The 57103-nt window shown below is 60.1% G+C and carries 53 protein-coding genes and 1 tRNA gene (1 of these 54 cut by a window edge); 34 read left to right on the forward strand and 20 right to left on the reverse strand.

The window, feature by feature from the left end:
• Window positions 1-484: 484 nt before the first annotated feature.
• The gene (locus H6F58_RS09785) at window positions 485-1615 is read right to left on the reverse strand and encodes a hypothetical protein (RefSeq protein WP_195181678.1); all 1131 of its coding nucleotides are present in this window, start codon (window positions 1613-1615) and stop codon (window positions 485-487) included.
• A gap of 156 nt (window positions 1616-1771) precedes the next feature.
• On the opposite strand from H6F58_RS09785, the gene H6F58_RS09790 reads away from it, so the two are divergent.
• The 10 genes from H6F58_RS09790 (at window position 1772) to H6F58_RS09835 (ending at window position 11514) form a co-directional block, all read left to right on the forward strand.
• Window positions 1772-2545, forward strand: coding sequence for a hypothetical protein (locus H6F58_RS09790; protein WP_146278099.1), 774 nt, complete (start codon window positions 1772-1774; stop codon window positions 2543-2545).
• Between the two features lie 49 nt (window positions 2546-2594).
• Window positions 2595-3602 (forward strand): HAD-IIA family hydrolase, encoded by a 1008-nt coding sequence (locus H6F58_RS09795; RefSeq protein ID WP_146278100.1) that lies wholly within the window; start codon window positions 2595-2597, stop codon window positions 3600-3602.
• Window positions 3603-3604: 2 nt separating this feature from the next.
• Window positions 3605-3778, forward strand: a complete 174-nt coding sequence (locus H6F58_RS09800) for a hypothetical protein (RefSeq protein ID WP_171919494.1) — start codon at window positions 3605-3607, stop codon at window positions 3776-3778.
• Window positions 3775-4563 (forward strand): TlyA family RNA methyltransferase, encoded by a 789-nt coding sequence (locus tag H6F58_RS09805; RefSeq protein WP_146278101.1) that lies wholly within the window; start codon window positions 3775-3777, stop codon window positions 4561-4563. The genes H6F58_RS09800 and H6F58_RS09805 overlap by 4 nt, the downstream gene beginning before the upstream one ends.
• 74 nt (window positions 4564-4637) lie before the next feature.
• Window positions 4638-5666, forward strand: a complete 1029-nt coding sequence (locus H6F58_RS09810; RefSeq protein ID WP_060701181.1) for an NAD kinase — start codon at window positions 4638-4640, stop codon at window positions 5664-5666.
• A 113-nt stretch (window positions 5667-5779) separates the two neighbouring features.
• A complete protein-coding gene (recN, locus tag H6F58_RS09815) occupies window positions 5780-7522 on the forward strand; it encodes a DNA repair protein RecN (protein ID WP_146278102.1) in 1743 nt (580 codons plus the stop codon).
• Window positions 7523-7641: 119 nt separating this feature from the next.
• Complete coding sequence (locus tag H6F58_RS09820; protein ID WP_195181679.1) at window positions 7642-9321, forward strand: CTP synthase; 1680 nt, start codon at window positions 7642-7644, stop codon at window positions 9319-9321.
• Window positions 9322-9446: 125 nt separating this feature from the next.
• On the forward strand, window positions 9447-10085 hold the full coding sequence (locus tag H6F58_RS09825; protein ID WP_146278300.1) for an NUDIX hydrolase: 639 nt from the start codon (window positions 9447-9449) through the stop codon (window positions 10083-10085).
• Entirely contained in the window at window positions 10082-11005 is a 924-nt protein-coding gene (gene xerD, locus H6F58_RS09830) for a site-specific tyrosine recombinase XerD (protein WP_146278103.1), read from the forward strand. The genes H6F58_RS09825 and xerD overlap by 4 nt, the downstream gene beginning before the upstream one ends.
• Window positions 11006-11007: 2 nt before the next feature.
• Window positions 11008-11514 (forward strand): NUDIX domain-containing protein, encoded by a 507-nt coding sequence (locus tag H6F58_RS09835; RefSeq protein ID WP_195181680.1) that lies wholly within the window; start codon window positions 11008-11010, stop codon window positions 11512-11514.
• 25 nt (window positions 11515-11539) lie between these two features.
• Here the strand turns inward: H6F58_RS09835 and H6F58_RS09840 are convergent, their stop codons facing one another.
• From H6F58_RS09840 to H6F58_RS09865, 6 genes are all read right to left on the reverse strand, one after another.
• Complete coding sequence (locus H6F58_RS09840) at window positions 11540-11752, reverse strand: helix-turn-helix transcriptional regulator (RefSeq protein ID WP_060701186.1); 213 nt, start codon at window positions 11750-11752, stop codon at window positions 11540-11542.
• Window positions 11752-12249, reverse strand: coding sequence for a DUF2975 domain-containing protein (locus tag H6F58_RS09845; protein WP_060701187.1), 498 nt, complete (start codon window positions 12247-12249; stop codon window positions 11752-11754). Before H6F58_RS09845 ends, H6F58_RS09840 begins: the two co-directional genes overlap by 1 nt.
• Before the next feature lie 176 nt (window positions 12250-12425).
• Window positions 12426-13565, reverse strand: a complete 1140-nt coding sequence (locus tag H6F58_RS09850; RefSeq protein ID WP_060701188.1) for a bifunctional 2-methylcitrate synthase/citrate synthase — start codon at window positions 13563-13565, stop codon at window positions 12426-12428.
• A gap of 59 nt (window positions 13566-13624) precedes the next feature.
• On the reverse strand, window positions 13625-14554 hold the full coding sequence (gene prpB / locus H6F58_RS09855) for a methylisocitrate lyase (protein WP_195181681.1): 930 nt from the start codon (window positions 14552-14554) through the stop codon (window positions 13625-13627).
• A gap of 1 nt (window position 14555) precedes the next feature.
• On the reverse strand, window positions 14556-16073 hold the full coding sequence (locus H6F58_RS09860; RefSeq protein ID WP_195181682.1) for an MmgE/PrpD family protein: 1518 nt from the start codon (window positions 16071-16073) through the stop codon (window positions 14556-14558).
• Window positions 16074-16075: 2 nt separating this feature from the next.
• Window positions 16076-16723 carry a GntR family transcriptional regulator gene (locus H6F58_RS09865; protein WP_146278107.1) on the reverse strand — a complete coding sequence of 216 codons (648 nt, stop codon included), beginning with the start codon at window positions 16721-16723 and terminating at the stop codon, window positions 16076-16078.
• Window positions 16724-16908: 185 nt separating this feature from the next.
• Between H6F58_RS09865 and H6F58_RS09870 the strand changes: the two genes are divergently transcribed.
• The gene (locus H6F58_RS09870) at window positions 16909-18825 is read left to right on the forward strand and encodes an AMP-binding protein (RefSeq protein ID WP_195181683.1); all 1917 of its coding nucleotides are present in this window, start codon (window positions 16909-16911) and stop codon (window positions 18823-18825) included.
• Between the two features lie 9 nt (window positions 18826-18834).
• Here H6F58_RS09870 and H6F58_RS09875 read toward each other — a convergent pair whose 3' ends face one another.
• Together H6F58_RS09875 and H6F58_RS09880 are read right to left on the reverse strand one after the other, a co-directional pair.
• Window positions 18835-19584, reverse strand: a complete 750-nt coding sequence (locus H6F58_RS09875; protein WP_146278109.1) for a response regulator — start codon at window positions 19582-19584, stop codon at window positions 18835-18837.
• Window positions 19585-19598: 14 nt separating this feature from the next.
• Complete coding sequence (locus H6F58_RS09880; protein WP_146278110.1) at window positions 19599-21296, reverse strand: sensor histidine kinase; 1698 nt, start codon at window positions 21294-21296, stop codon at window positions 19599-19601.
• A 179-nt stretch (window positions 21297-21475) separates the two neighbouring features.
• Here H6F58_RS09880 and H6F58_RS09885 point away from each other — a divergent pair, with 179 nt between their 5' ends.
• From H6F58_RS09885 to H6F58_RS09895, 3 genes are all read left to right on the forward strand, one after another.
• A complete protein-coding gene (locus H6F58_RS09885; protein ID WP_084793153.1) occupies window positions 21476-22774 on the forward strand; it encodes a cation:dicarboxylase symporter family transporter in 1299 nt (432 codons plus the stop codon).
• Between the two features lie 115 nt (window positions 22775-22889).
• A complete protein-coding gene (locus H6F58_RS09890) occupies window positions 22890-23513 on the forward strand; it encodes a GDSL-type esterase/lipase family protein (protein ID WP_206693607.1) in 624 nt (207 codons plus the stop codon).
• Window positions 23510-23953: a cytidine deaminase gene (locus H6F58_RS09895; RefSeq protein ID WP_146278111.1), complete on the forward strand. Its 444-nt coding sequence runs from the start codon at window positions 23510-23512 to the stop codon at window positions 23951-23953. The genes H6F58_RS09890 and H6F58_RS09895 overlap by 4 nt, the downstream gene beginning before the upstream one ends.
• A gap of 16 nt (window positions 23954-23969) precedes the next feature.
• On the opposite strand, the gene H6F58_RS09900 is transcribed toward H6F58_RS09895, so the two are convergent.
• The 3 genes from H6F58_RS09900 to H6F58_RS09910 form a co-directional block, all read right to left on the reverse strand.
• Window positions 23970-24308, reverse strand: coding sequence for a VOC family protein (locus H6F58_RS09900; protein ID WP_244652534.1), 339 nt, complete (start codon window positions 24306-24308; stop codon window positions 23970-23972).
• A gap of 107 nt (window positions 24309-24415) precedes the next feature.
• On the reverse strand, window positions 24416-25009 hold the full coding sequence (locus H6F58_RS09905) for a TIGR03086 family metal-binding protein (RefSeq protein ID WP_195181684.1): 594 nt from the start codon (window positions 25007-25009) through the stop codon (window positions 24416-24418).
• 35 nt (window positions 25010-25044) lie between these two features.
• Window positions 25045-25425: a hypothetical protein gene (locus H6F58_RS09910; protein WP_195181685.1), complete on the reverse strand. Its 381-nt coding sequence runs from the start codon at window positions 25423-25425 to the stop codon at window positions 25045-25047.
• Between the two features lie 225 nt (window positions 25426-25650).
• Between H6F58_RS09910 and H6F58_RS09915 the strand changes: the two genes are divergently transcribed.
• The 11 genes from H6F58_RS09915 to H6F58_RS09965 all read left to right on the forward strand — a co-directional run bounded on the left by H6F58_RS09915 (window position 25651) and on the right by H6F58_RS09965 (window position 37684).
• Entirely contained in the window at window positions 25651-26508 is an 858-nt protein-coding gene (locus tag H6F58_RS09915; protein WP_206693619.1) for a ParA family protein, read from the forward strand.
• On the forward strand, window positions 26508-27407 hold the full coding sequence (locus H6F58_RS09920) for a ScpA family protein (protein WP_195181687.1): 900 nt from the start codon (window positions 26508-26510) through the stop codon (window positions 27405-27407). The genes H6F58_RS09915 and H6F58_RS09920 overlap by 1 nt, the downstream gene beginning before the upstream one ends.
• Entirely contained in the window at window positions 27400-27990 is a 591-nt protein-coding gene (scpB, locus tag H6F58_RS09925; protein ID WP_060701205.1) for an SMC-Scp complex subunit ScpB, read from the forward strand. The genes H6F58_RS09920 and scpB overlap by 8 nt, the downstream gene beginning before the upstream one ends.
• Before the next feature lie 99 nt (window positions 27991-28089).
• Window positions 28090-29145, forward strand: a complete 1056-nt coding sequence (locus H6F58_RS09930; RefSeq protein ID WP_060701206.1) for a pseudouridine synthase — start codon at window positions 28090-28092, stop codon at window positions 29143-29145.
• A 3-nt stretch (window positions 29146-29148) separates the two neighbouring features.
• On the forward strand, window positions 29149-30249 hold the full coding sequence (locus H6F58_RS09935) for a prephenate dehydrogenase (RefSeq protein ID WP_195181688.1): 1101 nt from the start codon (window positions 29149-29151) through the stop codon (window positions 30247-30249).
• Window positions 30231-30926 carry a (d)CMP kinase gene (cmk, locus tag H6F58_RS09940; RefSeq protein ID WP_195181689.1) on the forward strand — a complete coding sequence of 232 codons (696 nt, stop codon included), beginning with the start codon at window positions 30231-30233 and terminating at the stop codon, window positions 30924-30926. Before H6F58_RS09935 ends, cmk begins: the two co-directional genes overlap by 19 nt.
• A 65-nt stretch (window positions 30927-30991) precedes the next feature.
• Window positions 30992-32524 (forward strand): ribosome biogenesis GTPase Der, encoded by a 1533-nt coding sequence (der, locus tag H6F58_RS09945; RefSeq protein ID WP_060701211.1) that lies wholly within the window; start codon window positions 30992-30994, stop codon window positions 32522-32524.
• 100 nt (window positions 32525-32624) lie between these two features.
• A tRNA-Pro gene (locus H6F58_RS09950) sits at window positions 32625-32701 on the forward strand.
• A 74-nt stretch (window positions 32702-32775) separates the two neighbouring features.
• Entirely contained in the window at window positions 32776-33618 is an 843-nt protein-coding gene (locus H6F58_RS09955; RefSeq protein ID WP_146274774.1) for a PhzF family phenazine biosynthesis protein, read from the forward strand.
• 204 nt (window positions 33619-33822) lie between these two features.
• Entirely contained in the window at window positions 33823-35529 is a 1707-nt protein-coding gene (abc-f, locus tag H6F58_RS09960; RefSeq protein ID WP_195181690.1) for a ribosomal protection-like ABC-F family protein, read from the forward strand.
• Window positions 35530-35794: 265 nt separating this feature from the next.
• A complete protein-coding gene (locus H6F58_RS09965; protein ID WP_195181691.1) occupies window positions 35795-37684 on the forward strand; it encodes an FAD-dependent monooxygenase in 1890 nt (629 codons plus the stop codon).
• Window positions 37685-37912: 228 nt separating this feature from the next.
• Here the strand turns inward: H6F58_RS09965 and H6F58_RS09970 are convergent, their stop codons facing one another.
• Complete coding sequence (locus H6F58_RS09970) at window positions 37913-38275, reverse strand: DUF488 family protein (RefSeq protein WP_146274777.1); 363 nt, start codon at window positions 38273-38275, stop codon at window positions 37913-37915.
• A 265-nt stretch (window positions 38276-38540) separates the two neighbouring features.
• Here H6F58_RS09970 and H6F58_RS09975 point away from each other — a divergent pair, with 265 nt between their 5' ends.
• From H6F58_RS09975 to H6F58_RS09990, 4 genes are all read left to right on the forward strand, one after another.
• A complete protein-coding gene (locus H6F58_RS09975; protein WP_060701220.1) occupies window positions 38541-38993 on the forward strand; it encodes an FHA domain-containing protein in 453 nt (150 codons plus the stop codon).
• A 71-nt stretch (window positions 38994-39064) separates the two neighbouring features.
• Window positions 39065-39820: a MerR family transcriptional regulator gene (locus H6F58_RS09980; protein WP_146274778.1), complete on the forward strand. Its 756-nt coding sequence runs from the start codon at window positions 39065-39067 to the stop codon at window positions 39818-39820.
• Window positions 39821-39860: 40 nt separating this feature from the next.
• Window positions 39861-40343 carry a bifunctional nuclease family protein gene (locus tag H6F58_RS09985; protein ID WP_060701222.1) on the forward strand — a complete coding sequence of 161 codons (483 nt, stop codon included), beginning with the start codon at window positions 39861-39863 and terminating at the stop codon, window positions 40341-40343.
• Window positions 40344-40584: 241 nt separating this feature from the next.
• Window positions 40585-41178: a MerR family transcriptional regulator gene (locus tag H6F58_RS09990; RefSeq protein ID WP_146274779.1), complete on the forward strand. Its 594-nt coding sequence runs from the start codon at window positions 40585-40587 to the stop codon at window positions 41176-41178.
• Window positions 41179-41267: 89 nt separating this feature from the next.
• Here the strand turns inward: H6F58_RS09990 and H6F58_RS09995 are convergent, their stop codons facing one another.
• Window positions 41268-42083: a ParA family protein gene (locus H6F58_RS09995; RefSeq protein WP_060703336.1), complete on the reverse strand. Its 816-nt coding sequence runs from the start codon at window positions 42081-42083 to the stop codon at window positions 41268-41270.
• A gap of 352 nt (window positions 42084-42435) precedes the next feature.
• Between H6F58_RS09995 and H6F58_RS10000 the strand changes: the two genes are divergently transcribed.
• On the forward strand, window positions 42436-45888 hold the full coding sequence (locus H6F58_RS10000) for a pyruvate carboxylase (protein ID WP_195181692.1): 3453 nt from the start codon (window positions 42436-42438) through the stop codon (window positions 45886-45888).
• Between the two features lie 106 nt (window positions 45889-45994).
• On the forward strand, window positions 45995-46540 hold the full coding sequence (locus H6F58_RS10005; RefSeq protein WP_146274781.1) for a hypothetical protein: 546 nt from the start codon (window positions 45995-45997) through the stop codon (window positions 46538-46540).
• Here the strand turns inward: H6F58_RS10005 and H6F58_RS10010 are convergent.
• The 3 genes from H6F58_RS10010 to H6F58_RS10020 form a co-directional block, all read right to left on the reverse strand.
• Window positions 46513-48324: an AMP-dependent synthetase/ligase gene (locus tag H6F58_RS10010; protein ID WP_171919836.1), complete on the reverse strand. Its 1812-nt coding sequence runs from the start codon at window positions 48322-48324 to the stop codon at window positions 46513-46515. The genes H6F58_RS10005 and H6F58_RS10010 overlap by 28 nt on opposite strands.
• Window positions 48325-48435: 111 nt before the next feature.
• Entirely contained in the window at window positions 48436-48870 is a 435-nt protein-coding gene (locus H6F58_RS10015; RefSeq protein WP_195181693.1) for a hypothetical protein, read from the reverse strand.
• Window positions 48867-49640: an alpha/beta fold hydrolase gene (locus tag H6F58_RS10020; RefSeq protein ID WP_195181694.1), complete on the reverse strand. Its 774-nt coding sequence runs from the start codon at window positions 49638-49640 to the stop codon at window positions 48867-48869. The genes H6F58_RS10015 and H6F58_RS10020 overlap by 4 nt, the downstream gene beginning before the upstream one ends.
• A 134-nt stretch (window positions 49641-49774) precedes the next feature.
• On the opposite strand from H6F58_RS10020, the gene H6F58_RS10025 reads away from it, so the two are divergent.
• Both H6F58_RS10025 and H6F58_RS10030 read left to right on the forward strand, forming a co-directional pair.
• On the forward strand, window positions 49775-50446 hold the full coding sequence (locus H6F58_RS10025; RefSeq protein ID WP_060701235.1) for a lysophospholipid acyltransferase family protein: 672 nt from the start codon (window positions 49775-49777) through the stop codon (window positions 50444-50446).
• 77 nt (window positions 50447-50523) lie between these two features.
• Window positions 50524-51918 (forward strand): 3-deoxy-7-phosphoheptulonate synthase class II, encoded by a 1395-nt coding sequence (locus tag H6F58_RS10030; RefSeq protein ID WP_146274785.1) that lies wholly within the window; start codon window positions 50524-50526, stop codon window positions 51916-51918.
• Between the two features lie 55 nt (window positions 51919-51973).
• Here H6F58_RS10030 and H6F58_RS10035 read toward each other — a convergent pair whose 3' ends face one another.
• A complete protein-coding gene (locus H6F58_RS10035; RefSeq protein ID WP_195181695.1) occupies window positions 51974-54181 on the reverse strand; it encodes a Stk1 family PASTA domain-containing Ser/Thr kinase in 2208 nt (735 codons plus the stop codon).
• A 199-nt stretch (window positions 54182-54380) separates the two neighbouring features.
• Window positions 54381-54629 (reverse strand): WhiB family transcriptional regulator, encoded by a 249-nt coding sequence (locus tag H6F58_RS10040; RefSeq protein WP_013348560.1) that lies wholly within the window; start codon window positions 54627-54629, stop codon window positions 54381-54383.
• Window positions 54630-54986: 357 nt separating this feature from the next.
• Here H6F58_RS10040 and H6F58_RS10045 point away from each other — a divergent pair, with 357 nt between their 5' ends.
• Window positions 54987-55400, forward strand: a complete 414-nt coding sequence (locus tag H6F58_RS10045) for a hypothetical protein (RefSeq protein ID WP_146274787.1) — start codon at window positions 54987-54989, stop codon at window positions 55398-55400.
• On the opposite strand, the gene H6F58_RS10050 is transcribed toward H6F58_RS10045, so the two are convergent.
• Window positions 55401-57103, reverse strand: the end of a protein-coding gene (locus tag H6F58_RS10050) for an FtsK/SpoIIIE domain-containing protein (protein WP_195181696.1). The gene runs 1978 nt beyond the window's last position; 1703 of the gene's 3681 nt are visible here — the last part of the coding sequence; its start codon lies beyond the right edge, outside the window; its stop codon occupies window positions 55401-55403. It lies immediately after the preceding gene.

A 57103-nucleotide genomic window follows, 5' to 3' on the forward strand; every position in this document is an offset into this window, starting at 1 on the left:
CACCGCCGGACTTAACTTGAATAATATGTGGTTTGGGCCCTGACACAGTTTGTGTGTTGGGGCCCTTGCTTGTTTAACCAGCAAACTGCTGGTTGGCTTGTTGGTGCTGGGTTGGCTTGTTGGTTGCGGCTTGTTGGTTGGTGGGGGTTCGGGTGGGTGCCTGGCCCCCCTTTTTTTCCTGTTTAACGGTCACGGGCGTTGATCGCTACCGCGGCACCTTGACGGAATTTCATTCAGCAACGCTGGAGTTTGTTGGACTGAGTGTCTTACCACATTGGCTTCTAATCCCTATGGTATGAGTCTTTGCTCCCGTAGACTTGAAGTTAGTTGTTCGTGCCGTTGGAGCACGCTGATTAGTTAATAGTGAAGTGCATCGTGCAAGCGATCACGAAGGTTGCGGTATTGAGATTGCCGCTGAAGGGGACATTAAATGTCTAACGATTTCCGCCGTAGTTCTGATAACGGGCGAGGCGACTTCCGGAATTCAGATACAAACCGCAACAATTCCCGTGATGGCTTTAAGCGTCGCGATGATCGTGGCGAATTTAAGCGCAATGATGATCGCGGTGGTTTCCGCAACGACCGTCGTGAGGATAACCGTGGTGGCTTCCGCCAGGATCGCGATGAAAACCGTGGTGCTTTCAAGCGCAACGAGGACCGTGGTGGCTTCCGTAATGACCGTCGTGATGACAATCGCGGTGGTTTCAAGCGTGATGATAATCGTGGTGGTTTCAAGCGCAACGAGGACCGTGGTGGCTTCCGTAATGACCGTCGTGATGAGAGCCGCGGTGGCTTCCGCCAGGACCGTGATGATAACCGTGGTGGCTTCAAGCGCAATGAAGACCGTGGCGGTTTCCGCAATGACCGTCGTGAAGACAACCGTGGCGGATTCAAGCGTGATGACAATCGCGGTGGCTTCAAGCGCAACGAAGACCGTGGCGGTTTCCGCAATGACCGTCGTGAAGACAACGGCGGTGGCTTCAAGCGCAATGAAGATCGCGGTGGCTTCCGCAATGATCGCGATGATAACCGTGGTGGCTTTAAGCGCAACGAAGACCGCGGTGGCTTCCGCAATGACCGTCGTGAAGACAACCGTGGCGGATTCAAGCGTGATGACAATCGCGGTGGCTTTAAGCGCAACGAAGACCGTGGCGGTTTCCGCAATGATCGTGATGATAGCCGTGGTGGTTTCAAGCGCAATGAAGACCGTGGCGGTTTCCGCAACGATCGTCGCGATGACAACGGCGGTGGCTTCAAGCGCAACGAGGACCGTGGCGGCTTTAAGCGCAATGAGGACCGTGGCGGTTTCCGCAACGATCGTCGTGACGACAAGCGCGGTGGCTTCCGCAGCGACCGTAATGATGACCGCGGTGGCTTCAAGCGCAACGAGGACCGTGGCGGCTTCCGCAATGACCGCCGTGACGACAACGGTGGCGGCTTCAAGCGCAACGAGGACCGTGGCGGCTTCCGCAATGACCGTCGCGATGACAACCGCGGTGGTTTCAAGCGCAATGATGATCGCGGCAACTTCCGCAAGGACGACCGCTCCAAGGGCGATCGACCAGCACGCGGACAGCGTTTCGAAGACCCACGTGCAGAAACTGCACGCGCTCATAACCCAGGCGATCTGCGTATCTCAAACCGTGCTGACCGCACGCAATCTCCGGATATCGACGAGGATGTCACCGGTAAGGAACTGGATCGTGTTGCTCGCGCTCAGCTCCGCTACCTTGAGGAACGTTCTGCAGGCTGGGTTGCAAAGCACCTGGTGATGGCTGGGCGCCTGTTGGAAGAAGATCCAGAGCTTGCTTACGAGCACACCTTGGCAGCTTCGCGTCGTGGTGGCCGCGTGGCGGTAGTTCGTGAAGCAGTTGGCATCGCGGCTTACCACGCTGGCAAGTATGCAGACGCACTGCGCGAATTGCGCACCCACCGCCGGATTTCCGGTTCAGATTACAACCTGCCGTTGATCGCTGATTCGCTGCGCGCGCTGGGCCGCCCGGAAAAGGCCATCGAGTTGGCTCAGTCGGAAGAGTCCGCCAACCTCGAAGCTGCCGTGAAGGTCGAGATGCAGATTGTAGCTGCCGGCGCCTTTGGCGATCTGGGCAAGCTGGATGAGGCATTGGCAGAGCTGGAATCCTTGGAACAGCTGAACTTCAACCGCGCGTTCTCCTTCAGCCCGCGCCTGTTCACTGCCTACGCGGATCTGTTGTCGGCCGCTGGCCGTCCCGAGGACGCAAAGCGCTGGAACGAGCAGGTCGAGGTTGCCGAGCGTGCGCTGGGCATCGAGCAGGAAACCGAATCATTCATCATGGACTTGGCTCCAGAAATGGATGAAGAGGAAGAAGCTCCCCGTGCAAAGGACTTGATCGACCCGGTTGAGGATGAGACCGAGGTCGAGGACGAAGTTTCAGACCAGGATGACGAGACTGAAGCAGCCGAAGAGGCTGCAACCGGGATCGATGAGGAAGACGGCCTGAGCGAAGTCGCCGAATCCGGCACGGAGGGCGAGCCAGCTGAGTCCGAGGACGAGTCCTCGAAGTAAGCTGTGGCAGTAGCAGCCAAAAACAACAAGTAGTAGGAACCACCACCGAATGCTGATTTCTGGATTTGATTCTGTCCTCTCCGACCTCGACGGAGTTGTCTACGCTGGCCCCAACGCCATCGATGACGCTGTCGAGTCGCTGAACACCCTTGCGGAAGTGAATGTCACTCTGGCCTTCATTACCAACAATGCAGGGCGTTCGCCGATGTCTGTCGCAGCGCACCTGCGCCAGCTGGGAGTGAAGACCAGCGCTGAGCAAATTTTCGGTTCGGCAGATGCCGGCGCCGAGATGCTCGCACGCGAATTAAATCCGGGATCCAAGGTTTTGGTGGTGGGTTCGCCCTACCTGCGCGAATGCATTGCAGTTCGCGGCCTGGAAGTGGTCGAATCCCATGCCGATGAACCGGTAGCGGTCATCCAGGGATTCGACCCCGACCTGTCGTGGAAAAACCTGGCCGAGGCCAGCTACGCCATCAACAATGGCGCCATCTGGGTTGCCACTAATACCGACCTGACGATCCCGCGCGCTGAGGGCATTGCCCCGGGCAATGGATCGCTGGTCAACGCGGTGAAATTGGCGACGGGAGCTGAGCCGCAGGTCGCCGGCAAGCCCGAGTCGTACCTTTTTGCCCGTGCCGCGGATCGACTGGATTCGCATCGTCCGCTGGTGGTTGGCGATCGGCTGGATACCGACATTCTCGGTGGATTCCGGGCCGGGTTCTCCACCGCCTTGGTGCTGACCGGCGTGGATTCGCCGCGTACCGCCCTTGGAGCTCCAGTGGAGCAACGCCCCAATTACCTCATCAACACGCTGGCTGACCTGTACCGCCCGTACCCGACCATCAAGGTTTTGGGCTATGGCGTGCAAGTGGGCGAAGCGGTGGCCAAGGTTGACGCCGGAGCGATCGAAGTCTCTGGCAGCGAGTCGGACCTGAATGCCTGGCGCGCCGCCTGCCACGCCTGGTGGCTTGCCCACCCGCGCCAGAGCGGCCATGAAGTACCAGAAATCCGGTTTACCGAGCGTGGACTGGATACCCTGCGCCGGGTTCGAGGCTAAGCATGATTCCACAGAACCCAGTGCCTGCTCCCGGCCCGCGGGGCATGGACGATGCGCAGGTAGAGCAGGCCCTGTCATCGTTGGCCGATCACGATATTACCGAGCATGCAGAGGTCTATGAGCAGTTGCTCGAAGGGCTGCAGCAAGAACTCAATCGCGCGGAGCACAGCCGGTGACAAGGCTCGATCAAGAACTCGTCACCCGAGGTCTGGCCCGTTCGCGCACTGAAGCAGGCAAGCTGATTGCCGCCGGGCGCGTGCTGCTGGCAGGGCATCCTGCCGCCAAGGCCTCAAAGAAGGTTTCTGCCGCCGATGAACTTGCGGTGCTGCCCAGCGGCAGCGAAGAATACGTTTCTCGTGCCGGGCACAAGCTGGCCGGCGCACTAGATGTCTTTGCCACTATCGAACCTGCCGGTCTGCGCTGCCTTGATGCTGGTGCGTCTACCGGGGGATTCACCGATGTATTGCTGCGCCGCGGTGCAGAACATGTGGTCGCAGCCGATGTCGGACATGGACAGCTGGTCGCCGAAATTCGCGAAGACCCCCGGGTCTCGGTCCATGAAGGACTCAACGTCCGCTACCTCACGCCCGAAGATATTGGGGGAGTTGTCGACCTCGTAGTAGCCGACTTGTCCTTCATTTCCTTGCGCCTGGTGATCGATGCCCTGGCTGGGGCCACCAAGCCCGGCGGTTCGCTGGTGCTCATGGCCAAGCCCCAATTCGAGGTCGGCCGCGAGCATTTGAACCGCACCGGAGTAGTCACCGACCCCCAATTGCGCCAAACAGCCGTAGACGCGGTGATTGCCAGCGCACGAAAGGCAGGGCTGCATTTGCAAGGCCTGGCGCGCAGCCCGTTGCCCGGCCAGGACGGCAACGTCGAATTCTTCTTGTGGCTCAAGGCCGGGGAAAATGCACAGCCGGCGGATGTTGCGCTGATTGAGCAGAACGTTGACTATTCTTAGAAGTGACGTGCATTAGCCGGGGTCGAACGCCTCGGTCATTTTGCATCTCACGATCCTGAGAGGGGCCGCCCGCCTTGCGCCGAATTCTAGTTTTCACCCATACCGGACGCCAAGAAGCGATCGCCGCGGCCATAGAAACCTGTTCATTGCTCAAAGCTGCCGGTGCCATCACGGTGATGCGGCGCAAGGACCACGAAGCCATGACCGACGCCATCGGCGAGGCCATCGAGTCGATCGAAATCCTTGGCGAGGACTGCCAGATTGACGACGTTGACCTGGGCGTGGTGCTTGGGGGAGACGGATCGGTGCTCCGCGCCGCCGAATTGGTCCGTGAGGCACCGCTTCCACTGGTGGGCGTGAACCTCGGGCATGTGGGTTTCCTCGCCGAAGCGGAACGCAGCGAACTCGCAGCAACGGTGGACGCCCTGGTCAATCAGGAATATACCGTCGAAGAGCGGATGACCATCGAGGTCAAGGTCTGGCTCGATAATGTATGCCTAGCTGAAACCTGGGCGTTGAACGAAGCCGCCGTGGAGAAAGCCAATCGCGAACGCATGGTCGAAGTGGTGATCGAAGTTGATGGCCGCCCAATTTCGACCTTTGGCTGCGACGGCGTCGTGATGGCAACGCCCACCGGATCGACCGCCTATTCCTTCTCCGCAGGCGGGCCAGTGGTGTGGCCGGATGTAGCTGCGCTGATCATGGTGCCGATTTCGGCCCATGCGCTTTTTGCCAAGCCGCTGGTCGTGTCGCCGGATTCAGTGATGGCGGTCGAGATCCTCACCCGCACCGATGCCGGCGCCGTGCTGTGGTGCGATGGCCGGCGAACTATCGAATTGCCGCCTGGCGCCCGCGTGGAGGTCACGCGCAGCAGCCGCCCGGTGTATTTGGCGCGTTTGAATACCACGCCATTTTCCGAGCGCCTGGTCAACAAGTTTGAATTGCCGATCACTGGATGGCGCGGGCCGGCAAAGGTAGATGCACGCCGATCAGCCACTGCCGCCCTTCCGGTTATCGGTCCTGGCTTGCAGAGTGTCGAGCCGCACCACCGTGACGAACCGGGAATCCCCATGGTCGCGCGAACCGACGATGGCCCGGAATAAACGAGTTCCAGAAAAATTTTCCACACGCTCGAACATAACTACGAAAAACAGGGTTAGAACACATATACTAAAATCTCACGGTACGACTTGAACTCGACATTCGGGAGCAGGCAATGATTCAGGAAATCCAGATTTCCAACCTTGGTGTGATTACCGAGGCCACCCTTCCACTGGGCCCAGGGCTCACAGTGGTCACCGGTGAAACCGGGGCTGGCAAGACCATGGTGATCACCGCGCTGTCCTTGCTGCTGGGGCGTCGTGCCGATGCCGGGGCGGTGCGAAACGGTGCCAAGCATGCCCTCGCCGAGGCCGTGGTGCACTTGCCGCCGGATCACCATGTACTAGATTCTGCCAGCCAGGCCGGTGCCTTTATTGAACCGGCTGGCGAACAGAGCGAACTGCTGCTTTCCCGATCGCTGTCGGCCCAGGGGCGTTCCAGGGCTACCATTGGCGGGCGCAGCGCCCCGGTGGGCCTGCTCGCCGAGCTGGGCCATGATCTCGTCGCAGTCCACGGCCAATCCGATCAGATTCGGCTCAAGGAGCCAGCCGCTCAACGCGATGCCCTCGATCGCTTTGCCGGACAATCGCTCACCCGCCTCTTGAGCAGCTACCAGCGCTCGTACCGCCAGTGGCGCTCCGCAACTAAAGAGCTATCGAGCCTGAAGACCGAATCGCGCAATCGAGTGCGCGAGGCCGAGAATTTGCGCTTGGCCCTGGATGAGATTGAGTCGCTGGATCCGCAGCCGGGTGAGGATGAAACCTTGCGCGAGCAGTCGATCAAGTTGGGCAACGTTGAGTCGCTTCGATCTGCCAGCCAGCAAGCGCAGTCCGTAATCGATTCCGAAGATTTCGAGAACCCTGGAGTCACGACGCTGGTGGAAACTGCCAGGGGAGTGCTCGCGCAGGCCAGTGGCGACGATCCCGTATTGTCCTCCTTTGCCGAGCGTGCTGCAGAACTTGGCATTCTTGCCTCAGAGCTGTCCAGCGATCTGGCGGCCTATGCCGCAGATCTCGACGAGGAAGGCCCGGAGCGGCTTGCGCAGATCGAAGCCCGCCGCGCTGATTTGAACAAGCTGATGCGGAAGTACGCTCCGAGCGTCGACGAAGTGATCAGCTGGGCGTCCGAGGCCCGTTCCCGCCTCGAGCGGCTTGGTGGCGATGATTCGCGGATTGCGGAGCTTGAGAATGAAGTAGTTGAGCTTGAGCATCGCGTCGCTTCGCTTGCCTCCGAGCTGTCGGAATCTCGACGCAAAGCGGCGAAAAAGCTCTCCTCGCAGGTTTCGGCCGAACTTAAAGCCTTGGCAATGCCAGATGCAAAGCTCGTTATTGAAGTCGCCGAATTGGACGAGCCGGGGGCCTTCGGCCAGGACGCAATTTCGATGCTGCTCGCCCCTCATGCCGGTGCCGCTCCACGGGCTTTGGGCAAGGGCGCCAGCGGTGGCGAACTCTCGCGTGTCATGCTGGCCATTGAAGTCGTGTTGGCGGCGGTCGACCCGGTGCCGACGTTCGTTTTCGACGAAGTCGACCAGGGTGTAGGCGGCAAGGCTGCCGTAGCCATTGGCGAACGCCTGGCAATGCTCGCCAGGCACGTGCAGGTCATCGTCGTGACACACCTGCCCCAGGTTGCCGCGTATGCGGATCGCCATATTCGAGTGATCAAGAATTCGGATGCTACATCGAAATCAGGTGCGGGCTACACCGCCAGCGATGTGATTAGCCTCGATCAGGATGCACGCGTCAAGGAATTGGCTAGGATGCTCGCGGGCCAAGAGGAATCGGATACAGCTCAGGCCCATGCGGAGGAATTGCTTTCCGAAGCCCAGATTCTAGTGTCATCGCTCACCACCGCGAAATAGATTTTCGGCTAAAAGTCTTGGTGAATGCCTGAATTACGGTGAGGCTAGGGCTTCGCGTGATGGTGCACTAGAGTTTTAGAAGGATGCTAAATATTGGAATGGTGATAGGATGAAATCCCGTGGTGCAGCGTAATTCAACTCGTGATTCTCGGTCGTCTGAAACGACAAAGCATATCTTCGTCACCGGCGGTGTGGCCTCTTCCCTTGGTAAGGGATTGACGGCATCCAGCCTTGGACATCTACTTCGAGCTCGTGGTCTCTCAGTGACCATGCAGAAGCTCGATCCCTACCTGAACGTCGATCCAGGTACTATGAACCCATTCCAGCACGGTGAAGTCTTCGTCACTGACGATGGCGCAGAAACCGATCTGGATATCGGACACTATGAGCGCTTCCTGGATGAGAACCTTCCTGGTACCGCCAACGTAACTACCGGTCAGGTGTATTCAACCGTTCTGGAACGTGAACGTCGCGGTGAGTACTTGGGCGATACCGTCCAGGTGATCCCGCACATCACGGATGAAATCAAGCGCCGTATGCGCTTGGCCGCCACTGATCCTGCCGCCGGCAAGTCAGCTCCAGATGTGATCATCACCGAAATCGGTGGCACTGTTGGCGACATCGAATCCCAGCCATTCTTGGAAGCAGCGCGCCAGGTTCGACAGGACATCGGCCGCAAGAACGCTTTCTTCGTACATGTATCCCTGGTTCCATTCATTGGCCCGAGCCATGAGCTGAAGACCAAGCCAACCCAGCACTCCGTAGCTGCGTTGCGCTCCATCGGCATTCAGCCAGACTCATTGGTCATCCGTTCCGATCGTCCGATTCCTGCAGAGATGCGAGCCAAGCTCGGACGCACTTGCGACGTGGACACCGAAGCTGTCATCAACTGCGCTGATGCCCCGAGCATCTACGACATCCCCAAGGTCATCCACGCTCAGGGCCTGGACGCCTACATCGTGCAGACTTTGGAACTGAAGTTCCGCGATGTCGACTGGAGCTCGTGGGATCGCCTGCTGGACGTTGTGCACAACCCAAGCACCGAGCTGACCGTAGCTCTGGTTGGCAAGTACATCGACCTCCCGGACGCCTACCTTTCGGTGACCGAAGCATTGCGCGCCGGTGGATTCGCTAACAACGCCAAGGTCAACATTCGCTGGGTTCCAGCAGATGAATGCGCCACTGAAGCCGGAGCTGCCAAGGCTCTCGCTGGCGTTGAAGCAATCTGCGTGCCAGGCGGCTTCGGCATTCGCGGCCTCGAAGGCAAGCTGGGCGCACTGCGTTTCGCTCGTGAGAACAAGCTGCCTACCCTCGGCCTTTGCCTTGGCCTGCAGTCCATGGTCATCGAATACGCGCGTAACGTTGCTGGCCTTGAAGGCGCATCGTCCACCGAATTCGATCCAGATACCACCACCCCGGTCATCGCGACCATGGAGGAGCAGCTGGAGATCGTGGATGGCAAGGGCGATTTGGGCGGAACCATGCGCCTTGGCCTTTATGAGGCAAAGCTGGCTGAAGGGTCGGTCCTGGCCGAAACCTACGGCACGACCGACGTAGCAGAACGCCACCGTCACCGTTACGAGGTCAACAACTCGTACCGCGCGCAGCTGGAAGAAGCTGGACTGGTCTTCTCCGGCACTTCGCCAGATGGCAGCCTTGTAGAATTTGTGGAACTTCCAAAGGATGTTCACCCTTACTACGTCTCCACTCAGGCGCACCCGGAGCTCTCCAGCCGCCCGACACGACCACACCCGATGTTCGCTGGCCTGGTTGCTGCTGCCTTGGATCAGCGCAACTAGCAAACTTCGGGCAGAGCGAATTCTCTGCAAGCACTCGCGCGCCGGTTACTCTTGACCGGCGCGCGGCTGTTTAAGCTTGGAATTGAAGGACAGCTATTACCTACCAAAGGACGAACCTGGTGTCGATGCCTCCAATTTCCGACGAATTCTCTCCGCGCGAATTACTGGGCCGGGAAACAGTGTACGAAGGGCGAATCTGGAACGTCATCCACGATTCGGTGAAGCTTTCAGAGACTGGCGGAACCATTGAACGTGATTACATCAACCACCCTGGCGCCGTCAGTGTATTGGTGATGGATGATGACGAGCGAGTGCTGATGATCAATCAGTATCGCCATCCAGTCGGGATGCGCTTATGGGAGATTCCTGCGGGGCTGTTGGATATCGAGGGCGAGGCACCGCTGGATGCAGCCAAGCGTGAGCTCTGGGAAGAAGCGGACCGAACGGCAAATCATTGGTCAATTTTGACGGATGTCTTCCTTTCGCCAGGCTCGTCATCGGAGGCCGTGCGAGTATATCTAGCACGCGAACCGCAGCTCGTGCCGGAGGACCAGCGACATGAACGCACCGAAGAAGAAGCTGAAATGATCAGCACCTGGGTTCCATTGGAAGAAGCTGTTGCCGCCGTACTGGCCGGCAAGATTCACAATCCAACGGCAATGATCGCGCTCCTGGCTGCTCAAGCTGCACGAGCTAGCAAGTACACCAATTTGCGCGACGCGAATGAACCATTCGAGGTTCACCCCAATCTGCGCGAAGGATGAGCGACGGCTTTGAGCAGGCGGTCAAGCGCTACTTGCAGCACCTGGCCATCGAACGAGGCCTAGCCGAGAACACGCTTGCATCGTACCGCCGGGACCTAGCCCGCTATGCAGATGTGCTGCAAACCTATAACGTGAACGATCCACAGCAAATCACCGAGGCCACCATTAGCGGTTATCTGCAGGAGCTTTCCCGCGGCGACGACGACCATAAGCCCTTGGGCGCGAGGTCCGTGGCCAGGCATGCAGTGGCCATACGGCAGTTGCACAAGTACTGGGAGCTGGAAGGGATTTGCGTGCCCAATCCGGCACGCGAGATTCAGCCCCCGGCAATCGGGCAATCACTGCCAAAAGCGATTTCCATTGCGCAGGTAATTCGACTGCTGGATTCGATCAGTACCGAAACTCCGGCAGGCCTGCGTGATCGCGCCATCCTGGAATTCTTGTACGCCACCGGTGCTCGAATTTCTGAAGTGGTCGATCTGGATGTGGACGATCTTCATTTTGCCGACGACGCGGTGGTCCGGCTCTTCGGCAAGGGGTCCAAGGAACGCATCGTTCCCGTAGGCGGTTACGCGCAGCAAGCGGTCAGCGACTACCTGGTGCGTTCGCGACCTGGGTTGGCGCTGAAGGGCAACGGCACGCCTGCGCTCTTTCTCAATCAGCGCGGTGGCCGGCTGTCTCGACAGTCAGTTTGGCTCTTGATCAGCAAGGCTGCGCAGCGATCGGGAATCAATGTCGAAGTTTCGCCGCATACCTTGCGCCACTCCTTCGCCACCCACTTACTAGAGGGCGGTGCCGATGTTCGTGTAGTGCAAGAACTCCTGGGTCACGCTTCGGTGACTACAACGCAGATTTATACCAAAGTGACGGTGGACTCGCTGCGTGAGTCCTATCAACTGGCGCATCCAAGGGTTGAATGACCATGTCTGGGAATAGCCACTCGTCTAATCCTCGCCCGGTGGCGTTGGTTGCCTTGCTCGCTGAACGGGATGGGAATGCCCAAATTCTGCTGGGGCGAAAGTTGCGCGGATTCGGGCAAGGAAAGATCGTCCTTCCCGGAGGGAAAAATGAACCGGGGGAGTCGAGCAGGCAAGCGGCTGTTCGGGAATTTTTCGAAGAAACGGGTCTGAGGGTCTCTGGCCCGGAACTGCAACTGGCGGCAAGAATTGAATTCAGGTTCAGTTCGCTGCCCGCCGCTGACATGGACTGCATGACCTTTATCGCGCGATCTGCCGAGGGGCAAGCAGCAAGCAGCGACGAGCTCGAACCGTTGTGGTTCCGCATCGACCAATTGCCCGTCGATCAGATGTGGCAGGACTCGAAAACTTGGCTGCCCCAGCTGGCCGCCGGCCAGAGGTTCACCGCAAGGATAGTTCTGGCCTCCGACAACATCTCGGTGCAAACGATTGATTTTGACCCCTGGGATTGATCTTGATCCGATGCCGTTCTCTGTCCTAGCCGGCGTCGGGTTCAAAAATCAGCAGGTCGCCAGGTTGGCAATCCAATTCACGGCACAACGCTTCCAAGGTGCTAAACCGGACTGCCTTGGCCCGTCCATTTTTGAGCACGGCAAGATTCGCAGGCGTGATGCCGATCTTCTCTGATAGTTCGCCAACCCCCATTTTTCGCTTGGCTAGCATCACGTCGATATCTACTCGAATTCCCATCAGATAACGCCACCCAATTCGGTGCGAAGTTCGGCAGCTTGGGCTTCGGTCATTGCCGCTTGTTCGAGCAGCTGGCGCAGGACGAGCACGATGATGCTGATGCCGATCATCAGGAGTCCGGCCCCACCGACAAGAAGCACAACGCCGGGGGCTATTTCGGTGCTGGCAGCGAAGATGGCGCCGAGTGCAAGCGTGGCCAAGGCGCCGACCGCGAAGGCGATGATGATGGGCGTTACATAACCCAAAGAGGCCGGGTCGAAAACAGTCCCGCGTTTGACTCTCGTCGCTAATTTCCACACGCAGTAAACGCAGGTTTCAATGATGAGCCCTGCGAGAAAAAGGTAGCTGAGGAAGGAACCTTGAAAGAACTTCTCCGTCCCGTCGCTCGGTGATTCGTGGATGAAAATCATCGGGATCATGAATAGCTGGACAAAGAATGTGCCAGCTAGAATCACAGCCAGAATTACCTTCAACCCGACAATGCTGAATTTTCCCATGGCAAGATACCTTATCGTTCTTCGAAGTGTTTCTATCGTTAAACGATAGGTTGATTCGTTCGATACTGCAAGCCTGCGTGGCGGCTAACTGGTGCACTCCGGTCCTGGACATGGCAAAGGCCACGAGGTGGAAGTGCTTGCTTTGTCCCCGTGGCCCTTGTTGCGAGCTGAACTTTTTACAGTGCGCGCTGCTCCGAGCCGTTATAGGCAGAGAGCGGTCGGATCAGCGCGTTGGCTGCGCGCTGTTCGAAGATATGGCTCGTCCAGCCGGTAATGCGTGCCGCAATGAAGATCGGGGTGAACATCTCGGTGTCAAAGCCCATGAGGTGATAGGTCGGGCCGGCCGGGTAATCCAGGTTTGGCTTGATGGATTTGGCTTCATCCATGGCAGCTTCCAGGCCGTCGTACAATCCCAGTATTTCGTGACGATCGTAGTGTTCAATCATCCGGTCCAACGCGGCCTTCATGGTCGGGACGCGCGAGTCGCCGTGCTTGTAAACACGGTGCCCGAAGCCCATGACTTTCTTCTTCGCGGCCAGTGCTTCCACCATCCAGGCCTTGGCGCGCTTTGCTGCATCTTCGCGAGATTCGTCTTTGTTGATGCCGATCTCGGTAAAGGTGTGCATCACCGCTTCGTTGGCTCCACCATGCAGCGGACCCTTCAACGCTCCAATGGCCCCAGTGACCGCCGAATGGAGATCCGACAGGGTCGAAGTGATTACTCGGGCGGTGAAGGTCGAGGCGTTGAAAGAGTGTTCTGCATAGAGCACCATGGACACGCGGAAAGCATCGACAACCTCCGGGGCGGCTTCTTCGCCAAAGGTCATCCACAAGAAGTTGGACGAGTAGTCCAGATCTTCACGCGGGGCGACAATCTCCAGGCCGCGGCGGCGGCGCTGGTCGTAGGCAACCACTGCCGGGAAAGCAGCGAACAGTTCCTTGGCCTTGAGCAGTTCGGCCTCGGGCGAGGAATTGCCTGCCTCGGGGTGGTTTGCGCCGATCACCGATACTGCGGTGCGTCCGACATCCATGGGGTGGCAGTCGGCAGGCAGCAGATCAATGGCGGCTTTGACCCGCGGATCCAAAGCGCGGTTGGCGCGTTCGAAGGCGGTGAACTCGGTCAATTCGCTCTGGCTCGGCAATTCCCCGGTCCACAAGAGCAGTGCGACCTCTTCGAAGGACTTGTTAGCGGCCAGGTCCTGCACGGGATAACCGCGATACAACAGCGAGTTCGTTTCCGGGTTGACCTTGGAGACGGCGGTGTAGTCAACGACAACGCCTGCCAGGCCCTTTTTGATTTCCTCTGGGGTAGTCATTCTTGCTCCTCTTCATTGCCGGAGAAATAATGCATTGGTGATACTGCTATGGTGCGAATCTAGAGGTTGGCGCTATTGGAATCAATGTCCAAGGTCGGGACCTGGAAATTGAAGATTCCGGTATCAAAGCGGTTGTAGGCTTCATAGTCCACGAGCTCGTAGAGGCGTGACCTGGTTAACATGTTATCCACCTCGCGCTGCTGGGTGCCATCCTCGCTGATGGCATCCAGCGCCCGCTCGGCCGCGCCCATGGCGCTGCGCAACAGGGTGACCGGGTAGATGATCAGCGCGACACCGGCATCTGCCAGCTGTTGGCGGTTGAATAGCTCGGACTTGCCGAACTCGGTCATATTCGCCAGTACCGGCACATCCACGGCGTTGCACACGGCCTCGAACTCTGCGACGTTTTTCATCGCCTCGGGGAAGATCGCGTCGGCTCCGGCGTCGACCATCGCCTTGGCCCGGTCGATGGCCGATTCAAGGCCCTCGACCGCGCGAATATCGGTGCGGGCCATGATCAGGAAGTTCTGATCGATGCGTGCATCAGCGGCGGCGGCGATGCGCTTGAGCATGGTGTGGGTGTCCACCACGTTCTTGCCGTCCAGGTGGCCGCAGCGTTTCGGATTGAATTGGTCCTCGATGTGGCACCCGGCAAGTCCAGCGTATTCGAGTTCCTGGATGGTGCGGGCCACGTTCATCGGCTCGCCGAATCCCGTATCGGCATCCACGATCGCGGGCAGGTCGGACATGCGGGCGATTTGCCCGGCACGCGTGGCTACCTCGGTCAGCGAGGTCAATCCGATATCCGGCAGGCCAAGGTCGTTGGCGAGCACCGCACCGGAAATGTAGATGCCGTCGAACTGCTTCTCGCTGATCAGCTTCGCCGAGAGCGGGTTGAAAGCGCCGGGGAACTGGCGGGCAGCTCCCGGGGTGAGCATTTCGCGCAGCGCCAGGCGCTTGGCGGCGGGGGTTTTGGTTGAGTACAACATGCTAGAACAGGCCCTTCGGTGCGGCCGCTGCGTCGATGACGCCCGCTGCGGCCTGGATGTTCAGCTGATCCAGTTCGCCTGCGGCCAGATTTTCAAGGTTTTCTGCGGCCGCGATGAAGCGGTCGATCTCCGCGTCGTCCACCAGGCCGGCGGCCAGGGTGCGGAACTTGTTGATGTACTGCTCGCGGGCGAAAGGACGGGCACCCAGTGGGTGTGCGTCGGCCACGGCGATCTCATCGGTGATCACGGTGCCGTCGTTCAAGGTGATTTCCACCGAACCGCCGAAGGCCTTCTCCGCGATGTCCAGCGAGTGGTAGCGGCGGGTCCATTGCGCATCTTCTTCGGTGGTGACCTTGTGCCACAGCTCCACGGTGTCGGCGCGGCCGGCACGCTCAGGGGAGTAGGAATCCACGTGGTGCCATGCGCCATCCTGCAAGGCCACGGTGAAGATGTACGGGATCGAGTGGTCCAGGGTTTCGCGGCTGGCGGTGGGATCGTACTTCTGCGGGTCGTTCGCGCCGGAGCCGATGACGTAGTGGGTGTGGTGGCTGGTCTTGATCAGCACCGAGGTGACGTTCTTCGGGTCCGTGGCCTCCGGGTGCTCGCTGTGCAGCTTGCGGGCCAGGTCGATCCAGGCCTGGGCCTGGTACTCGGCCGAGTGCTCCTTGGTGTAGGTGTCCAGGATGGCGCGCTTGGCTTCGCCGGCTTCTGGCAGCGGCACCTCGTAGGCGGCATCCTTGCCATCGAGCATCCATGCGATGACGCCGTCTTCGCCCTCGTAGATTGGCACTGGGGAGGTCTGGCCGCGCATCGCGCGGTCCGCGGCCTCGACGGCCATCTTGCCGGCGAAGGCCGGGGCGTGGGCCTTCCAGGTGGAGATTTCGCCCTTGCGCGACTGGCGGGTGGCGGTGGTGGTGTGCAGGCCCTGTCCCACGGCCTGGAAGATGATTTCGACATCCAGGCCCAGCAGGGTGCCGATGCCGGCGGCGGCCGATGGGCCCAGGTGCGCGACATGGTCGATCTTGTGCTTGTGCAGGCAGATGGCCTTGACCAGGTCCACCTGGATTTCGTAGCCGGTGGCGATGCCGCGGATCAGGTCCTTGCCCGAGGCGCCAGTGTGCTGCGCAACAGCCAGGATCGGCGGGATGTTGTCGCCCGGGTGCGAGTATTCGGCGGCCAGGAAGGTGTCATGGTAGTCCAGTTCGCGCACGGCCACGCCGTTGGCCCAGGCCGCCCATTCCGGGGAGACCTTTTCGGAGATGCCGAAGACGCTGGCGCCCGCCCCGCCGGTGGATGGGGCGTGGGTCAGTGCCTGGGCGCGGGCGGCAATGATAGGTCCGCGGTTCAGCGAAGCGATGGCCACCGAGGCATTGTCGATGATGCGGTTGATGATCATGTCGGTCACTTCTGCGGTGACCTCTACCGGATCGGCGGCCACCGTGGCGATCTTGTGCGCCAGCTGGTCTTCGCGAGCCAGGTTTTCCTCGGAGCGGTATACGCGTACAGGGTGCTTGATCATGGTCATTGCCTTTCTGATCCGGCCGCGTGGGCCATGATGTGGGTGAAGGATTGGTGCAGGTGAACTGTGGTGGCCGCCGCGGCAACCTCCGGATTCCCGCTGGCGATCGCTCGCGCTATGGCAGCATGCTCGCCGGCGGAGGCCTTGAGCCGTTGGGGGTTGTCCTTGGCCATGCGCCGAATCCGTTGCAGGTGAACCCGCAGGGTGCGCAATGCGTTGGACAGGTACTTGTTGTTCGCAGCCTCGTCGATGGAGTCGTCGAGCAGCTGCACCAGCTGGTAGTAGGATTCGCGGGATCCGGGGATCTCTATTTCTAGGGCGGCGGCCTCAAAGCGCTGCGCCAGTTCGTCGAAGCTTGCTCGCTGCGCTGAGCCGGCTGCCTGCCGGGCGCTGGCGCATTCCAGTGCTACGCGCAGGACGAACAGGTCTTCTACGTGATCTTCGCTGACCTCCGAGACCACCGTGCCTCGCCCGCGTTGCGCTACCGCCAGTCCATCGGCAACCAGCCGCCCCAGCGCCTCGCGAACCGGTGTGCGCGAAACGCCCAGGCGTTCTGACTGCTCGACTTCTGCGAGTACGGTGCCCGGAGCCAAGCGCCATTCGACAATGTCGGCACGCAGGCTCTCGTAGACCTTGTCGCTTGCTCTCATGCTGCAATTGTATACACGGACCGTGGAAAATTGGGAGATTTGAGAATATTTCCCAAAATTTTTTCAAGTAGTGTATACATAAACCTTGTGGTGGAGTGACTTGGCTCATAGAGTTGACGGCGAGGACGATCTCAGTCACCACGCAGGGGCCGGGCAATGACGCCCGGTGCCGGGAGGAAAGAACAATGGCACAGGAATACCGCCGGGCCTTTGCCCAGGCTACCAACGACCCCGCCACCTTCTGGCTGCAAGCGGCCCAGGATCTCCAATGGGACACGGTGCCGCAAATAGCCATCGACGATTCGCGCAAGCCGCTCTATTCCTGGTTTCCCGATGGCAAGCTCAACCTTTCCAGCAATGCGCTCGATCGGCATGTTGCCGCCGGCCGCGCAGATCACACCGCGCTGATCCATGATTCAGCGATGCTGGGCAGCGTCGTCAGCTACACCTACGCGCAGCTGCTGAGCGAAGTTGAAACCTTTGCCGGCGTATTGGCAGGGCGCGGGGTCGGCATGGGGGATCGGGTGCTGATCTACTTGCCGATGATCCCGCAGGCCGTGATCGCCATGCTCGCTTGCGCCCGGCTCGGTGCCGTGCATTCGGTGGTCTTTGGCGGTTTTGCCCCGAAGGAGCTGGCGGCGCGTATTACCGACTGCGCGCCGGTCGCGGTGGTCACCGCCTCCGGCGGCATCGAGCCAAGCAGGCGCATCGAATACCTGCCGGCGGTGGCCGAGGCGCTGTCCCTGGCAGAACCAGCCGTCAAGGACGTGATTGTGGCCCACCGCGATGGGTTCGAGCATGGCCTCGCCGACTACCGGAACCAGCCGATCAACGGCCACCAAGTCAATTGGCTGGACTGGGATGAGCAGGCGCAGCAGGCAGCACCCGCCGCGGCCGTGCCCGTGCCATCAACCCACCCGCTCTACGTGCTGTACACCTCGGGCACCACCGGGGCGCCGAAAGGAGTGGTCCGCGACACCGGTGGCTACGGCACGGCGCTGCAGTACTCGATGAACGCAATCTACGATGTGCATCCCGGGGACACCATGTTCACCGCCTCCGATGTCGGCTGGGTCGTAGGCCACTCCTACATTGTGTACGCGCCGCTGATCGCCGGCGCGACAACGGTCCTCTATGAAGGCAAGCCGGTGGGCACGCCGGATGCTGGAGTTTTTGGGCGCATTATCGAGGACCACGGGGTCACAACGATGTTCACCGCGCCAACTGCGTTGCGTGCCGTGCGCAAGGCGGATCCGCAGGGCGCGCTGATCGCCAGCCATGACTTGTCCACCCTGCGCGCGCTGTTTGTCGCCGGAGAGCGACTGGACCCCGATACCTTCCACTTCGCCTCCGATCTTCTGCGGATTCCCGTGGTGGATAACTGGTGGCAGACCGAGACCGGTTGGCCGATCGCCGCGAATCCGCTGGGGCTGGAAGCACTGCCGGCCAAGGCGGGATCGCCCACCACCCCGGTGCCTGGCTTCGCGGTGCAGATTCGCGATGGCCTGGGCGAAAAGCTGCCAGCGGGCCAGGAGGGAAATATTGTTGTCCGCCTGCCATTGCCACCGGGTGCGTTGACCACGCTGTGGGGCAACGACCAGCGCTTTATCGACACGTATCTGGCGCAGATCGAGGGGTGCTACCTGACCGGGGACTCGGGGTTCCTGGATGAGGACGGCTACCTCTTCGTGATGGGCCGCACCGATGACGTGATCAACGTTTCCGGGCACCGGCTGTCCACCGGCGCCATCGAGCAGGTGCTGGCCAGCCATCCGGCGGTCGCAGAATGCGCCGTGATCGGCCTGGCCGATGCGCTCAAGGGGCAGCGCGCCAGTGGCTATGTGGTGCTCAAATCCGGCGTTCAGATCGACGGCGAAACCTTGGCGCGGGAAATTGTCGCCCTGGTGCGCCGGCAGATCGGCGCCGTGGCGGACTTCCGCGAAGTCACGGTGGTTGCCGCGTTGCCGAAGACCCGTTCGGGCAAAATCCTGCGCAAGACCATGCGGCAGATTGCCGACGGCAAGGAGTACACCGTTCCATCCACCATCGAGGACCCTGCAGTGCTCGATGAATTGGTGCCGCTGCTGCGCGCGCAAGCCTAGGCCGGCGGCCTAGCTTCGAGGAGCTGCCCGGTATTCATATTCCGGGCGGCCCCTGGTGCCATGCCGCGGTTGTTTGAGCACTGCCCTGGTCTCGAACAGGTGCTCCAGATAGCGCCGCGCGGTGACCCGCGAGATGCCCAGCTCTTCGCCCAATTCGGTGGCTGAAAAGCAGCGTTCGGCCTGCCGGGCCAGATGCTCGCTGATCTGTGCCAAGGTCTCCGGGATCAGGCCCTTGGGCAGGGAAGCGGAAGCGGTAGATGTGCGCAGCGCGGAAAAGGCGTTGTCCAAGGCGGCCTGGCTGGTGTCCGGCCCGGTGGACCGCATGGTGGAGATGAAGCGGCGGTGATTTTCCAGCTTCTCGCTGAAGGCCGCAAAGGTGAAGGGCTTGATGAGGTACTGGGTGATGCCGGTGGCGACCGCGGAGCGGACCACGGCAAGATCGCGGACCGCGGTGATGGCGATGATGTCGGTGGTCAGGCCCAACCCGCGCATCCGCTTGGCCACGTCGATCCCGTGCAAATCGGGCAAGGTCATGTCCAGGAGGACCAGATCGAAGGCAGCCCCTGAATTCCGGGCGCGTGTGAGCAGGGACAATGCTTCTTGCCCGTTGCTGGCGATCGCGCCGGTCGCGAATCCGGGGACCCGATTAACGTACTTGGCGTGGGATGCCGCGGTTTCGGGCTCGTCGTCGACCACGAGCACAACGATGTCCTCGCTGCTTGAAGACGGGGCGGGTGGGACGATGCGGGGACCTGTCATGGAACTCTCCTTGGCTAGCTGCTGGACTCTAGCGGAAGGGTCACGGTGAAGATCGCCCCGGCATCATTGTCAACATTCATTGTGCCACCTAGGCGCAGCACGGCCTGCTGCACCAGGGCCAAGCCCAGACCGCGCGGCTGTGCCCCCTTTTTGGTGCTCACCCCGAAACGCAGCAGCTGGTCGAGGAATTCCGGTTCAATGCCGGGCCCGGAATCGGCCACGGATATGATCAGCTCCCCATGCCCCGCGGTGACCTCAACCCAGACGGTGGATTCCCTGGTGCCGGCGGAAACATCCAAGGCATTGTCCAAGAGGTTGCCCACGATGGTGACCATATCGCTGGCTGCCACCGCATCTGCAGGGATGAATCCCTGCGCGGTGATATCCAGCTTGACCCCGCGCTCATGGGCTTGGGCGGCTTTGGCCACCAGCAGGCTGGAAAGGTAGGCGTCATCGATGGAATGCACGATGGCATCGGTGAGCTTTTGCGAATGCTGCCGGTCGTCCACCGCAAAGGCCAAGGCCCGCTCGTTCTGGCCATTTTCTATCAGCGTGGCGATGGTGTGCAGCCGGTTGGCATGCTCATGGGTTTGCGCTCGCAGGGCGGTGGAGAAGGTTTTCAGCGACTGGACCTCGCCGGCCAGTTCCTGCACCTCGGTGAGGTCGCGCAAGGTCAGAACCTGGCCGGTAAGCGGCTGCACGCCAAGCCAGCGCCGGGGAGCGCCGCCTCGCCGGGGCAATCCCGCGTTGGTCAAGCGTGCGGGACCTTGGGAAATGGACAGTACGCTGCGGGCTCCCAGATGGATTTCGTCTTTGCAGCTGCGGCCGGTGGCCATGAGCGTGCGCAGGGTTTCGGGCATCTGGACCTGGTCGAGATCCAGGCCATGAGGCGGTACCTCATCGGGCAAATCCAGCAATTTCGCGGCCTCTTGGTTATAGAGTACGATCCGATGCCGCCGATCGAGCAGCACCAGCCCTTCGCGCACCGAATGCAGCGCGGAGAAATAGAAGGCGTAGAGCCGGCGCAGCCCATGCGGGCCGAACCCCAAGGTCGCCTGGTTGACGTAGCGCGAGAAGCACCACGAGGTGAAGCCGGCCAGGATCAGGGCGAGTGCGGAAACCAGCAGGATTTGCGGCACCTCGCTGCGGTAAATCGTCTGCAGGTTTTCCAGGGTGATTCCGGTGGCCACCAGCCCGACAAGCTTTCCGTCGTGGTACACCGGCGCAATGGTCCGCACCGAGCGTCCCAGGGTTCCCAGCGCCACCTCGTTATAAGTGTGGCCGGCGAGCGCCTGCTTGGTGGAACCTGCGTAGTTCTGGCCAATCCGCTCGGGATTGGGGTGGGTGACGCGCTTGGTGTCCGGGGTCATGATCGAAATGAAATCGACTCCTTGGCCGCGGTCCAGGATCTTGTTGGTGTAGGGCTGCAGCAGTTCCGAGGGATGGTCCCCGGCCAGCGCGTTGCCCACGAAAGGGTCGTTGGCCAGCGTAATGGAGATCGTGGCAACGGTGGCTTGCTTGTCGTCGAGGATGACCCGGGCCTGTTGCTGGTAGGTGGAGACCGCCATTCCGATGACCACCAAAATGACCACGAGCATTTGCGCGGCGAAGATCAGCACCGCAAAAGACCATCCGTTGCGGCTCAGGGGAGCGGGGATTGCATCGTTCTGAGCCTCGCGGGGCGAGGACAGGTCAGTGAAGTGGTCTGTCATGTTGCGCTCCTCCTCTTGCGGTGTCTTCCTTTGGAGTGCTATTGCGTGACCAATATGAACGCAATAGAGATGCACATCACCTCGGCGCGCACCATTGAACAGAACGATTCTACGTAATACCGGCTTGGCAAGGACGCCAGGGGCGGTTGCAGGCACTTTTCAAGGGTAGGACTAACCACATGACTGTCACTGACGACATGAAGCCGGGCGGCAACTCAGCCCAGGCCGGAACGAAGAAAAAAGACAAGACCCACTGGCTGTACATCATGGTGATTGCCGCCGTGGTGCTCGGCGCAGCGGTCGGACTGCTCGCCCCGGACCTCGGCAAGGCGCTCAAGCCACTGGGCACCGGTTTCGTGGCATTGATCAAGATGCTGATTGCCCCGGTGATCTTCTGCACCATCGCCCTCGGCGTCGGCTCCATCGCCAAGGCCGCCACGGTCGGCAAGGTCGGCGGCCTGGCGCTGCTGTACTTCATCACCATGTCCACCTTCGCCCTGGCCATCGGCCTGGTCGTCGGCAACATCATCCACCCCGGATCCGGACTGAAGCTCGAGCCTTATGAGGCGAGCACCGGCGGGGGAGACAACGCCACCGTCGCCTTCCTGCTGGAACTGATCCCGGGCGACATCCCGGTGCTGCCAACCCTGGTGCTGGCCCTGCTGGTCGGCTTCGCGCTGCAGTCCATGGGCAAGGCCGGCGAGCCGGTGCTCAACGGCATCAAGCACATCCAGGCCGTGGTCTTCCGCCTGATGATGATGATCATGTGGGTTGCCCCGATTGGTGCCTTCGGCGCCATTGCCGCAGTGGTCGGTGCCACCGGTTGGGCCGCCATCGGCTCCATGGCGATCCTGATGGGCGCCTTCTACCTGACCTGCGCCCTGTTCATCGTCGTCATCCTTGGCACCTTGCTGCGCGTGGTGACCGGTCTGAACATCTTCTTGCTGCTCAAGTACCTGGCTCGCGAATACCTGCTGATCTTCTCTACCAGCTCCTCCGAGTCGGCCCTGCCGCGCCTGATCGCCAAGATGGAGCATGCCGGTGTTTCGAAGCCGGTTGTCGGCATCACCGTGCCAACCGGCTACTCCTTCAACCTTGACGGCACCGCGATCTACCTGACCATGGCTGCCCTGTTCGTTTCGACCGCCATGGGCATGCCGATGAACCTGGGCGAGCAGGTCGGCCTGCTGGTCTTCATGATCGTCGCTTCCAAGGGCGCCGCCGGCGTGACCGGTGCAGGCCTGGCCACCTTGGCCGCCGGGCTGCAGTCGCACCGTCCGGAACTGCTGGACGGCATGGGCGTGATCGTGGGCATCGACAAGTTCATGTCCGAAGCCCGCGCGCTGACCAACTTCACCGGCAACGCCGTGGCCACCTTGCTGATCGGCAAGTGGACCAGGGAAATTGACATGGACCAGGCGAAGGCCGTGCTGGCAGGCAACCGTCCGTTCGACGAAACCAGCGTCGAGGGCCACTAGCCCGCAGTGAAGAATCCGCTATCCGAAGTGCTCGGGTAGCGGATTTTTTGCGTCTTGGAATCTTTGGGAGGATTGGCCTTGGGCGGCGAGAGAGCCAACCGGTCGAGAGGACATCATGGGTGCAGCGCTGCGAGTGTGCTTCGTCGGGGATTCATTTGTCGCGGGAGTCGGCGATGAAACCCACCGCGGATGGGCAGGACGGCTGATCGCCCGGGGAATCGAACGCGGCTACGCGCTCACCGGCTACAACCTCGGGGTGCGCGGCGATACCAGCGCCATGATCAGGCAGCGATTCGAAGCCGAATGCGCTGCGCGTTTTCCGCCAGGGGACCATGCGGTGGGCGTGGTGTTTTCCTTCGGCGTCAACGACGTCATCCGCTGGGGAGCGAAGCCACGAGTGGCAGTCGAAGATCGGATCCCCAACCTTGCGGCAATCCTGGGTGCGGCCGGGGAACGGAACTGGCCGATATTGATGATCGGGCCGCCAGCGATCGCCGATGATGCCTTGAACGCGGAGCTGCTTGAGCTGGACGCGCAGATGCGGGCATTCTGCCGCTCGCAGATGGTGCCGTATCTGGGCGTCCACGAAGACCTGGCCGGCAACGACCTGTGGCGCCGTGAAGTAGCTGCCGATGACGGGGCGCATCCACGCGCCGCAGGATACGACTTGCTGGCCGGTCTGGCCAGCGGGGCCTGGGATGCCTGGCTTCAGGATGTGGCAGCTAGGCTGGAGCCATGAATGCGACACCGCACCAGCTGCACTATCGAGAACTGGCTGATGACGAAAAGGCTCTGGTTGAGCTGGCCCGGCAGATAATCGAGGCCACCACCGATGCGCCCGATGGCGGGGACGGGGTGCACACCATGGGCGCCGCGGTGCTGGCTGCCAATGGCACGATGCACGCGGGCGTGAATTTCTACCACTTCACCGGTGGACCCTGTGCCGAGCTGGTGGCTTTCGGGGCGGCCCGTGCCGCCGGGGCCGTGGATCCGCAGGTGGTAGTTGCGGTGGGCAACGAGGGCCGCGGAATCAAGAACCCGTGCGGTCGCTGCCGCCAAGTGATGGCGGATAACTACCCGCAGCTGAGAGTCATCGTCGATACCCCGAACGGGCCACGCAGCGTCAGCGCCCGCGAGCTGCTGCCGTTGTCATTCGATTGGGCGGCGGAGCAAGCCTGAGTTCCTGAGGCCAGGCTCAGCGCGCGAGGCCGGCCAATGGGGAGGCGAGCACTACCCGGTTGCCGTCGGGATCCTGAAGCTGCAGGATTCGCGCCCCGCCGCCGGGCTGCGGTCCGTAATGCTCGATGCCCGATTCCAGCAGCCGCGACGCCTGGGCGTCGAGATCGGCAACTTCCAAGACCAGGGTGCTGTGCCCGGCGCGTTCGGGTTCGCAGTACACCTGGACGCCGTAGCCCGGGGCCAGATGCCATTCGAGCAATCCGTCCATGGGCCGATGATCGGGGGATCTGCCAAAGAGCCGGGCATACCAGTGCTCGGCGCGGGCCACATCCGATACCGTACAATTGCCGAGCATTCCCGTGAACATCTGCCTCGCCCCTCATGCCGCCTGGTCCTGGTGTGTGGCACCATCTGACCACCTCGGTGCGCCCGGTTCAAGAGCTCCGCCGGATCGAGGGCAAATTATCGGTGTGGGGTCCACGGCACTGGCCGGCCGAGGAACGCCACGAGCCGGTCCAGCGCCGGCGCCTCGTCGCTGACTGGTTGCGGTGGATCGAAGCGCCCGGAGCGCGGAGAATCAGCCAGCTGCCCGCGGGCGAATTCCCATGCCTGCTGCGCCGAGGATTCCAGCACGGGATCATCCTCCAGCGCCTGGCCGGTGGCTTGGGCCAGATCCCAGAGGTGGGCGAGCAAATCGTAGCTGCGGATCTGCAGCCGCTCGAAGCCGGTGGCCGTGCCCATCGGGCTCTGGAAACTTTGTTCAAGCACCCCCGGGGCGCCAAAGGCGGCGAGCAGCAGCTGCGCTGAGCGGGTGTAGGCCCCGGCCGGATCCTCGCCCAGCACATCGGCATCGCGAGAGGGCGGGCGCTGCCCGGACAGCATGGCGGCAAAGACCAGATTCATGCCCACCACATGCTCGAGCAGCTTGCGCACCGTCCAATCGCTGCACGGCGTGGGCGCGTTCCACTGCGTGCCTGCAATGTTCTCGACGAGCCGGCCGCCGAGCTGCAACGAGTGCTCCAGGGAAGCGAGCATGGTCCGGGATTCCTTGTTCATGATGGTTCAAGTCTCCTGCCCAATCCCAGGCGGGGTCAATGGCCTGACGCGGCCAGCAGGTTTTGCAGCCGCGGGCCGAACTGGACTTCATGCTCCAGGGCCATCAGCTCATGGACCGGCAGGTGCAACTGCCGTGCAGCGAGAATCGACTTGATGTACTCCCAGTAATCTTGCTCGGCTTGGGCCCTGGTCGCCCCGGGGCCCGGTTCGTCCGGTCCCGCCACCACCAGTGCGGTTTCGCGAATATCAGCCGGTACCGCCTGCGGCCAGCTGCAGTTGGTGGACCAGCCCCGGTCATCGAGCACGACGACCAGCCGCCCGTCATCCAGCTGTGCCTGGAGCAGCACGGAAACGCTGACTTCCCCGCTCTCCGGCTCGGCCTCGGCCAGGCTGATGAACTTCACAATGGTGCTCATCGTGTCCTTTCGTGAAATGCCAGTGCGCATCCAGCTCGCATACAACATTAGAGCTAAGGTTCAAGGTAAAGGCTCGCCGTGAATGAACCCAAAAAACCGGGATCTTTTGCTTCGACCGATAACCTTGAAATGAGCCTACAGCTCAAAGAATTTGGTGTATCGAACGGGAAGTGTGGTTTACCCATCGTGAGCGAGGAACAGGGAAATAAGCACCGCGGGGCGGGGATGCTCAAGGAGCCTCGTCCGATGGGTCCAACTGGCAAGCCATTGACAGATTTCCCGGTGCCAGCACCGTTGCCTACGCACGGCCCAGCACGCGTGATCGCCATGGTGAACCAGAAGGGCGGCGTCGGCAAGACCACCTCCACCATCAACCTGGCCGCGGCGCTCGCCGAGTACGGCCGCAAGGTGCTGCTGGTGGACTTCGACCCGCAGGGCGCACTGTCCGCCGGCTTCGGCACCAATCCGCATGAAATGGACATCACCGTCTACAACGTGCTGATGGACCGCCAGGTGAAAATCACGGACGCGATCTTGCACACCGATGTGGAAAACATCGACCTGTTGCCAGCGAACATCGACCTGTCGGCCGCTGAAGTGCAACTGGTCAACGAGGTCGCGCGCGAGCAGGTTCTCGAGCGCGCGCTGCGCCACGTGATCGACGACTACGACGTAGTGCTGATCGACTGCCAGCCATCGCTGGGCCTGCTGACCATCAATGCGCTGACCGCCGCCCATGGCGTGATCATCCCCCTGACTGCAGAATTCTTCGCCCTGCGTGCCGTGGCCCTGCTGATGGAAACCATCGACAAGGTCAAGGACCGGCTGAACCAGGTCTTGGAGCTCGACGGCGTGGTGGCCACCATGTACGACGCGCGCACCCTGCACAGCCGCGAAGTGATCACCCGCCTGGACGAGGCCTTCGGCGACAAGCTCTTTGAAACGGTGATCAAGCGAACCATTAAATTCGCCGATGCCAACGTGGCTGCCGAGCCGATTACCACCTATGCGGCCAACCACCCCGGTGCCGAAGCCTACCGCAATCTGGCGCGTGAATTGATTTGGCGCGGTGGCGCCCCGTAATGAGCACCACGCTCACCGAGCAAACCGCCAACGATTCCGCCGAGCCAGCAACAGCTGAGCAGGAATCGTCTGGCGGTTTTCGCCTTGCCCTGGACAATTTCAACGGGCCCTTTGACGTGCTGCTGCACCTGATCACCCAGCGCGAGCTGGACATCACCGAAGTGGCCTTGGCGGAAGTGACCGACGAATTCATTGCCTACCTGCGTGAGCTGCAGGCCAGCGTCGCCGAAGGCAATGACGGGATGAAGGTGCTCGATGAGACCACCGAATTCCTGGTGGTCGCCTCCACCCTGCTGGATCTGAAAGCGGCCCGCTTGCTGCCGCGCGGGGAAATGGCTGATGAAGAGGACTTCGAGCTGCTCGAAGCCAGGGACCTGCTCTTTGCCCGGCTATTGCAGTACAAGGCGTTCAAGCAGGCCGCCGAATTCCTGGGCGAGCGCTACGAGGCTGAAGGTTCGCGCCATCCGCGCGAGGTCTCCCTGGAACCGCAGTTTGCCTCCCTGCTGCCTGAATTGATTTTCAGCATTGGCCCCGACGCCCTGGCAGCCTTGGCGGCCAGCGCTTTGGCGCCGAAGCCTGAGCCGATCACCGAGGTGGGCATCGGCCACTTGCATGGGGCCAATGTCACGATTGCCGATGAAGCCGAGTCCATCACCGCCCTGCTGCAGGAGCGCGGACCGCTGGACTTCCGCGAACTGGTCGCCGACGCTTCAGTTCATCTGGTGGTTGTGGTGCGTTTTCTGGCATTGTTGGAGATGTTCCGGCAACGAGCGATCAGCTTTGAGCAAGAAGACCCGCTCGGCCCGCTGCGGATCGCCCTGGCTTCGGAGTCCTCCTTCGATGCCCAAGCAGTACAAGACGAGTATGAGGGGAGCGGTGGTGAGGTGAATCATGAGTGAGATTGCACCCATTGACCAGCTGCCAGGAGGCCTGGAATCGGGCCTGGAAGCGGTGCTCATGGTCGCTGATATCCCCGTCAGCTCGGGGCGTTTGGCCGAAATCTTCCAGGTGCCGGCAGCGCGAGTTGCCGAAGCTTTGGAGAAACTGGCAACCGAGTATGATGGAAAGGATCGCCCGCGCGGATTTGAACTGCGTCGTGTCGCCTCCGGGTGGCGTTTCTATACGCGCAGCGATTACGCCGATTTCGTCTCCAGCTTCGTGCTCGACGGGCAGAGCGCGCGCTTGTCGCAGGCCGCCTTGGAAACCCTGGCTGTCATCGCTTACCGCCAGCCGGTCTCGCGTGGACGTATTTCGGCGATTCGAGGTGTAAACGTCGATTCTGTGGTGCGCACATTGCTCACCCGCGGATTGATCACGGAGTATCCGGAAACTGGCGATGGCGGTGCAACGCTGTACCAGACCACTGAATACTTCCTGGAACGACTGGGATTGGGCTCGCTAGATGAGTTGCCTGCGCTATCCCCGTATCTTCCTGGGGTGGCCGATCTTGAATCGCTCGATTCGGCAACCTACGACGACTAAGTAGCAGCCAGCTGGCGGCTACAACGGACTAACCACGCGTGAAGCCCCCAATCCATGGGCCCGCGCAGTGAAACGCAACAGCAAGGGACATAGCGAAGCATGAGCAGGGGATCATCCTCCGGCCGCACACCACGCGGCAACAATTCCAATTTTGGCGGAAAGCCAGCAGGCGGACGCGGCAAGCAGCAGGGCGGCAAGTCCTTCGGCGAGAAGCCCCACGACAAGTCGGCCTCGGGCAAGCCAGGCGCCAAGTCGAATTCGGCCAAGCGCAACACCTCGGCCCCGCGCAAGAATTCCGAGCGCGCCTTCGGCAAGGAGCGCTTCGGCAACTCCGTGCCCACCAACTACGCGCGCCCGACCCAGCGCGCCCGCGCCCAGGCCCGTGCCGAGAGCCAGGCCTCCCGCGAAATCAACGGCGAGCAGCAGGACGGCATCCGCCTGCAGAAGGCCATGGCCAACGCCGGGGTCGCATCGCGCCGCGTCTGCGAGGAAATGATCCTCGAAGGCCGCGTCGAGGTCAACGGCAACCTGGTTGTCGAGCTGGGCTCCCGCGTGGATCCTGCCAAGGATTCCATCCACGTCGACGGCATGCGCATCCAGACGAACCAGGCCAACCGCTACTTCGTCTTCAACAAGCCGAAGCACGTGATGTGCACGATGGATGACCCAGAGGGCCGCCGCACCATCGCCGACTACTTCAAGAACGAGCACCACTCGCTGCGCTTATTCCACGTCGGACGCCTGGACTACAAGACCGAGGGCGTGCTGATCCTGACCAACGACGGGGAGCTGGCCAATCGCCTGCAGCACCCGAAGTACGAGGTCCCCAAGACCTACCTGGTGCAGATTCCTGGGCCATTGCCACGCGCGGTGAGCAACCAGCTGCGCGAGGGCATCAAGCTGGAAGACGGCTGGATCAAGGTCGATGACCTGAAGATCATCGCCACCACCCCGAAGCATGTCATGGTCGAGGTCACCTTGCACTCGGGCCGCAACCGCATTGTGCGCCGCATGTTCGACGCCGTGGGCCACCCGGTCCAGCGTCTGGTGCGCGTCGCCGTGGGACCAATCCTGCTCGGCGACCAGAAACAGGGCACCATCCGCTCCCTGGGCAACCAGGAAGTCGGGCATCTGATGGCCATGGTGGGGATGTAGCCCATGCTGTCCTCTCACCTTGCCGGCCCAGTTCTGGTCATCGGCACCGGGCTGCTGGGCACCTCGGTGGGATTGGGCTTGCGCGCCAAAGGCGTGCCGGTCTATCTTGCAGATGTTTCCCCGACGGCCGCTGGGGTTGCCCAGGACATCGGGGCCGGCGTCCTGCTTGAACAGCGCGCCATTGCCCCGGAGCTCGTGGTAATCGGCGCTCCGCCGGATGTCACCGCCGCCCTGGTGGCCGACGCCCTGCTGGCCTACCCCAATGCCACCGTGGTGGATATCGCCAGCGTCAAGGGCTCGATCCTTTCGGCAGTGCTGGCCGATGATCGACTGGGCGAGGCCGAAACCTCCCGCTATGTGGGCACGCACCCGATGGCCGGACGCGAAAAGTCCGGCCCGGCCGCAGCCCGCGGCGAGCTGTTCACCTCGATGCCGTGGGTCATCTGCGCCCATGGCGGCGCGGATCCGGCACGGGTGAAGGTGGCTGAAGCACTGGCCATCGACCTTGGCGCCACGATGCACCGGATGTCGGTGGCCGACCATGACCAGTCGGTGGCCCTCATCAGCCACTTCCCGCAGGCGGCCAGCTCGATGATCGCCTCGCGCCTGCTCAATGCCGAAGCGCACCAGCTGGCCCTGGCCGGCAACGGATTGCGGGACACCACGCGCATCGCCGCCAGTGACGAGAAGCTCTGGATCCAGATCTTTTCGCACAACGCCGAGGCGCTGGTGCCGATCTTGACCGGGATGAAAGAAGACCTGGACCGGCTGATCAACACCCTGCAGAACCCGCAGGGCCCCGGGGCGCTGCTGGATCTCTCCCAGCTGATGACCGAAGGCAACGCCGGCAAGGCCCGGATCCCGGGCAAGCACGGCGCCCCGCCGCAGGCCTTTGCCCTGGTCACGGTGCTGGTGGATGACCGGCCGGGACAGATCGCCCGGTTGCTGGCCGAAATCGGCGAAGCGGGCATTAATATTGAAGATTTGCGCATGGAGCACTCTGCTGGCCATCAGGTCGGCATGGTGGATGTTTCGGTGGTTCCCGGACGCCGGGACGAACTGATTGACGTATTGACCAAGAACGGATGGAAAGTAGCCCAGTGAGCACCTTGAACAACGACCAGCTCGTCATCGCCATCGACGGCCCCAGCGGCTCGGGCAAGTCCTCGGTCTCCAAGGCCGTCGCCCGCGAACTGGGCGCAGCCTACCTGGACACCGGCGCCATGTACCGCGCCATCACCTACTCGGTGCTCGCTGACGGAACGGACCTGTCGGACGCCAACGCCATTGCCCAGGCCGTGCGCGATGCCCAGCTGGAAATTTCGGTGGATCCGGACGCCGAGCTGGTACAGATCGGCGGCGTGGATGTCACCGCCGCGATCCGCGAGCCGCGCATTTCCGAACAGGTCTCCACCGTGGCCACCAACCTGGACGCGCGTGCCGAACTGGTGCGCCGCCAGCAGGAAATCATCAAGGCCAACCTCCGCATTGTTGCCGAAGGCCGCGACATCACCACCGTGGTGGCCCCGGATGCCGACGCCCGCATTCTGCTCACCGCCTCGGAAGAGGCCCGGCTGCGCCGCCGCGGATTGCAGCTGGGCGGCACCCAGAACGATTCGCAGCTGGCCAACCAGGTGCTGGCTCGCGACGCGAAGGACTCCACGGTGGTGAACTTCACCCAGGCTGCCGACGGCGTGATGACCGTGGATTCTTCGGACCTGGATTTTGAACAAACCATCGCCGCGGTGCTTGACGCAATCAGCACCGCAACGAAAAACTAGCCACAAGCTGGTGCCCATCCTCGGCGAGAGCCGATGAAGATTACGATCGCTGTGAAGGGAAAATCATGAGCGAGAACAACTCCACCCACGACGAGGAATACATCCCCGTTGGAGACGACGATATCGCCGAGCGCCTGGCCGAACTGAGCGAGGAAGAAGCCGCCATCCGTGCGCAGGCTTTGCTCAGCGGACTGGAAGACTACGAACTGGACGAGGAAGACTCGGCCCTGCTCGCCGGTCTGGACGACTTTGATGACGACGACGCCGATGTGGTCATTCCACCGGTGCTCGCCGTGATCGGCCGCCCCAACGTGGGCAAGTCCACCCTGGTCAACCGCATCCTGGGCCGCCGCGAAGCCGTGGTGGAAGACACCCCGGGCGTGACCCGCGACCGCGTGTCCTACTCTGCCGAGTGGATGGGCCGCCCCTTCACCATCGTTGATACCGGTGGCTGGGAGCACGATGCCAAGGGCATCCACGCTTCGGTGGCTGACCAGGCGGAAATTGCCGCCGATGTCGCCGATGCGATCCTCTTTGTGGTGGACTCGCATGTTGGCGCCACCGCGACCGATGAGGCCGTGGTCAAGATGCTGCGCAAGAAGGGCAAGCCGGTCTTTCTGGTTGCCAACAAGGTGGACGACTTCAACCAGGAAGCCGAAGCGGCCATGCTCTGGGGCTTGGGCTTCGGCCAGCCCTGGCCGGTCTCGGCGCTGCACGGCCGCGGCACCGCGGACCTGCTGGACGCCGTCATGGAGAAGCTGCCTGAGCATTCCGCCTTTGGCGGCTTGATTCCATCCGGTGGACCTCGCCGCGTGGCCCTGATCGGACGTCCCAACGTGGGCAAGTCCTCGCTGCTGAACAAGCTGGCTGGTTCCGAGCGCGTAGTAGTCGACGACTACGCCGGCACCACCCGCGACCCGGTGGACGAACTGATCGAGCTCGGCGGAAACATCTGGCGCTTTGTCGATACCGCAGGCATCCGCCGCCGCCAGCACATGGCTGTGGGCTCGGATTACTACGCATCCCTGCGCACCCAGACTGCGCTGGAAAAGGCCGAGGTCGCAGTGATCCTGCTGGCCGCCAACGAGATCGTTTCCGAGCAGGACGTGCGCATCATCCAGCTGGCCATCGAGGCCGGCCGCGCGATGGTCATCGTGTACAACAAGTGGGACGAGGTGGACGAGGACCGCCGCTACTACCTGGACCAGGAAATCGACCGCGACCTCGCGCACATCGAATGGGCCCCGCGGGTGAACATTTCGGCTAAAACCGGATGGCACAAGGACAAGCTGGTCCCCGCGCTGAACACCGCCCTGGACTCGTGGGACAAGCGCATTCCCACCGGAAAGCTCAACGCCTTCCTCGGCGAACTGGTTGCAGCCCACCCGCACCCGGTCCGCGGCGGCAAGCAGCCACGCATCCTCTTCGGCACCCAGGCCTCGGCCCGCCCGCCGCGCTTTGTGCTGTTCACCACCGGATTCCTCGATCCTGGCTACCGCCGATTCATCACGCGCCGCCTGCGCGAGACCTTCGGATTTGAAGGAACGCCGATCGAAGTATCGATGCGAATCCGCGAACGACGCGGTCGCAAGCGCTAGAGTTCGAAATTAGCCCTTCACTTGGTGTAGGGTAATAACGGAGCTTTTGCAGACGGCACCCTTGGTTCTCACGACTCGGGGATAACGGCTGCGGAGGCATCGGGCTATGGCGCAGCTTGGTAGCGCGCCTCACTGGGGGTGAGGAGGCCGTGGGTTCAAATCCCGCTAGCCCGACCAAATAGCGCAACCCCGTCGAGACCAGTCTCGGCGGGGTTTTGCGCATTCGGGAACTAGTTCGGAAGGCCAGCCCCATGCAGCGTCGGTTCTACCAGGTTGATGTTTTCAGCGACACTCCCTACAAGGGCAACCCGCTGGGCGTGGTGCTTGACGGACAGGACTTGCAGAAGGAAGCGATGCAAGATTATTCGCTCTGGTCCAATCTTTCCGAAGTCACTTATGTCCTGCCGGCCACCGAACAGCAGGCAGATTTCCGATTCCGCATTTTCGCCCGGCAGCACGAGTACCGTTTCGCCGGGCATCCTGCCCTCGGCACCGCCCGTGCTTGGCTGGAAGCTGGAGGAGTGCCACGCAATCCGCGCCAGCTCGTCGTGCAGTGCGGCGCTGGATTGGTGCCCATCAACATTGATGGGAACTTGCTTTCCTTCGCTTCTCCGCCTGCCATTCGCTCCGGCGAGCTGGAACCCGGGGAACTAGCAGAACTTGTAGGGATTCTGGACATTGATCCAGCCGCAGTCAAGGACGCCCAATGGGTTGACAACGGGCCTGGGTGGGCCGGGATACTGCTGGAAAATTCGGAACAGGTCCTGGATATTGTTCCGAAAATTCCGCAGCGGCCAGGCCGATGGAAGATCGGGGTCTTCGGTGCCCTGCCACAGGAGCGATGGCCAGAAAAGTTTGAAGTCCGGGCGTTGACCATAGAAGACGGGGCATTGCGCGAAGACCCAGTGACTGGAAGCCTGAACGGTGCCGGAACCCAATGGCTTATCGACGCTGGATATGCCAGCGCGCCACTGGTCAACCGCCAAGGCGCAAAGGCCGGACGCGACGGCCAAGTGCATGTGAGCGTGGCCGGCAATCAGCTCTGGGTTGGCGGCGCTACCTCGATATTGATCAGCGGAACCATCGAGCTCTAGCCACAAAAATTCTTGCCAGCTCCAGGCAAGAGGCCTAGCCTTGAAAGATGGGCACGATAATTTCCGGGATCTGATTCCTCCAGGCAGCAGGCGATTGCACGCCGCACCTTCCCTCTCTTCTCTTTTGCATCATTGTGATGCCCAATCTTCGCCAGCCTCCGGAAAGTACTCTGGTGGGCCGTTGGCGTCAGGCAGGAATATCCCATGACCCATCCACATGATCAGCGCCAGCCAGCGCTCGAGAATCCCGAGCACGGCCCTGACTACATCGTTTCCCTTCGAAGCCTCAGTGTCAGCTTTGGCGAACGCGACGTGTTGGTCGACTGCGATTTGTCGATTTCCGGCAAGGAGCGGCTAGCTGTGCTCGGGGATAACGGATCAGGCAAGTCCACGCTGATGCGTGTCATCGCTGGAAACTTGGAGGTCGAGCGAGGGGAACGGCACATCAACGCCCCTGGCGGCGTGGCCTATGCCGCGCAGAATCCGCGCTTCACCGCTTCGATGAGCATTCAGCAAGTCATCGACTCGTATCATGCCCGCTTTCGCGAGCTGGAGAATCTGATGCGGATCATCAGCCTGAAGCTCCAAGGTGCACAGGGCCCTGCTGCTGAACGCCTGATGGCCCAGCTGCAACAGGTGACTGATATCTACGAAGCGGCCGACGGCTATACCCTGGCCCAGCGGCTGGACAGCGCCCTGCAACAACTTGGATTGGGGGAGCTGGATCAAGAGCGCGGAGTCTCGCGCCTGTCCGGTGGCCAGCGATCCCGGCTCGCATTGGCTTGCGTGCTGTGTTCTGGCGCGCAGCTGCTGTTGCTTGATGAACCGACCAATGATCTTGATGAGGCTGCGTTGGCCTGGCTGGAACGCAGTATGGACAGGCACCGAGGGGCTTTGGTGCTGATCACTCACGACCGCATGTTCCTCAAGCGCTTTGCACGTTCGATCCTCGAAGTCCATGATGGGCAACTGAGCCGATATGGCAATGGATACGATGGCTACCTCCATGCCAAGGAGCAGGAACGGATCGCGGCTCAGGAAGCCTATGCCACCTGGGTGGCTGAGATGGAGCATTCGCGGAAGCTGGTGGAGAAGAACGTGGCGCGTGCCGCGGCAATTCCACGAAAAATGGAAAAGGCTGGCTTTGGGCACGGCAATTTCCGTCTACGGGAACGGAGCCACGGGTCGGCCTCCAAAATCCGCCAGGCCAAGTCGCGGATCGAAGAGCTGGAAGCCAGTCCGGCGCCCAAACCAGCCGCTGAACTTGAATTTTCCATGCCGGCAGGCGCCACCGTTCCAGAAACCGCCAAAACCTTGATCCGCGTGGAAAAGGCCCGACGCTCGGAACTGCCGGCGCTGAGCAGCGGATCGTTCGAGATCAAGTTCGGTGAACGATGGATGGTGACCGGACCGAACGGGGCCGGGAAAACGACGCTGCTCAAAATGCTGGCTGGCGAGTTGTCCTATGACAGGGGCCAGGTTCAGCAGACCCAGCCATTGCGCTGTGCCTGGCTGCGGCAGGAGCTCGGCGAGGTGCCGGGGCAGAGCCTGATCGAAGCCTTTGCGCTGGCGACAGATCAATACGTTGAAGATGCCGCCGAAGTGCTGGCCAAGCTTGGGCTATTTGCGCCCCAGGACTTCTTGCGCCATCCCCTGGCCTTGTCCGTGGGGCAACGACGCAGGCTCGAACTGGCAATCGCTGTGAGCTCCCAGGCGCACATCCTGTTCTTGGACGAGCCCACGAACCATATTTCGCCGGCATTGGTCGAACAGCTTGAAAGTGCATTGGTGGCCTTTCCCGGAACTGTAGTCACCGTGAGCCATGATCGGCGATGGCAGCAGAAACTCAAGGAGCACGGTTCCTTGCACCGATTGCAGGTACAGGATGGTCACGTACAAGTAATTCAGTAGAGTTTGCCAACTCGATGGCCCTCAGTGGCTTTCGCCTGCGAGCAACGCCAACTAGACGTTGCTCGAACGCCCCAACAAACCTTTACGGTTTGCTGGGGCGTTTTCCATGCCCGGAGCCAGCTGTATTTCGCGGCGCCGCCAGGTTTCTTGTGCGTGAGCTCACAGATTGTATATGATTAGTGTGCGATAAATGATTACTATGTTCGTTTATAGAACTTTGAGCGAAATGCTTGATCGCACTGCTAGAGAAATGGGGAATGGAACAATGCAGTTTCACCACAACGGATACGTTTCCGCTGATCCGCGTAAACAGCCAGCTGCCGGTACGGGAATAGACCGCCCAAAGCAGCTTCCTGACCAAATGGATGTGCTGGTTGTCGGTACCGGGCCAGCGGGCATCATCGCCTCTGCCCAGCTCTCGCAGTTCCCTCAAGTGCACACGCGAATCATTGACCGACGCCCGAGCCGCCTGGAAATTGGACAAGCCGACGGCATCCAGTCTCGAACCGTTGAGACATTCCAGGCATTTGGATTTGCCGAACGCATTACCTCCGAGGCGTACATCATCAAAGAAACCACATTCTGGAATCCCGACCCGGAAAACCCGGAATGCATTATGCGCACCGACCGCACCCCGGATGATCCAACTGGTGTCAGTGAATTTCCGCATCTGGTGGTCAACCAAGCCCGCGTGATTGATTATTTCGCCGAGTATGCCTATAACTCGCCAGCGCGGATCACCCCGGATTTCGGCTGGGAGTTCAAGGAACTGGTGGTTGAAGATGGCCAAGAGTATCCAGTGAAGGTCACCCTGCTTGCCTGCGGAGGCGAAGCTGCGGGCCTTGAACGAGTGGTGCGCGCTAAATACGTTGTTGGCGCGGATGGCGCGCGAAGCAACGTCCGTCGTTCTATCGGAGCAAAGCTTTCTGGAGACAAAGCGAACCACGCATGGGGTGTTATGGACACCTTGGCACTCACCGATTTTCCTGACGTTCGAACCAAATGCGCGATTCACTCCGGGGCCGGTTCAATTTTGCTGATCCCGCGTGAAGGCGGCCAGCTCTTCCGGCTCTACGTCGATCTGGGCGAAGTCCCCGAAGGTGACAACGGCAAAGTTCGCGAAACGCCGCTGGAAGAAATCATTCAACGTGCCAAAGCGATTCTGAATCCCTACACGTTGGATGTGAAGGACATTGCATGGCATAGCGTCTACGAGGTCGGGCATCGTCTCGCAGATCGTTTTGATGACGTTGCGCCGGATGAGACTTGCATTCGAGAACCGCGGGTCTTCATCACCGGCGACGCCTGCCATACCCACTCGGCGAAGGCCGGACAGGGAATGAACGTGTCAATGCAGGACGGGTTCAATCTGGCCTGGAAGCTGGGGTATGTCCTGACCGGTCGGTCCCCACAAAGCCTTCTGCGCACGTATTCAACAGAGAGAAAGATGATCGCCAGGGACCTCATCGACTTTGATAAGCAGTGGTCCTCCATCATGGCGGCCACGCCGGAAGCGCTGCAGGGCCAAGAGGGCGCCGCCGAGTTCTACGTGCGTACCGCCGAGTTCCCCGCTGGTTTCATGACTGAATATGCTCCCTCGGTGCTAACGGCCGTCCACGAGCACCAGGACTTGGCGGCAGGATTCCCCATTGGGAAGCGATTCAGATCTTCGGAAGTCATGCGGGTCGCCGATGCCAGTCCAAGGCACTTGGGGCACCACCATCGGGCCGATGGCCGCTATCGAATTTACGTCTTTGCCGATCGAGCCCGAATAGGCGAACCAGGCAAAGTTGCCACGCTGGCGAATTGGCTATTGGAATCGAACGAATCCCCGGTGCGCCGCTTCACACCGCAGGATGCTGATCTTGATTCCTTGTTTGACGTGAAGGTGATCTACCAACAGGATTACGCCTCGATGAACATCAATGACGCTCCGAAAATCTTCCGGCCCAATGTTGGCAAGCTGGGACTCATGGACTATGAAAAGGTCTATGCGGCGTGGGAATCGTCAGATATTTTCGAAGAGCGCCAGATTTCGCGCGAGGGCGCGATCATCATCGTCCGCCCGGATATGTACGTGTCCCATGTTCTGCCGTTGGATTCCATTCAGGATCTCGCAGGCTTTTTTGACGATGTCTTGGTTCCACGCATCTAGGCCGCTACCTCAGAACGCAGCAGAGGTCCGGTCGGCAGCGGCCGCTACCTCTGCTGCGTTTCCCGATGTCTGTCTAAGGAATATTCCGCGGGTTCGGCAAGTTGAATCATGTGACCGATGAAATGATTCATTGAGAGGATGGTGCAATGAGCCAGGAGTTCAGTTTTGACCTTCAGCAAGTTGTTGAATCGGACTTCGTGTGCGCCGACGGTGTCTGTTTCGTACCGCCTACTGGCGCTTCAACTGGTCAAGCAGATACTCACGCAGGACCATCGCGTGATTAGCCTGTTCATTGCGAGCGGCAAAAACCAGAGTCACCGTGGGCAGGTGTTCGATCAGCTCCAGAAAGTCGTCGACCGCCGGATTCTGATTTAGCTCGGCCCTGTAGAACCGGGCAAATTCTTCAAAACGATCCGAGTCGTGGTTCCACGCCTTGCGGAGCTCGGTACTAGGAGCCAAGGACTTGGCCCACTGGTCCAACTTGAGCTTGGACTTGGTAAGTCCTCTTGGCCATAAACGGTCAACCAGTATTCGGTAGCCGTCCTTGTTGTCTGGTTCCGCATAGGCGCGCTTAATCAGTATTTCAGTCATTGTCCACCTGCGAAGTTCCGGTCAACGCTTGCACTGCCACCCTATACCGCGAAAGACTGATGCTATAGCGACGGCCGCATCAATGGTCTTTCAGCAGTGGAAGGATCGACAGGAAATCCACGCATCGGAAAATATCGATATTTCTGTTATCACTTGGGTGGTGAGTAGGCTAATCTGTAGATAGTTTGGTATTGCGTACTATGCCAAATCAGAACACAATGTCGTCGCGTACGAACTGTAAGCAAGATTTTCTGGAGGATCCCACATGTCGGAACATGGGCCGGTTGCCCCGCATAATGAGTCTGCCTCCGAGACGACCAATATTGCTCTTCCTTCGATGAACAAGGCTTCAGAGCCTTCAGTGATTTACACACTCAGCGAAGATGAGAAGAACGCGGTTCGAGCACTCCCATCGGGCTCGGCCTTGCTCATTGCTCACTCGGGTCCCAACAAGGGAGCCCGATTCCTGCTGGATACCGATGAAAGCATCGCTGGCCGCCATCCCAACGCGGATATTTTCCTGGACGATGTCACGGTATCGCGTCGACATGCGAAGTTCACCAGAAATGGCGAGAGCTTCCTGCTCAGCGATATTGGTTCGCTGAACGGTACTTACATCAACGGCGACCGTATTGACGAAATTCAGCTGAGCAGTGGAGTCCAGGTGCAGATCGGCAAGTTCCGCTTGAATTTCTACCAGAGCGTACCGAACCTTTAAACTGGTAGAGTTCTAGATTTCCACCGGCGGCCAGTCCGTCGAGATATTTTTACTTCCGAGGTGTAGACCCTTTGCCGATCTTTGACGCAGCCCGCAGCCCACGACTCGAGGCATCGCGCCACGAGCCTGTCCGGCAGGCAGCGCTGAATATCGGCGAAGTGCTCTCGGAACTGAAAGATGAGTTCCCGAGAGTAACGGCTTCTAAAATCCGCTTCTTGGAGGACAAGGGCTTGATTATCCCGCAGCGCACTTCTGCCGGATATCGCAAGTACACCGCGTCGGACGTCAGCCGCCTTCGTTTCATCCTCGCCGTGCAGCGTGACCAGTACCTGCCTCTGAAGGTCATCAAGGACCACCTGGATGCCATCGACCGAGGTGAAGCTCCAGAGGCATTGCCTGGGGGAGCACCTGCCGCTCCGCAATTGGTCAATAGCGATATGGCTGAAGCTGTAGAGCGCAAGACCCGTCTCGTATCACTAGCAGAGCTGCAGGGGCTGACAGGTGCCAGCGAAGAACTAGTTGACGAACTACTCAAATTTGGACTCGTCGAAGCGCAGGCAGGACTTTTTGATTCGAGCTGCATCAAGGTGACCCAATCTGCCGTGCAACTCGCGAATCACGGTGTTGAGCCCAGGCATTTGCGCCAGTTCCGTACCGCAGCTGATCGCGAATTTTCATTGATCGAATCAATCGTCGGCAATGACTTGAAGAAGCCTGAAGTTTCGGCAAGGGCCAGGGCCGCCGAAGAAGCCCAAGAAATTTCTCGCCAGTGCCTAGAAATTCACGATGCCCTCGTGCAGCGTGCTATTTCGCAACTTGATCGCTAGGCTGAATTTCAACAGGCATTTACAACTCTAGGAGGCCGGCATGCTGGAACTGGAGTTTTCCGGGATTCGCATTCAACTGCCTGCGAATCAGCCACTGCTATTGCTTAAATATCCGGAACAGAATCTCTACCTGCCATTGTGGATCGGAGCGCCTGAAGCATCGGCAATCGCCATGTCGGAACAAGGCCTGACTCCGCCTCGCCCGATGACGCACGACTTGATGATTAGCGTATTTGAAGCGCTGGGCGTGACATTGGAACGAATTGAAATCGTTTCCGTGCATAATGCTGTTTTCGTTGCCGAGCTTGTTTTTTCCAATGGCAAGCGCGTTGATTCCAGGTCTTCCGATGCGGTGGCTCTGGCGGTTCGTGCCAAGTGCCCGATTATGTGCGCAGAAGACGTATTGGAAGAAGCTGGCGTTTCCATCGAGACGGATAGCGATGGCGAAGAAGCTCCCGAGGAGCAACTGCGTGAGTTCCGTGAATTTTTGGACAATATTGATCCCGAAGATTTTTCTTCGTAGTTGAAGCATTGCTGAATTCAGCGAATTATCGACTCTCATTTGGGATATTCGAATCGCTTGCGCGACACGGCTTAAAGTTAAGCTTGAAGGTCTTTGACCATTAGGTCAGATGGCCGTACCGTCGATGCATAGGGACATTAAACAGGAACTGTTTTTGTGATCATCGCTCGCATCTGCACGGTTCTAATTTGGTCGCCTCATTACTCGCTTAGAAACGTGCTGATACGCAAGGAGCAATTGGATGGAGTCACGCCAGACAGAGCCTCGTCATGGGGCCGACGGTGGCATCAAGCATTCCAATACACAAGGGCTGCTCTTCACCGATGACCTGCCCGAGCTCGATGAGCATGCCGGCTATCGCGGCCCGGTCGTATGCAAGGCCGCAGGAATCACCTACCGCCAACTTGATTACTGGGCACGCACCGGCTTAGTAGAGCCGGCAGTTCGTGGTGCCAAGGGGTCCGGCAGCCACCGGTTGTACTCCTTCCGCGATATCTTGGTGCTCAAGGTCGTTAAGCGCCTGCTGGACACCGGAGTATCTCTGCAACAGATTCGGGCTGCGGTATTGCACCTGCGGGAACGCGGGGTCGAAGACCTCGCGCAGATCACCCTGATGAGCGATGGCGCCTCGGTATACGAGTGCACCAGTGCTGATGAGGTCATTGATCTTGTGCAGAAGGGCCAGGGAGTGTTCGGCATCGCCGTAGGACGAGTCTGGCGTGAAGTAGAAGGCTCGCTGGCGCAACTGCCTTCGGAAAGCTCTGCAGAGCAGGCGTTGCCCGAAGATGAGCTGGCTGCCCGTCGTGCTGCCAAGGCCGCGCGCAACGTCGGCTAATCAATCTGAAATAGAACTGCATAGACTTTGGGCCGGACCACCGATCGGTGGTCCGGCCCAAAGCCTATGTGATCGACGTCTGCTGAACGTCAGGAATTCGAAGAGCCAGCGGTCGACATGATTTCCTTGAGCAGTGCGTCAAACTGGTTGAGCATTGGCCCGGTGGCCTTTGAAGGCCAATGGTGCACTGAATAGGCGGCACCCTGAATTTGCTGCCATTCCGGGTGCTCTGGGATTTCTGGCTTGACCATGGAATCACCAAACATCTGGCGCATTTCTCCCAAGCGGAAGGTGTGTTCTGCTGAATCCTTGCGAACCCGGTTGGCAACGACCTTGACTGGGCCAAGCGAAGGGGCGAATTCACGACGGAAAAGATCCAGTGCGCGCTGTGTGCGCTCGGTGCCAGCCACGGAGAAGAGGCTTGGTTCTGCCACCAGCAACAACTGATCCGAAGCGCTCCATGCCATGCGGGTCAGGCCATTCAGCGACGGAGGGCAATCGATCAACACCAGCTGATAACCGCTGGTGCGGCTGAGGATCTGGGTAAGCCGGCGAAGATCCCTGGTTCGCAGGTCCGGACGGTCGTAAATGCCGGTGTAGGCGTCGCCTACAGCTACATCAAGCACCGGAATGCGAGTACGCGATTTCTTCTCTGCTGCCTTCGACTGCCAAGCGCTGGCGACAACCTGATCTTGCAGGCGGGCTCGGCGAGCGTTTTTGAGCATCTGCCCAATTGGCTGCTTTCCATTCGCCCGGACTCCGAGGCCAGTGCTGGCATCCGCGTGGGGATCCAAGTCAATGACGAGAGTCGGGATGCCGGCGGCAAGTGCTGCTGAAGCCAGGCCGAGCGTTACGGAGGTTTTTCCCACGCCACCCTTGAGGCTGCTGATGCTCACTACGTGCACGGACCAGACCACGCCTTTCACTGTTCGCTAATTTAACGTCCCACCGAATATTTAGTCTCTCATCATCATAGTGTGCCGGAGTCCATTTCCCCGACTTTGCAACGTCGGTTTTTGGTTATGAATCCAACTTAGTGATTAAAAGATCACGTCTGGCAAATATTTCATGTGGTCTGACCACATCGTGAAATGTTTGGACGTTCAACTCGGCGTCCGTGTAGTGTGTTTCACAGAAGTGGCAAAAGCTTGCTGCTTTTCGAGACCCGACAGGCTGTTGATGTCTCACTTCGGACCAGGGAAATCAAACCCTTGGACCGAGCCCAACCAACCTGTACTGATTCGATGTAGGGACACTATGTTTGAAAAAATCTTGGTCGCCAACCGCGGTGAGATTGCAATTCGTGCTTTCCGTGCCAGCTACGAGCTAGGTGCAAAGACAGTTGCGGTTTACCCACACGAGGATCGCAATTCGATTCACCGCCAGAAGGCCGCAGAGGCCTACCAGATCGGCGAAGAGGGCCACCCGGTCCGCGCCTACCTGGACATCGACGAGATTATCCGCGTCGCCAAAGAAGCCGGTGCGGACGCAATTTACCCGGGCTACGGATTCATGTCCGAGAACCCCGATCTGGCTCGTGCTGCAGCGGCCGAAGGCATCAAGTTCATCGGTCCAAAGGCGGACGTGCTTGAACTGGCCGGAAACAAGGTCGCCGCGCTGAAGGCCGCCCGCCAGGCGGGCATCCCGGTTCTGGAATCCTCCGAGCCAAGCGATGACGTTGATTTCCTGATTGCTGAAGCGGACCGGATCGGCTTCCCAATCTTCGTCAAGGCAGTGGCCGGCGGTGGCGGACGCGGCATGCGCCGCGTGGACAAGCGCGAGGATCTGCCAGAGCTGATGGGTGCGGCCATGCGAGAAGCAGGCACCGCCTTCGGCGATCCCACCGTCTTCCTGGAACAGGCAGTTCTTCGCCCGCGGCACATCGAAGTGCAGATCCTCGCTGACGAACACGGCAATATCGTTCACCTCCACGAACGCGACTGCTCGCTGCAGCGCCGCCACCAGAAGGTTGTCGAAATCGCTCCGGCTCCGAACCTGGACGAATCGATCAGGCAGGCGCTGTTCCGCGACGCTGTGAAGTTCGCCAAGACCCTGGGCTACCAGAATGCTGGAACCGTCGAGTTCCTGGTGGACACCGTGGGCGAGCGCGCCGGCCAGCACGTGTTCATCGAGATGAACCCGCGCATCCAGGTCGAGCACACCGTGACCGAGGAAGTCACCGATATCGACCTGGTCCAGGCGCAGATGCGCATCGCTGCCGGCGAGTCGCTGGCGGATTTGGGAATCAGCCAGGACACGATCCAGGTGCGCGGCTGGGCTCTGCAGTCCCGTATCACCACCGAGGACCCTGCCAACGGCTTCCGCCCGGATGTTGGAACGATTACCGTGTACCGCTCCGCCGGCGGCTCGGGCGTGCGCCTCGATGGCGGAACCATCTACACCGGCGCAGAGGTTTCACCGCACTTCGACTCGATGCTGGTGAAGCTCACCTGCCGCGGTCGCGACTACCAGACCGCCGTGGCTCGTGCCCGGCGCGCGCTGGCTGAATTCCGTGTCCGTGGCGTGGCCACCAACATCCCGTTCATCCAGAACGTGCTAGGCGATCCACAGTTCCTGGCCGGCGATGTCGCCACCGACTTCATCGATTCGCGGCCGGACCTGCTCACCGGCAATGAGTCCCAGGACCGCGGTACCAAGGCCCTGAACTACCTGGCGCACGTCACCGTGAACCACCCCAATGGCGAACGCATCGAGGGCATCGACCCTCGCAAGAAGCTTCCTGCCTTCCCGGGGGACAAGTCCGACGAGCCGGAGCGCTCGCCATTTGACGGCCCATCCAAGTCGGCAGTGCCGGCTGATGGATGGCGCCAGAAACTGCTGGAACTTGGTCCCGAGGGTTTCGCCAAGTTGCTGCGCGATTCCAAGGCAGTGGGCATCACCGACACCACCTTCCGCGACGCGCACCAGTCCCTGCTGGCGACCCGCGTGCGTACCCGCGACCTGCTCGCGGCCGCGCCCGCCTACGCGCACAGCGTGCCACAGCTGTTCTCCATGGAAGTCTGGGGCGGAGCAACCTACGATGTTGCCCTGCGATTCCTCGGCGAAGACCCTTGGAAGCGCCTGGAACTGCTGCGGGCTGAACTTCCGAACATCCCGCTGCAGATGCTGCTGCGTGGCCGCAACACCGTTGGCTACACTCCGTACCCCACGGAAGTCACCGACGCGTTTGTCAAGGAAGCAGCGTCGGCCGGCATCGATATCTTCCGCATCTTCGATGCACTGAACGACGTGTCGCAGATGGCGCCGGCGATCAAGGCCGTGCGCGAGACCGGTACTGCCGTTGCCGAAGTGGCACTGTGCTACACCGGCAATCTGCTCGATGCCAACGAGAAGCTGTACACGCTGGATTACTACCTGAACCTGGCGCAGCAAATCGTTGATGCCGGCGCACACATCATTGCGATCAAGGACATGGCTGGCCTGTTGCGCCCTGCGGCAGCCACCAAGCTGGTCACCGCGCTGCGCGAGCGTTTCGACTTGCCGGTCCACCTGCACACCCACGACACCTCCGGCGGACAGCTGGCCACCTTGATGGCAGCCATCGATGCCGGCGTGGATGCAGTAGACGTTGCCAGCGCCGCCATGGCCGGCACCACCTCCCAGCCATCGGCCTCCGCACTGGTCGCGGCCTTGGAATTCACCGAGCGCGATCCGGGCCTGTCCCTGGATGCCGTAGCCTCGCTGGAGCCGTACTGGGAAGCGGTGCGTGCCCTGTACAAGCCATTCGAATCGGGACTGCCAGCACCAACGGGCCGCGTGTACCAGCACGAGATCCCTGGCGGACAGCTCTCCAACCTGCGCCAGCAGGCCATCGCGCTGGGCCTAGGCGAGCGCTTCGAAGCCATCGAGTCCATGTACGCTTCGGTGAACGCGATGCTCGGCAACGTCGTCAAGGTCACCCCATCGTCCAAGGTGGTGGGCGACCTGGCCCTGCAGCTGGTCGGATCGGGCGTCTCTGCCGCTGATTTCGAGGCTAATCCGCAGAACTACGACATCCCGGACTCGGTCATCCAGTTCCTCTCCGGAGAACTGGGCAACCCTCCAGGAGGCTGGCCGGAACCATTCCGCACCAAGGCGCTGCAGGGACGCAACGTCAAGGCCCGCGTCGAGGATCTGTCCGCAGAGGACGCCCAGGCGCTGCGCGGGGAATCGGAATTGATCCGATCCACCCTGAACCGCTTGCTCTTCGCCGGCCCGACTCGCGACTTCGAGAAGTCGGTGGAGAACTTCGGCGACCTGTCGGTGCTGCACACCCGTGATTACCTCTATGGCCTGACCCCGGGCTTCGAGCACGTCATCTCGCTGGGCACCGGTGTCCGCCTGCTGGTCAAGCTGGTTTCGGTGTCCGAGGCTGACGAGAAGGGCCTGCGTACCGTGGTGGTCACGCTTAACGGCCAGTCGCGCCAGATCAAGGTCCGCGACGAGTCGGTGGAGTCCACCGTCAAGTCGGCGCCAAAGGCTGATCCGAACAATGCCGGGCATGTGGCTGCGCCATTCGCCGGCGCCGTGACGGTGACCGTGAAGGCCGGCGACCTGGTTGAGGCAGGACAGTCGGTGGCAACCATCGAGGCGATGAAGATGGAGGCCGGCATTACCGCCAACGCCACCGGAGTCGTCACCCAGATCACCCTCGATGGCACCAGCCAGGTCCAAGGTGGCGACCTGCTGTTGGTGATCGAACCGAAGTAGCAGCTGGCATAGCACGCCACATAGAGCACAGGGGCTCGCAACCATGGTTGCGGGCCCCTGTGCTCACCGCAAGGATTCACAACGCAGATCAAGCACAAGGAGAGCCGTGAGGCGAGCAAATAAAACTCCAGCAGGGGCAGCGCCCGCAGAGGTGGCAGCACGAGCAAGCGAGGCCGCTGCCGGGCGCGATCGCCTGGGCGTGCTGGTATTCACCCTCAGCACCCATCTGCCATTCTTCGAAATTGCCGAGCATCTGGCTGAGCAATTTGGAGAGCTGGAGCTGCGTGCCGAGGTGTCCACCGCCGGACCGCAACGCGTTCAGTCGGTCCTCGAGGGGAAGTTCAGCGGCGTTGACGTGCTCGTGGTCGTCGGAGAAACCGGGCCCGCGGGCGAAGACCAGCTGATGGAATTGGTGCAGTGGCTGCTGGCCAACGGCCGCCAGGCCTTGGCGGAGAACCTGATCTTCGCGGTGCTCGACGAAGGGCACAGCGTGGCAGAACTCCCTGCATTCAACCGCGTGGTCTTGCCGCGCAGCTACTTCGCCCGGACGCAGCAAAGCGGCCTCAGGTTGCCCTGGGCCGCTTCGGCACGCGAATCGTGGGAGCTGGTTACAGCAGTGCTGGATTACGCTGTGGGCTTGGGAGCCGAGTAGATCTCCTCGATCAGCTCGTTGTAGTCCTTGAGCACTACAGCACGCTTGATCTTCATCGAGGGAGTCAGATGGCCGGTTTCCTCGGTGAAGTCAGCGGGCACCACGCGGAAGGACTTGATTGCCTCGGCCTTGGACACCGAGGTGTTGGCCTTGGCGATGACCTTCTCAACGGTTTCCAGCACCGTCGGATGCGTGGCCAATTCCTCCAGCGAAGTGTTCTTATCGAGCTGGTGGCGTTCAAGCCAGCCCGGAAGCGCTTCAGGATCCAAAGTGACCAGTGCCGCGATGAATGGCCGGCCTTCACCGATCACAACGCACTGCGAAACCAGGGCGTCGGCACGGATCTGGTCTTCAAGCAGTGCCGGAATCACGTTCTTGCCACTGGAAGTGACGATGATTTCCTTCTTGCGGCCGGTGATTTTGAGGAACCCGTCGGCATCCAATTCCCCAATGTCGCCGGTGTGGAACCACCCGTCGGTGAAGGTTTCCTCCTGCAGCTCCGGGCGATTGTGGTATCCGCGCATCACGCACAAGCCCTTGGCAAGAATTTCGCCGTCTTCGGCAATGCGAACCGCGTTGCCCGGGAGCGGTTTGCCGACGGTGCCGATCTTGATGCGTTCCAAGGTATTCACGGTGATCGGCGCGGTGGTTTCGGTCAGCCCATAGCCTTCGAGCACGGTGACCCCTATGCCGTTGAAAAAGTGGCCCAGGCGCTCTCCCAGCGGGCCACCACCGGAGACGGCATGGCGAATATTGCCGCCCATGGCCTCGCGCAGCTTCTTGTAGAGCAAGGCGTCGAAGAGCTTGTGCTTGAGGTTGAGCGCCAGCGGAATCTTGCCGGCCTGCTGCGCCTTGGAATAGGCCACGGCCACGTCGACGCCAGCGTGGAATATTTTGCCCTTGCCACCGTCTTCGGCCTTGAGCATGGCCGAGTTGTAAACCTTCTCGAAGACGCGGGGAACGGCAAGGATGAAATTGGGCTTGAAAGACTGGAGATCACCCAGCAGGTTTTTCACATCAGGGGTATGCCCGGTGCGGCAACCGGCAGCCACGTTGATCACGGAGATGAATCGTGCGAAGACGTGGGCCAGTGGCAGGAACATGATGGTGGAGGCACCGGGATACACCGCCTGGGGAAGGGACGCGGCAGCATTTTCTGCCAGCTCCACAAAGTTGCCGTGGGTCAGTTCGCAGCCTTTGGGCCGTCCAGTGGTTCCCGAGGTGTAGATGATGGTTGCGATGTCGCTCAAGGCGACAGCCGAGCGGCGGGCTTCGAGCTGCTCGTCATCAATATCCTTGCCGTCTTCGGCCAGCTGTTCCAGGCCGCCCTCGAACTGCCAGATGTTATCGAGGGTATCGAGCTGTTCCTGATGGGCTGCGCGGCGCACCACGGCTTCGTGGGTTGCCGATTCCAGAACGATCGCCTTGACCTCGGAATCGGCGACAATCCAGGCTACCTGGCTGGGGGAGGAGGTTTCGTAGATGGGAACGGTGACACATCCGGCAAACCAGATGGCGAAGTCGACGAGGGTCCATTCGTAGCGGGTTTTTGCCATCAGCGCGATGCGTGCGCCGGGGTTGATGCCATTGGCAATGAAACCCTTGGCGATGGCCTTCGCGTCCGCGGCAAATTGCGATGCGGTGACATCCTGCCAGGAGGAGCCGTCGCCAGGTTTGGCGAACAAGGCTGGATTCGCGGCCGAATTGGCGTGCCGCAGCAACAGATCGGTGATATTTGACTGCTGAGGCGTATGGATGCGAATTGGCGAGCTATATTCGCGCATCTGGTATTCATCTCCTGAAACTGTATGTGTCCCCATGAGCAATGGCGGGTAATCCGCATCACACTTTATTACTTTACGGTAACTTACTATGTTTGGCGCTCCAAGTTCACTTCAGACCTGGGCCCCATCATCTCCCGGATCGTGCTCAGTAGGAAGACGTTTAAGCAAGTAGACGATCCCGGCGACGGTCGCCAGGGCCAAGCCAATGACAACGAAGGCCGGAGCTGAACGGAAGAACAGCACGCACAGCAACAAGCCGACGGGTCCACCTGCTGCCGCGGTCCACGCGAGATTCAACATCGGATCCCCGGAGCCCAGCGCCGCCGGCTCGTCGGGGACAAAAGACTCATCGGATTCTTCGGGCGCAAAGTCACGCGGGCCATTCATGGCACCTGGCCCGGTATTAAAGAGCTTCTTGAGGTGATCTGCTCGTTCTTGGGCACTAGGTTCCCGAGGGGCCTGCGCATCAAGCTGCTGAAAATTTTTCACCAGATCATCCCAGCGGGGATCTTCGCGCTCCGGAGGAGTGGCATCGGGCTGGCTCATAGGGGCCCTCCTGCCCGAGTGTGCCCCGTGCTGGAGAGCTGGGAGAAGAAGCGGGCCGATTCGTGGAAAATCTGCTCGGCATCATAATCCAGTGTTGCAACGTGTTTGGAGTGAAGCAGCATGTGGTGTTCGGCCAGTGTTCCTGGCTTGAGCCCTGCTACCAGCTCCCGCACGGAAGCTTCGGACACCACATTGTCTACGGTCGATCTGAACAGCTGCACCGGAGCGGTGACGAGTTCCAGCCGTGAACGGGTTTGCGCGAACAGCGCGTGGAGCTGAGCTACCGCGGCCACGGGAGTGCGCGGATAGGCCCCCTCGTCCACTCCGCGCTTGGCGATATCGTTGCTGATCGGCGCCACACTGCGCATCAGGTGCTTCAACCATGGCGTCATCGGGGCCAGCGCAGAGTCAACCACGAGCCCCGGGTTGACCAGTGAAATCCCGGCGACATTGCGCCTTGTAGCCAAATGCAGTGCCAGCGCTCCACCCATGGACAAACCGGCCACGAACACGGTGCCATGCGTGCGTGCCAGGTCGTCAAAAGCCTGCTCGGTTGCCTGGATCCATTCGCTATAGCCCACCGGAATCATGTCCTGCCATCGGGTGCCATGGCCTGGAAGCAGAGGCACGGCTATAGTGAAGCCTGCTCCCTGCAGGGATCTGGCCCAGGGCTCCATGGCCGTGGGGGAGCCAGTGAAGCCATGGATCAGCAGCACTGCTGAGCCCTTGGGCAATGAGTGCCCAGAGCTATTCCGTGCTTCATTATTCATCGTGACCACTCCAATTTTCTGCTTATACCTCCGAGCGTAGTGCACAATTGAAGGGTGCGGACAGTGCCACAAGTTCTGTGATCAATCCATGTCCCGTGACAAAGCCGAACCTCGAGAAAAAGGAATTTTCTGCCGTGCTGTATGACTTCCTCAAGCGATTCGCCGTTCGGCCACTGGTGAGGATCTTCTTCCGCGTGGATCTGCAAGGCATCAACAACGTTCCGGGCACCGGAGCGGCCATCCTGGCCTCAAATCACCTGTCAGTCAGCGACTCGGTGTTCCTGCCTGCGATGCTCGATCGCCCGGTAATCTTCCTGGCCAAGGACGAGTATTTCAACGGCCGCGGACTCAAGGGGCGCATCACCGCATGGTTCTTCCGCAATATCAATCAGCTGCCAATGGACCGTTCCGGCGGGCAGAAATCAGCCGCTTCCCTGGCTAGCGCCAAGAGGGCCCTGGATGAAGGAAAAATTCTGGGGATCTATCCAGAAGGCACCCGCTCACCGGATGGAAGGCTGTACCGCGCAAAGCTCGGCGTGGCCATCCTCGCTCTGGAATCCGGGGCACCGGTGATTCCGGTGGCCATGATCGGCACCGAAAAGGTCCAGCCTATCGGGCAGGGCCTGCCTCATCCGGGGAAGATCGGAATCAAGATCGGCGAGCCCCTGCACTTCGAGCATTTGGCGGGCAAACATGGCGATCCGCAGGCGCTACGGGCCTGCGCCGATGAGATCCGGCAGGCTATCAATGCGCTGTCTGGACAGAGCTATGTCGACGTTTATGCACCCCGGAAAGCTAAAAAGTAGAAGCTGGTTCACAGTATTACGCGCTGTTGTTACATTCGTCGCGGTGCTTTGCCGATCAGCGACGTAGAATCTTCAAGGTGAGCGAAGTAAACCGAACCCCATTGCCAGGCTCCTCTGTAGCCGGCCCCGCCACTGATCCGCAACTAGACCTGTGGCGTGAATTGCCTATTGCCCAGCAGCCAACTTGGCGCGAGCACAAGGACTATCAGTCCTCCATCAACGAATTGGGTTCGCGTCCTCCTCTGGTTTTTGCCGGCGAAGTAGATGTCCTGCGTGAACGCCTCGCCGAGGCCGCACAGGGCCGCGCTTTCCTCCTGCAGGGAGGCGACTGCGCCGAGACCTTTGCCGATGCTACCGCTGACAAGATTTCCGCACGTGTGCGCACCATCTTGCAGATGGCCGTTGTCCTGACTTATGGCTCATCGATGCCGGTCATCAAGATGGGTCGCATGGCTGGCCAGTTTGCCAAGCCGCGTTCCTCGAATGACGAAACCCGAGATGGCGTAACCCTGCCGGCATTCCGCGGCGACATCGTCAACGGCTACGAATTCACCGAGGAATCGCGTGCCCACGATCCGAAGCGCATGGTGCAGGCGTACAACACCTCATCGGCCACGCTGAACCTGATCCGGGCCTTCACGCAAGGCGGTTTCGCCGACCTGCGCAGCGTGCACTCGTGGAACAGCGGATTCATGGCCAACCCGGCACACTCCGCCTACGAGCAGCTGGCTGGCGAAATCGACTCGGCCATCCGCTTCATGGATGCCTGCGGCGCGGACTTCGAGGCGCTCAAGCGCACCGAGTTCTTCGCTTCGCACGAAGCCTTGCTGCTGGACTACGAGCGTGCCTTGACCCGCACCGATTCGCGTACCGGCCTGCCGTACGACACCAGCGGCCACTTCCTGTGGATCGGCGAACGTACCCGCCAGCTGGATCACGCACACATCGACTTCCTCTCGCGTGTGCGCAACCCGATTGGCGTGAAGCTTGGCCCGAACACCGAGCCAGAGGACGCGCTGCGCCTGATCGAAAAGCTCGATCCGAACCGCGAACCAGGCCGACTGACCTTCATCACCCGCATGGGTGCGAAGAATATTCGCGAGAAGCTGCCAAACCTGGTCGAGAAGGTCACTGCCTCCGGCGCCCAGGTGCTGTGGGTTACCGATCCGATGCACGGCAACACGGTCACCAGCCAGAACGGCTACAAGACCCGCAACTTCGAGGATGTCATGGACGAAGTCCGCGGCTTCTTCGAGGTGCACGACTCGCTGGGCACCTTCCCAGGTGGCCTGCATGTCGAGATGACCGGCGACGACGTGGCCGAGTGCCTCGGTGGCGCTGACCCAATTCGTGAGGAAGATTTCGACTCGCTCTACGAGTCCGTCTGCGACCCGCGACTGAACCACCGCCAGTCCCTGGAAATGGCCTTCTTGGTCTCCTCGGCACTGCAAAGCCGCAGCCGCAATCGCTAAGGCATAACCCAAAGGCTCAGTTCCCCATAAGGGAACTGAGCCTTTGGCGTAACCGCTAGAAAGCGTAGATGCTGATTTCGCTACCGCGAACAGCTTCCTGATTGAGCGGAGTTTGCATTCGCACGATCTGGTTGCGACCACCGAAAACGCTGTGGGTCTTCACCTGGAAACCAGATTCCTCCAGCCGTGCCTTAGCGTCATTGACGTCGAGTCCGACAACCGATGGAATCTGAATGTATTCTGGCCCGGAGGAGAAATTGACAGTGATGGAACTGCCGAATTCGGCGGTGCCTGTTGCTGGATCTTGGGAAGCTGCCAAGCCCTTTTCCACCTGTGACGAATGGACTTCAGCACCAGCCTTTAACGACAATCCGGCCGCGCGAAGTTTTTCCGTGGCCTGTTCCTGGCTCAGGCTGATCACCGAGGGTACTTGAACTGGTGCCGGCCCCTTTGAAACAGTGAGCTTGATGGTGTTCTTCTTTGGCACCCGTTGCCCGGCGCCAGGACTTTCGCTGATTACCGCGCCAGAATCCACCGACGAAGAATACTCTTCGGTGGTGCTCAGGTTCTTGAAGCCGGCCTTGGCCAATGACTTTTTGGCGCTTTCCAATGCCAGGCCTGCAACGTCAGGAACGTCGAAGAGTTCCGGTCCTTGTGAGACGGTAAGCTCGATGCCCTGAAACTTCATGATGTTCTTCCCGGTGCCCGGGTGTGAATCGACCACCCGGCCAATCGCGATCTCGTCGTCGTAGGCCGTGCTGACCTTAACGGGAACGCCTTGGCTATCCATTTGGGCGATCGCCCGCTCTTGGAGCATGCCGTTCAGCGAAGGAATGCGCACGATCGTTCCGGGTCCGCGACCGAAGAACCACCCAGCGCCCGCAACGAGCGCCACAATCAGCATCCACATCAAGGTGATGACGATCTTCTGGGTCCCCGTCCGCGGCTTGCGCAGGCGGTGCGTTGGAATTTGGGCTTCTTTGCGCCAGCGCTTGTTTGCCTGCTTTTGCGCGCGCTTTGCATCGCGTGCGGAAGGCGCAGCATCGGCAGCTTCGGGCGCGCTATCGGGAAGCTCATCGCGGGCATAAGCGGTGGTGGCATTCAGGCCTGCGCCATCCGGAATGCTCTCGCCTTGGGGCAGTGCACGGGTTGCTTGGGCGTCTCGCAGGTCCAGGACCTCGGTCGCGGCGCCGGCAGCGATGATGGTGGTTGGCGATTCGTTCGCCTGGTCGTCGTCGACCTCGTATTCGCCGTCACCGGAAGTGGAGTTAAGCGCTAGCCATTGCTGTTCACGTTCAATCTCCCGGTCGCGTTGCATGTCGTCGAGCCGTTGCTGCAAGGTGGTCGGCATGTGGGTGAAGGTTTTGGGAATCAGATCTGCGACGGTTCCCAGCGTTTCGACACCAAAGTCCAGCTGTTCATCGGAGAGGGTCGAATGGATCTGGCGGACTTCCTCTAGCAAGAGCGAGGCATCTTGAGGACGCTTTTCAGGGTCTTTTTCGGTGCACCAGCGAACCAGCTCATCCAGATCTTCGGCAAGACCAGGAACCGTGTGCGAAGGCAACGGCATGGGGGAGTCCAGATGGTGTTTCATCATGGCGGCCGGATTAGTTTCCGAGTATGGCAGTTTGCCGGTGAGCATCTGATAGATCATGATGCCCAGCGCGTAGATATCGCTGCGAGAATCGGCTGCCGCCCCAGAAACGAGCTCCGGTGAAACATGGGACAGCGTTGCCAGCAATGTTGCTGATTGGGTATGGGCGCTGGCTGCTCGCGCCAGGCCGAAGTCGGTCAGCTTGATCTCTCCGGTGTCCGCGAGCAGGACATTTGCTGGTTTCATGTCTCGGTGAATGATGCCTTCGCTGTGAGCAGCGCTTAGTCCATTGCAAATTTGATCCAGAACGCTCAACATCTGGCGGGGCGTGAAATGACCCCGCTCAGCGATAACTTGATCGAGGTTCCGTCCACGGACATACTCCATGACGAGGTAAACGAGATTGTCGCTGACATTATGGTCGCGAATAGAAACGACATTCGGATGCGTGATATTCGCGGCGATTACGGCTTCAGATTGAAAGCGCTCACGGACAGTGGGTTCGCTCGCGAAATTGTCGTTCAGTATTTTCACGACGACAGCGCGGTGAAGCCGCTTATCCATGCTGCGGTAGATGCGGGACATTCCGCCAAGAGCTAGCAGATGGTCGAGCCGATATCTGCCGTCGAGAGTCTTGCCCAAATGCGGGTCTGTCAGGGCTGAGCTCATTTCCCGTCTGCACCCACCTGAATTGTGCGCGCGAAGCAGGCCAAAGTCACTAACAGATCCTTTCGAACATGAATACTACTTTTAATCTACCTAGGGGAGCTGGAAAAATGCCGGTTAAACTCGAATTCCGCCAGGGGTGTTGACCTCTGGCGGAATTCGTTTGGCGTCTCGGGTTGCGAGATTTACCTCGAGCGCATAATTATGAAGCGCGACGAGCACGTGCGGCGCGGCGCTTCAAAGCGCGGCGCTCATCTTCGCTCATACCGCCCCATACGCCTGCATCCTGACCAGACTCAATAGCCCACTGCAAGCAAGTTTCGGTTACTTCACATCGACGGCAGACGCTCTTGGCCTCTTCGATCTGCAACAGGGCCGGACCGGTGTTCCCAACTGGGAAAAACAGTTCCGGATCCTTTTCCAGACACGCCGCGCGGCTACGCCAATCCATGCTTATTGATGCTCCTTGAAATCTGAGAGGGGGTCTGAAGGGCCAACGGCAGGCAACGGTGAGGCAACAACTAATTAGGAAAGAAATGAAATCCTGATTAGCCAATGGTTACCGATTGGCTCTTCTGATCTTCGGTGAGGACCGATTGGGCTCCTCGTTTAACCGACCACATAAGGTTTTCATGTTACGAGGAAGTAAACAAGGGTCATGATAGCGAAATGTTGCTGAATGCCTGAGTGCTTTCTCACATGGCATTTGGGTGGCAAGTCCGCTAGTGCCAGTTGGTGTGGCGTCCACTACAGAAGAAGTAGTCGGGGCAGTTTGAGTTCCTGCCAGACGTCAACGAAGATTGTTGACGTGAGCCACCAACACAGTAATATGCCCCGACCGATCAGTGTAGTCATCGTTGCAGCATTAGTAATGCTTGAAGCGCTGGCCGTATTGGGATATGCCATTAGCTATCTAGGCAACTTATCGACCGACGGTGCGGTGAACGTCGGCGGACAAATCTTCATGTTGGCACTTTGCCTTTTACTGGCCATCTGGCAGGGGTCCGTTGCCGCTAACTTCTTCAAGGGGAAGGCATTCACGCGAGCCCCAATTATCGTGTGGCAATTGTTCCAACTGATCTTGTCTGTCTCATTCCTTAGCTCCAATATTCCGATGGTCAAGATAGCTGCTCTTGCATCTATCGTGATTGCCGGTTCGAGCGTGGTCCTTCTTTTCGCTCCAAAGACCACGGCCTTTCTTGGCGATCGGCCATCAAATTAGTTATTTCCTACGTATGTCCCGGGGGATGTGAATCATCCGTGGCTGTCCATTGCGAGAAATGATGGCGCGCCAGTACGGTCTGTTTTCAGCCGATGGCTCATGATGAAGTGCAGGCCATTGCATTGGTTGCATGTCCTGGGAATGTTCGGACTCAACGACTGCGAATTCCCGGTCATCTAATCCAAGCGCTGATAGTCCGAGCTCATACGCCAGCCTTGCCGAGGGCGGCGTGAAGAAAACGACGGGCACATTGATTGCTCCGAGTTTTTCGATGGCGGGCATGAGTCGTGGCTGTGCTGTGTTCTCCAAATAAACGCAAAGCATGGCCGGACTATCTTGTTTCCCCGATTCGAAGTCATCGATTCTTGAAGCTAATTCTTCTATGCCATTGGCGTGGGAAGCGTTCCAACGATCCGCTAGAAGAAGCGACAGCTTGAGCCTCTCGTCAGCGTCGGGACAGATCATGATCAAGCGAGCTTGTTGTGGCCGGGCTATCGGGCGATCGGTAAACGGGCAGTAGCCAAGTAGCTGGGATGCTTCGTGTGGTGCCTGGCTATACGCACTGACCTCTGGACTGGCAACGTTCCAGTTGTCGTCCTCGCGGGGAACTGCTTGAGCTGGCGCAAGCTGAAAAACCTGGGGCGGGTTGTCCGCAGTTACGATTACTCCTCGGCCGGTAATGGGAGCGCAAGCCGGAATTTTAGGCCAGATCATTTTTAGTGATTCCGTGGAATTGTATGGAAAGTACCATTGGGTCGTGAACAAGCCGGTGGATTTTAGACAATTCTGATCTCTATCGACGGCGCAAACTATGAACGGTGACCGCTGAGAACCTAAGCGCAAAAGCGAACCCAGCGCCTCATCGAATCGTTGAAAGTGCTGCGGGCGCAGCACCGATTGAAGTTGAGCCAACGAATGAACCATGATGATCAAGCCATCGTCCCTCGGAAGAGATTCTAGGTAATCCAGAGCATCCAAAAAAGCGTATGTGTCATTGCCAGTGATGACCTTCAGATTTGCATGCTGCTGTGCGTCAGTCACCGGCTCTGGTCCAAAACACAATATTTTGCGGCGCAATGAGACCAAGTAGTTCAATGACTTCCGAGCACCAGCTTCCGGCAAACCGCATATCAATAAAGAATGCCCTTTTGCGGTGTTAACGACCAGTGGTTCTAACGTGCCACCCGATAGGTTGTCCCGAACGCCGCAAAAGATGGTGCCCGTGTCTTTCCCCGGCCAGCCTGTTGGAATTAGTGCCTCTTCGGAGGTCAAAGGAAGAGGGGATGCAAATCCCGAGACAGGTTTAGGCACCGATATCCAACGGGCCGTTAGCTGCTCCAGAAGTACCGTAAGCGGGTCTGTCCCGGATAGCTCATGTTCAGGTTCAAATGTGCAGAACGGGGCTACTGCCATATTGTTGCGGTTTCGCTCAAAAATTTCGCCTTTGAGATCGGGCTCAACAGCGAGATGAAATTGGACTTTTCCAGTTGGCCGCGAAGAACTTCGCATAATTGCCTGCCCCGGCTGATTTAGCAATGTTGCCGCAGTGGAGCCAATGAGTTCGACTGATTCGCTGGGATCATTGACTCGAAGCGCGATGACGGCATTGATATTCGCGCGTGTTTGGCCAGTAAGAGCACCAGCGGGGCGCTGTGTACTAAGGATCAAATGAATCCCTAACGCCCGACCTACGGCGGCTAACC

This window comes from Glutamicibacter sp. FBE19 (assembly GCF_015524875.1).
GTDB lineage: Bacteria > Actinomycetota > Actinomycetes > Actinomycetales > Micrococcaceae > Glutamicibacter > Glutamicibacter halophytocola.

Excerpts from the sequence above, each read along its gene's own strand:
- H6F58_RS09785 (WP_195181678.1), bottom strand. The coding sequence starts at position 1,615 with ATGAGCGCGTGCAGTTTCTGCACGTGGGTCTTCGAAACGCTGTCCGCG.
- H6F58_RS09790 (WP_146278099.1), top strand. The coding sequence starts at position 1,772 with ATGGCTGGGCGCCTGTTGGAAGAAGATCCAGAGCTTGCTTACGAGCAC.
- H6F58_RS09795 (WP_146278100.1), top strand. The coding sequence starts at position 2,595 with ATGCTGATTTCTGGATTTGATTCTGTCCTCTCCGACCTCGACGGAGTT.
- H6F58_RS09800 (WP_171919494.1), top strand. The coding sequence starts at position 3,605 with ATGATTCCACAGAACCCAGTGCCTGCTCCCGGCCCGCGGGGCATGGAC.
- recN (WP_146278102.1), top strand. The coding sequence starts at position 5,780 with ATGATTCAGGAAATCCAGATTTCCAACCTTGGTGTGATTACCGAGGCC.
- H6F58_RS09825 (WP_146278300.1), top strand. The coding sequence starts at position 9,447 with ATGCCTCCAATTTCCGACGAATTCTCTCCGCGCGAATTACTGGGCCGG.
- xerD (WP_146278103.1), top strand. The coding sequence starts at position 10,082 with ATGAGCGACGGCTTTGAGCAGGCGGTCAAGCGCTACTTGCAGCACCTG.
- H6F58_RS09835 (WP_195181680.1), top strand. The coding sequence starts at position 11,008 with ATGTCTGGGAATAGCCACTCGTCTAATCCTCGCCCGGTGGCGTTGGTT.
- H6F58_RS09840 (WP_060701186.1), bottom strand. The coding sequence starts at position 11,752 with ATGGGAATTCGAGTAGATATCGACGTGATGCTAGCCAAGCGAAAAATG.
- H6F58_RS09845 (WP_060701187.1), bottom strand. The coding sequence starts at position 12,249 with ATGGGAAAATTCAGCATTGTCGGGTTGAAGGTAATTCTGGCTGTGATT.
- H6F58_RS09850 (WP_060701188.1), bottom strand. The coding sequence starts at position 13,565 with ATGACTACCCCAGAGGAAATCAAAAAGGGCCTGGCAGGCGTTGTCGTT.
- prpB (WP_195181681.1), bottom strand. The coding sequence starts at position 14,554 with ATGTTGTACTCAACCAAAACCCCCGCCGCCAAGCGCCTGGCGCTGCGC.
- H6F58_RS09860 (WP_195181682.1), bottom strand. The coding sequence starts at position 16,073 with ATGATCAAGCACCCTGTACGCGTATACCGCTCCGAGGAAAACCTGGCT.
- H6F58_RS09865 (WP_146278107.1), bottom strand. The coding sequence starts at position 16,723 with ATGAGAGCAAGCGACAAGGTCTACGAGAGCCTGCGTGCCGACATTGTC.
- H6F58_RS09870 (WP_195181683.1), top strand. The coding sequence starts at position 16,909 with ATGGCACAGGAATACCGCCGGGCCTTTGCCCAGGCTACCAACGACCCC.
- H6F58_RS09875 (WP_146278109.1), bottom strand. The coding sequence starts at position 19,584 with ATGACAGGTCCCCGCATCGTCCCACCCGCCCCGTCTTCAAGCAGCGAG.
- H6F58_RS09880 (WP_146278110.1), bottom strand. The coding sequence starts at position 21,296 with ATGACAGACCACTTCACTGACCTGTCCTCGCCCCGCGAGGCTCAGAAC.
- H6F58_RS09885 (WP_084793153.1), top strand. The coding sequence starts at position 21,476 with ATGACTGTCACTGACGACATGAAGCCGGGCGGCAACTCAGCCCAGGCC.
- H6F58_RS09890 (WP_206693607.1), top strand. The coding sequence starts at position 22,890 with ATGGGTGCAGCGCTGCGAGTGTGCTTCGTCGGGGATTCATTTGTCGCG.
- H6F58_RS09895 (WP_146278111.1), top strand. The coding sequence starts at position 23,510 with ATGAATGCGACACCGCACCAGCTGCACTATCGAGAACTGGCTGATGAC.
- H6F58_RS09900 (WP_244652534.1), bottom strand. The coding sequence starts at position 24,308 with ATGCTCGGCAATTGTACGGTATCGGATGTGGCCCGCGCCGAGCACTGG.
- H6F58_RS09905 (WP_195181684.1), bottom strand. The coding sequence starts at position 25,009 with ATGAACAAGGAATCCCGGACCATGCTCGCTTCCCTGGAGCACTCGTTG.
- H6F58_RS09910 (WP_195181685.1), bottom strand. The coding sequence starts at position 25,425 with ATGAGCACCATTGTGAAGTTCATCAGCCTGGCCGAGGCCGAGCCGGAG.
- H6F58_RS09915 (WP_206693619.1), top strand. The coding sequence starts at position 25,651 with ATGCTCAAGGAGCCTCGTCCGATGGGTCCAACTGGCAAGCCATTGACA.
- H6F58_RS09920 (WP_195181687.1), top strand. The coding sequence starts at position 26,508 with ATGAGCACCACGCTCACCGAGCAAACCGCCAACGATTCCGCCGAGCCA.
- scpB (WP_060701205.1), top strand. The coding sequence starts at position 27,400 with ATGAGTGAGATTGCACCCATTGACCAGCTGCCAGGAGGCCTGGAATCG.
- H6F58_RS09930 (WP_060701206.1), top strand. The coding sequence starts at position 28,090 with ATGAGCAGGGGATCATCCTCCGGCCGCACACCACGCGGCAACAATTCC.
- H6F58_RS09935 (WP_195181688.1), top strand. The coding sequence starts at position 29,149 with ATGCTGTCCTCTCACCTTGCCGGCCCAGTTCTGGTCATCGGCACCGGG.
- cmk (WP_195181689.1), top strand. The coding sequence starts at position 30,231 with ATGGAAAGTAGCCCAGTGAGCACCTTGAACAACGACCAGCTCGTCATC.
- der (WP_060701211.1), top strand. The coding sequence starts at position 30,992 with ATGAGCGAGAACAACTCCACCCACGACGAGGAATACATCCCCGTTGGA.
- H6F58_RS09955 (WP_146274774.1), top strand. The coding sequence starts at position 32,776 with ATGCAGCGTCGGTTCTACCAGGTTGATGTTTTCAGCGACACTCCCTAC.
- abc-f (WP_195181690.1), top strand. The coding sequence starts at position 33,823 with ATGACCCATCCACATGATCAGCGCCAGCCAGCGCTCGAGAATCCCGAG.
- H6F58_RS09965 (WP_195181691.1), top strand. The coding sequence starts at position 35,795 with ATGCAGTTTCACCACAACGGATACGTTTCCGCTGATCCGCGTAAACAG.
- H6F58_RS09970 (WP_146274777.1), bottom strand. The coding sequence starts at position 38,275 with ATGACTGAAATACTGATTAAGCGCGCCTATGCGGAACCAGACAACAAG.
- H6F58_RS09975 (WP_060701220.1), top strand. The coding sequence starts at position 38,541 with ATGTCGGAACATGGGCCGGTTGCCCCGCATAATGAGTCTGCCTCCGAG.
- H6F58_RS09985 (WP_060701222.1), top strand. The coding sequence starts at position 39,861 with ATGCTGGAACTGGAGTTTTCCGGGATTCGCATTCAACTGCCTGCGAAT.
- H6F58_RS09990 (WP_146274779.1), top strand. The coding sequence starts at position 40,585 with ATGGAGTCACGCCAGACAGAGCCTCGTCATGGGGCCGACGGTGGCATC.
- H6F58_RS10000 (WP_195181692.1), top strand. The coding sequence starts at position 42,436 with ATGTTTGAAAAAATCTTGGTCGCCAACCGCGGTGAGATTGCAATTCGT.
- H6F58_RS10010 (WP_171919836.1), bottom strand. The coding sequence starts at position 48,324 with ATGCGCGAATATAGCTCGCCAATTCGCATCCATACGCCTCAGCAGTCA.
- H6F58_RS10015 (WP_195181693.1), bottom strand. The coding sequence starts at position 48,870 with ATGAGCCAGCCCGATGCCACTCCTCCGGAGCGCGAAGATCCCCGCTGG.
- H6F58_RS10020 (WP_195181694.1), bottom strand. The coding sequence starts at position 49,640 with ATGAATAATGAAGCACGGAATAGCTCTGGGCACTCATTGCCCAAGGGC.
- H6F58_RS10035 (WP_195181695.1), bottom strand. The coding sequence starts at position 54,181 with ATGAGCTCAGCCCTGACAGACCCGCATTTGGGCAAGACTCTCGACGGC.
- H6F58_RS10040 (WP_013348560.1), bottom strand. The coding sequence starts at position 54,629 with ATGGATTGGCGTAGCCGCGCGGCGTGTCTGGAAAAGGATCCGGAACTG.